The 41,659-nt window shown below is 65.7% G+C and carries 36 protein-coding genes (1 of these 36 cut by a window edge); 20 read left to right on the top strand and 16 right to left on the bottom strand.

Annotated elements, in window-relative coordinates:
- The 3 genes from FURADRAFT_RS10920 to FURADRAFT_RS10930 all read right to left on the bottom strand — a co-directional run.
- On the bottom strand, positions 1 to 248 hold the 5' portion of the coding sequence (locus tag FURADRAFT_RS10920; RefSeq protein WP_008954213.1) for an arsenate reductase ArsC. It extends 232 nt beyond the left edge of the window; only the first 248 of its 480 coding nucleotides appear in the window; it begins with the start codon at positions 246 to 248; the stop codon falls past the left edge of the window.
- Between the two features lie 5 nt (positions 249 to 253).
- Positions 254 to 625, bottom strand: coding sequence for an ArsR/SmtB family transcription factor (locus FURADRAFT_RS10925; protein ID WP_008954214.1), 372 nt, complete (start codon positions 623 to 625; stop codon positions 254 to 256).
- 249 nt (positions 626 to 874) lie between these two features.
- Positions 875 to 2,128: an Hsp70 family protein gene (locus FURADRAFT_RS10930; protein ID WP_008954215.1), complete on the bottom strand. Its 1,254-nt coding sequence runs from the start codon at positions 2,126 to 2,128 to the stop codon at positions 875 to 877.
- A 434-nt stretch (positions 2,129 to 2,562) separates the two neighbouring features.
- Here FURADRAFT_RS10930 and FURADRAFT_RS10935 point away from each other — a divergent pair, with 434 nt between their 5' ends.
- The 10 genes from FURADRAFT_RS10935 (at position 2,563) to FURADRAFT_RS10980 (ending at position 12,512) form a co-directional block, all read left to right on the top strand.
- Complete coding sequence (locus FURADRAFT_RS10935; protein ID WP_008954216.1) at positions 2,563 to 3,333, top strand: ABC transporter substrate-binding protein; 771 nt, start codon at positions 2,563 to 2,565, stop codon at positions 3,331 to 3,333.
- A gap of 178 nt (positions 3,334 to 3,511) precedes the next feature.
- A complete protein-coding gene (locus FURADRAFT_RS10940; protein WP_008954217.1) occupies positions 3,512 to 4,201 on the top strand; it encodes an ABC transporter permease in 690 nt (229 codons plus the stop codon).
- Positions 4,198 to 4,911, top strand: coding sequence for an ABC transporter permease (locus tag FURADRAFT_RS10945; protein ID WP_008954218.1), 714 nt, complete (start codon positions 4,198 to 4,200; stop codon positions 4,909 to 4,911). The genes FURADRAFT_RS10940 and FURADRAFT_RS10945 overlap by 4 nt, the downstream gene beginning before the upstream one ends.
- Positions 4,912 to 4,935: 24 nt before the next feature.
- The gene (locus tag FURADRAFT_RS10950) at positions 4,936 to 5,703 is read left to right on the top strand and encodes an ABC transporter ATP-binding protein (protein ID WP_008954219.1); all 768 of its coding nucleotides are present in this window, start codon (positions 4,936 to 4,938) and stop codon (positions 5,701 to 5,703) included.
- Between the two features lie 31 nt (positions 5,704 to 5,734).
- Entirely contained in the window at positions 5,735 to 6,706 is a 972-nt protein-coding gene (locus tag FURADRAFT_RS10955) for a GlxA family transcriptional regulator (protein WP_008954220.1), read from the top strand.
- Positions 6,707 to 6,829: 123 nt separating this feature from the next.
- Entirely contained in the window at positions 6,830 to 8,071 is a 1,242-nt protein-coding gene (locus FURADRAFT_RS10960) for an aspartate aminotransferase family protein (protein WP_008954221.1), read from the top strand.
- 116 nt (positions 8,072 to 8,187) lie between these two features.
- Positions 8,188 to 9,231: an arginine N-succinyltransferase gene (locus FURADRAFT_RS10965; RefSeq protein ID WP_008954222.1), complete on the top strand. Its 1,044-nt coding sequence runs from the start codon at positions 8,188 to 8,190 to the stop codon at positions 9,229 to 9,231.
- Positions 9,228 to 10,268 (top strand): arginine N-succinyltransferase, encoded by a 1,041-nt coding sequence (gene astA, locus FURADRAFT_RS10970; protein ID WP_008954223.1) that lies wholly within the window; start codon positions 9,228 to 9,230, stop codon positions 10,266 to 10,268. The genes FURADRAFT_RS10965 and astA overlap by 4 nt, the downstream gene beginning before the upstream one ends.
- Positions 10,269 to 10,325: 57 nt before the next feature.
- Positions 10,326 to 11,789: a succinylglutamate-semialdehyde dehydrogenase gene (gene astD, locus FURADRAFT_RS10975; protein WP_008954224.1), complete on the top strand. Its 1,464-nt coding sequence runs from the start codon at positions 10,326 to 10,328 to the stop codon at positions 11,787 to 11,789.
- Between the two features lie 375 nt (positions 11,790 to 12,164).
- Positions 12,165 to 12,512, top strand: a complete 348-nt coding sequence (locus FURADRAFT_RS10980; protein ID WP_008954225.1) for a hypothetical protein — start codon at positions 12,165 to 12,167, stop codon at positions 12,510 to 12,512.
- A gap of 276 nt (positions 12,513 to 12,788) precedes the next feature.
- Here the strand turns inward: FURADRAFT_RS10980 and FURADRAFT_RS10985 are convergent, their stop codons facing one another.
- The 4 genes from FURADRAFT_RS10985 to FURADRAFT_RS11000 form a co-directional block, all read right to left on the bottom strand.
- The gene (locus tag FURADRAFT_RS10985) at positions 12,789 to 13,343 is read right to left on the bottom strand and encodes a PaaI family thioesterase (RefSeq protein WP_008954226.1); all 555 of its coding nucleotides are present in this window, start codon (positions 13,341 to 13,343) and stop codon (positions 12,789 to 12,791) included.
- 17 nt (positions 13,344 to 13,360) lie between these two features.
- Positions 13,361 to 13,675, bottom strand: a complete 315-nt coding sequence (locus FURADRAFT_RS10990) for a hypothetical protein (RefSeq protein WP_008954227.1) — start codon at positions 13,673 to 13,675, stop codon at positions 13,361 to 13,363.
- Positions 13,676 to 13,752: 77 nt separating this feature from the next.
- Positions 13,753 to 14,538: an SDR family NAD(P)-dependent oxidoreductase gene (locus FURADRAFT_RS10995; RefSeq protein ID WP_008954228.1), complete on the bottom strand. Its 786-nt coding sequence runs from the start codon at positions 14,536 to 14,538 to the stop codon at positions 13,753 to 13,755.
- A 5-nt stretch (positions 14,539 to 14,543) separates the two neighbouring features.
- Positions 14,544 to 16,034 carry an efflux transporter outer membrane subunit gene (locus FURADRAFT_RS11000; RefSeq protein ID WP_008954229.1) on the bottom strand — a complete coding sequence of 497 codons (1,491 nt, stop codon included), beginning with the start codon at positions 16,032 to 16,034 and terminating at the stop codon, positions 14,544 to 14,546.
- A gap of 94 nt (positions 16,035 to 16,128) precedes the next feature.
- Here FURADRAFT_RS11000 and FURADRAFT_RS11005 point away from each other — a divergent pair, with 94 nt between their 5' ends.
- Genes FURADRAFT_RS11005 through FURADRAFT_RS11015 form a run of 3 tightly spaced genes read left to right on the top strand, consistent with a single transcriptional unit; the run spans position 16,129 to position 21,049 of the window.
- A complete protein-coding gene (locus FURADRAFT_RS11005) occupies positions 16,129 to 16,746 on the top strand; it encodes a TetR/AcrR family transcriptional regulator (RefSeq protein ID WP_008954230.1) in 618 nt (205 codons plus the stop codon).
- Between the two features lie 53 nt (positions 16,747 to 16,799).
- A complete protein-coding gene (locus FURADRAFT_RS11010; protein WP_081455951.1) occupies positions 16,800 to 17,951 on the top strand; it encodes an efflux RND transporter periplasmic adaptor subunit in 1,152 nt (383 codons plus the stop codon).
- The gene (locus FURADRAFT_RS11015) at positions 17,948 to 21,049 is read left to right on the top strand and encodes an efflux RND transporter permease subunit (protein WP_008954232.1); all 3,102 of its coding nucleotides are present in this window, start codon (positions 17,948 to 17,950) and stop codon (positions 21,047 to 21,049) included. Before FURADRAFT_RS11010 ends, FURADRAFT_RS11015 begins: the two co-directional genes overlap by 4 nt.
- Before the next feature lie 152 nt (positions 21,050 to 21,201).
- On the opposite strand, the gene gcvA is transcribed toward FURADRAFT_RS11015, so the two are convergent.
- A complete protein-coding gene (gcvA, locus tag FURADRAFT_RS11020; RefSeq protein WP_008954233.1) occupies positions 21,202 to 22,158 on the bottom strand; it encodes a transcriptional regulator GcvA in 957 nt (318 codons plus the stop codon).
- Positions 22,159 to 22,309: 151 nt separating this feature from the next.
- Here gcvA and FURADRAFT_RS11025 point away from each other — a divergent pair, with 151 nt between their 5' ends.
- Complete coding sequence (locus FURADRAFT_RS11025; protein ID WP_008954234.1) at positions 22,310 to 23,362, top strand: DUF1338 domain-containing protein; 1,053 nt, start codon at positions 22,310 to 22,312, stop codon at positions 23,360 to 23,362.
- A gap of 395 nt (positions 23,363 to 23,757) precedes the next feature.
- Here FURADRAFT_RS11025 and FURADRAFT_RS11030 read toward each other — a convergent pair whose 3' ends face one another.
- The 3 genes from FURADRAFT_RS11030 to htpX form a co-directional block, all read right to left on the bottom strand.
- The gene (locus tag FURADRAFT_RS11030) at positions 23,758 to 24,072 is read right to left on the bottom strand and encodes a hypothetical protein (protein WP_008954236.1); all 315 of its coding nucleotides are present in this window, start codon (positions 24,070 to 24,072) and stop codon (positions 23,758 to 23,760) included.
- Between the two features lie 136 nt (positions 24,073 to 24,208).
- Positions 24,209 to 25,198, bottom strand: coding sequence for a TerC family protein (locus FURADRAFT_RS11035; protein WP_008954237.1), 990 nt, complete (start codon positions 25,196 to 25,198; stop codon positions 24,209 to 24,211).
- 16 nt (positions 25,199 to 25,214) lie between these two features.
- Complete coding sequence (gene htpX / locus FURADRAFT_RS11040) at positions 25,215 to 26,102, bottom strand: protease HtpX (protein WP_008954238.1); 888 nt, start codon at positions 26,100 to 26,102, stop codon at positions 25,215 to 25,217.
- 105 nt (positions 26,103 to 26,207) lie between these two features.
- Here htpX and nhaR point away from each other — a divergent pair, with 105 nt between their 5' ends.
- On the top strand, positions 26,208 to 27,110 hold the full coding sequence (gene nhaR, locus FURADRAFT_RS11045) for a transcriptional activator NhaR (RefSeq protein WP_008954239.1): 903 nt from the start codon (positions 26,208 to 26,210) through the stop codon (positions 27,108 to 27,110).
- 51 nt (positions 27,111 to 27,161) lie between these two features.
- On the opposite strand, the gene FURADRAFT_RS11050 is transcribed toward nhaR, so the two are convergent.
- The 5 genes from FURADRAFT_RS11050 to FURADRAFT_RS11070 form a co-directional block, all read right to left on the bottom strand.
- Positions 27,162 to 29,786 carry a DUF2339 domain-containing protein gene (locus FURADRAFT_RS11050; RefSeq protein WP_008954240.1) on the bottom strand — a complete coding sequence of 875 codons (2,625 nt, stop codon included), beginning with the start codon at positions 29,784 to 29,786 and terminating at the stop codon, positions 27,162 to 27,164.
- Positions 29,787 to 29,795: 9 nt separating this feature from the next.
- Positions 29,796 to 31,676 (bottom strand): MFS transporter, encoded by a 1,881-nt coding sequence (locus tag FURADRAFT_RS11055; RefSeq protein WP_008954241.1) that lies wholly within the window; start codon positions 31,674 to 31,676, stop codon positions 29,796 to 29,798.
- A complete protein-coding gene (locus FURADRAFT_RS11060) occupies positions 31,676 to 31,942 on the bottom strand; it encodes an ArsR/SmtB family transcription factor (protein WP_232503446.1) in 267 nt (88 codons plus the stop codon). Before FURADRAFT_RS11060 ends, FURADRAFT_RS11055 begins: the two co-directional genes overlap by 1 nt.
- A 181-nt stretch (positions 31,943 to 32,123) precedes the next feature.
- A complete protein-coding gene (locus tag FURADRAFT_RS11065; RefSeq protein ID WP_081455952.1) occupies positions 32,124 to 32,873 on the bottom strand; it encodes a response regulator transcription factor in 750 nt (249 codons plus the stop codon).
- Complete coding sequence (locus FURADRAFT_RS11070; protein ID WP_040652744.1) at positions 32,870 to 34,918, bottom strand: PAS-domain containing protein; 2,049 nt, start codon at positions 34,916 to 34,918, stop codon at positions 32,870 to 32,872. The genes FURADRAFT_RS11065 and FURADRAFT_RS11070 overlap by 4 nt, the downstream gene beginning before the upstream one ends.
- A gap of 230 nt (positions 34,919 to 35,148) precedes the next feature.
- On the opposite strand from FURADRAFT_RS11070, the gene FURADRAFT_RS11075 reads away from it, so the two are divergent.
- The 5 genes from FURADRAFT_RS11075 to FURADRAFT_RS11095 all read left to right on the top strand — a co-directional run.
- Positions 35,149 to 36,789 carry an acyl-CoA synthetase gene (locus tag FURADRAFT_RS11075; protein ID WP_008954245.1) on the top strand — a complete coding sequence of 547 codons (1,641 nt, stop codon included), beginning with the start codon at positions 35,149 to 35,151 and terminating at the stop codon, positions 36,787 to 36,789.
- Between the two features lie 24 nt (positions 36,790 to 36,813).
- On the top strand, positions 36,814 to 37,563 hold the full coding sequence (locus tag FURADRAFT_RS11080) for an electron transfer flavoprotein subunit beta/FixA family protein (RefSeq protein ID WP_008954246.1): 750 nt from the start codon (positions 36,814 to 36,816) through the stop codon (positions 37,561 to 37,563).
- Positions 37,564 to 38,496, top strand: a complete 933-nt coding sequence (locus FURADRAFT_RS11085) for an electron transfer flavoprotein subunit alpha/FixB family protein (RefSeq protein WP_008954247.1) — start codon at positions 37,564 to 37,566, stop codon at positions 38,494 to 38,496. It abuts the gene before it with no gap.
- 99 nt (positions 38,497 to 38,595) lie between these two features.
- Positions 38,596 to 40,380: an acyl-CoA dehydrogenase gene (locus FURADRAFT_RS11090; RefSeq protein ID WP_008954248.1), complete on the top strand. Its 1,785-nt coding sequence runs from the start codon at positions 38,596 to 38,598 to the stop codon at positions 40,378 to 40,380.
- Positions 40,381 to 40,390: 10 nt separating this feature from the next.
- The coding region (locus FURADRAFT_RS11095) for an NAD(P)/FAD-dependent oxidoreductase (protein ID WP_008954249.1) at positions 40,391 to 41,659 on the top strand (1,269 nt) is incomplete at its 3' end.

The raw sequence follows: 41,659 nt of genomic DNA on the forward strand, positions 1-41,659 counted from the left end.
GCGGCGCTGGCGCAGACGGTGATCACGATGTCGGGAGTCGCCGGCAGGTTATCCCACGACTTGCTGTAATAGCCCTCGGTCGAGATGCCTTCGCGCGCCAGCAGAGCGAGCGAACGGGGGTGGACCTGGCCGGTCGGCCGGCTGCCGGCGCTCATCGCGCGCCAGCCTTTCGGCGCCAGGTGGTTGAAGGTGGCCTCGCCCAGGATCGAGCGGCAGGAGTTACCGGTACACAGGAACAGGACATTCATTCGGTTCAACTTTCGGGCGACGAGGTGGGAGTCGGGGAACGCGCCGCCTCCGGGCAGCATGATTCGGCCGGCGGGACGAGGCAGTGCTCCGGGTGGCCGGCGCAGCACTCTTCCGTCAGGTAGGCGATCAATTCGAGCATCTGGGGCAGGTTGGCCCGGTAACGCTGGAAGCGGCCTTCCTGCTCCACCGTGACCAGCCCGGCATGGTTCATGCCCTTCAGGTGGAAAGACACGTTGTTGGGCGGCAGATCGAGCGTGGCCGCGATCTGGCCGGCAACCATGCCGTCCCGACCGCACTTGACCAGCAGGCGGTAGATGTCGAGCCGGATCCCGGAGGAGAGCGATTCGAAGAGCTTGGTGGCGGTGTGCTTTTCCATAAATCAATAATACAAGAACTATTGAAATATAGTCCAGACCGATTTTCTACGCCGTTCCCACGTCGGATTGCCAAGGGAAGAGGGCGGCGCGAAAGTCGGAATCGACACGCCACCTTGAAATTGATGGCGGGATGACAGTTGGGGGGCCAGCCTACCGTGCATCGGCCCACGAAGCTCGCGCCGCGCCGGGAGCGGTGCTCGGGCGGGACGCTGGCAGGCGCGTCACCCGATCAGGGCGACCGCCGTTACTCAGGCAAAGCGTCGTGCCGCGTCCAGGGCCAGGCCGCAGCCGATGCTGCCGTAAAGATCGCCTTCCACCGCGCGTGCCGTCGGCAGCACGGCGGCGATGCGTTGGCGCAGCAGCGGCACGCCGCTGGCGCCACCGGTGAAGAACACGGTATCGACGTCACCGGCCTTGACGTTGGCGTCCACCAGCAGGCGGCGCACGGTGCTCTCGATGGTGTCGATCTGCTGGGCGATGGACTGGTCGAACTGGGCGCGCGTGATGTCGTGCTGCAGGCCGGCTTCGATTTCGCCGAGCGGCAGCGTGACCAGGTCGGCCGAAGACAGCCCGATCTTGGCCGCTTCCACCTGGATCGCCAGCCAGTGCCCGGCGCGCTTGTTGACCAGCGCGAACAGCCGGTCGAGCTTGTCGCTTTCCAGCGCCTCGTTGTACACGTCCTTCAGGCTAGCCAGGGCCTGACGGGTGTAGGCGAAGTTGATGGTGTGCCAGGTGGCGAGGTTGAAGTAGTAGCTGGACGGCATTTCGGCACCGCTTTTGAGCCGGCTCTTGAGGCCCAACAGCGGCATCACCGCATGCAGGCTGAGCTGCTTGTCGAAATCGGTGCCGCCGATGTGCACGCCGCAGTTGGCGAGGATGTCGTCGCGCCGGTCGAGCTTGCCGGCGCGCTCCGGCGAGACGCGGATCAGCGTGAAGTCGGAGGTACCGCCGCCGATGTCGACCACCAGCACCAGTTCCTCGCGCTCGACGCGGCTCTCGTAGTCGAAGGCGGCCGCGATCGGTTCGAACTGAAATTCGATGTCGCTAAAGCCGGCGCGGCGCGCGATCTCGCCCAGCGTGTCTTCGGCCAACTTGTCGGCCTTGGGGTCGTCGTCGACGAAGAACACCGGTCGGCCGAACACCGCCTGGCGGAAGGAGCGCCCAGCCTGGCGCTCGGCGCGCGTCTTGAGGCCGTCGATGAACATCGCCAGCAAATCGAGGAAACGCAGCACGCGCCCCTGCACCTCGGTCTGGCCATTCATCAGGCCCGTGCCGAGGATGCTCTTGAGCGAGCGCATCAGCCGCCCCTCGTACCCTTCGAGGTACTCGCCGAGCGCAGCGCGGCCCACGGCTACCGAGTCTTCGTCGGCGTTGAAGAACACCACCGACGGCAAGGTCGGCTTGCCGTCTTCCAGTGCCAGTAGGCTGGGTTGGCCGGGGCGGTGCCACCCGACGGTCGAATTGGACGTGCCAAAATCCACGCCGCAGGCGTTGGTCGTCATGCTGCTCTTACTCCGCTTTGCTTCTGGAAGGCGCGCGAGTATAGCGGAAACTGGGCCATCCCGCTTGCCCGCATTCTGTTGCCGGACCGATTTCGTAATCGCGACAGTCACGTACAGATGCGGGAAGCGGCGCGTCGGCCTTCGCCCCTGATCATCGTCATATAACCATGGCTCATGTTGTTGTTTCCAAACGATATATTGCCGATTTCACCTGATTTTGTGCGGCGCAGCGGCGAGCGCGACAGCGCCGCGAGGGCGATTGCTGGCGCGCCGATTTACTGAAATGATCGTCGCGCGGTCGAGGTTCGGGGCAGGCGAGAGGCGATGCCACTCCAAACCCCGACCGCGAAACCCACCTTTACCCCACATGCTTGCGGCGTGCCCGCCACCACGGTTGCCGCGAAATAAGAGCCAAGATTGGCCGAGGAGAAAACATGAAGAAACTGGCTGCATGCCTGATGCTGTCGCTGGCGTCCGTCGGCGCTTTTGCCAAAGACTGGAAAGTCATCCGCTTCGGCGTTGATGCCAGCTACGCCCCGTTCGAATCGAAAGCTGCCGACGGCAAGCTGGTCGGTTTCGACGTCGATCTGGGCAATGCCATCTGCGAGAAACTGAAAGCCAAATGCGTGTGGGTCGAGAACGACTTCGACGGCATGATCCCGGCGCTCAAGGCCAAGAAGTTCGACGGCATCCTGTCGTCGCTGTCGGTCACCGAGAAGCGCGCCGAGCAGATCGCCTTCTCCGACAAGCTGTTCAACGCCCCGGTGCGCATGGTCGCCAAGAAGGGCAGCAACCTGCTGCCCACCGCCGAATCGTTGAAGAGCAAGCGCATCGGCGTCGAGCAGGGCACCACCCAGGAAACCTACGCCAAGGCCTACTGGGAGCCCAAGGGTGTGAACGTGGTGCCCTACCAGAACCAGAGCCTGGTGCTGGCTGACCTGGGCTCGGGCCGCCTCGATGCCGCCCTCCAGGACGCGGTGCAGGCCGACATCGGCTTCCTCAAGACCCCGCAGGGCCGTGACTTCGCCTTTGCCGGCCCGGAGCTGAAAGACCCGAAAACGCTGGGCACCGGCACCGCGATCGGCCTGCGCAAGGACGACGCCGACCTGCGCCAGCAGGTCAACCAGGCACTCGCCGCCATTCACAAGGACGGTACCTTCGACCGCCTCGCCAAGAAGTACTTCTCCTTCGACATCTACAACTGATCGGTACTGATTCAGTCCTGCCCACGACGGGCGGGACTGGGACGTGCATGCTCCGGAGACACCCGTGGTTACGGTGTCTCCGGCGTGCGTCTTTGTGATTGTGAAGCCGAGGCGGGGCCGCCGCCGCGGGGTACACCCGCTTGCCGATGCGCCGCCGGTGCTTCCGAAGGAGAATGCCATGTTTCTGCAAGGCTTTGGCCCGCTGATTTTTGAGGGAACGCTGCAGACCATCAAGCTGGCACTGGTGTCGATGCTGCTCTCCGTCCTGATCGGACTGGTGGGCGCCTCGGCCAAGCTGTCCAGCCACCGACCGTTGCGATACCTCGCCACGGCCTACACCACGCTGATCCGCAGCGTGCCCGACCTGGTGATCATGCTGCTGCTGTTCTACAGCCTGCAAATCCTGCTCAACCAGCTCACCGACTGGGCCGGCATCGAGCAGATCGACATCGACCCCTTCCTCGCCGGGGTGGTGACGCTGGGCTTCATCTACGGCGCCTATTTCACCGAGACCTTCCGCGGCGCCTTCCAGGCCGTGCCGCGCGGCCAGCTCGAGGCCGCCACCGCCTACGGCATGAAACCGTGGCTGGTATTCCGCCGCGTGCTGTTCCCGCAGATGATGCGCTTCGCGCTGCCGGGCATCGGCAACAACTGGCAGGTGATGATCAAGGCCACCGCCCTGGTGTCCATCATCGGCCTGGCCGACATCGTCAAGGCAACCCAGGATGCGGGTAAGAGTTCGATGCAGCTGTTTTTCTTCAGCATCGTGGGCGGGCTGATCTACCTCGCCATCACCACGCTGTCGAACGGGGTGTTGTTGTGGTTGGAGCGCCGTTATTCGGTCGGCGTCAGAAAGGCTGAGCTATGAACGAGATCCTGCAGCAATACTGGCAGGCCTATTTGTGGAGCGACGGCTACCACATCACCGGCGTCGCCATGACCCTGTGGCTGCTAACGGCGTCGATCGCCATCGGCTTCGTGCTGGCGGTGCCGCTGGCGGTGGCCCGCGTGTCGCCCAATCCGCTGATCCGCGGCCCGGTGTGGTTCTACACCTACGTGTTCCGCGGCACGCCGCTCTACATCCAGCTGCTGGTGTTCTACACCGGCATCTACAGCATCGAGTCGGTGCGCGCCCAGCCGCTGCTCGACGCCTTCTTCCGCGAGGGCATCAACTGCACGCTGCTGGCGTTCGCGCTCAACACCTGCGCCTACACCGTGGAAATCTTCGCCGGCGCGATCCGCGCCACGCCGTACGGCGAGATCGAGGCGGCACGCGCCTACGGCATGTCGAGCTTCACGCTATACCGCCGCGTCATCCTGCCCTCGGCGCTGCGCCGCGCGCTGCCGTACTACAGCAACGAGGTGATCCTGATGCTGCATTCCACCACGCTGGCGTTCACCGCCACGGTGCCGGACATCCTCAAGGTGGCGCGCGACGTCAACTCCGCCACCTACGCCTCGTTCGAGGCCTTCGGCATCGCCGGCGCGCTGTACGCCGTGATCGTGTTCGCGCTGGTCTGGCTGTTCCGCCGCGGCGAGCAGCGCTGGCTCGCCTTCCTCAAGCCGCAGGCGCATTGATTCGCCGTATTGGGAGAGATTGAAATGTACAAACTGACCGTGGACGACCTGCACAAGAAGTACGGCACCCACGAAGTGCTCAAGGGCGTGTCGCTCAAGGCCAAGGCCGGCGACGTGATCAGCATCATCGGCTCCTCGGGTTCGGGCAAGAGCACCTTCCTGCGCTGCATCAACTTCCTCGAGCAGCCCTGCGCCGGCGCCATCACGCTCAACGGCGAGGCGATCCGCACCGCGCCGGACAAGACCGGGGCGCTGTGCGTGAGCGACGCCAGGCAGCTGCAGCAGATGCGCACCCGGCTCGCCATGGTGTTCCAGCACTTCAACCTGTGGGGCCACATGACGGTGCTGGAGAACATCATCGAGGCACCGATGCACGTGCTCGGGGTGAGCCGCGCCGAGGCCGAGGCGCGCGCGCGCAAGTACCTGGCCAAGGTCGGCCTGCCGGAGAGCGTCGAGGGCAAGTACCCGTCGCACATGTCGGGCGGGCAGCAGCAGCGCGTGGCGATCGCGCGCGCGCTGGCGATGGAGCCGGAGGTGATGCTGTTCGACGAGCCGACCTCGGCGCTCGACCCGGAGCTGGTGGGCGAGGTGCTGAAGGTGATGCAGACGTTGGCCGAAGAAGGCCGCACCATGCTGGTGGTGACGCACGAGATGGGCTTCGCACGCGAGGTGTCGAACCACGTGATGTTCTTGCACCAGGGCCGGGTGGAGGAGGAAGGACACCCGCGCGAGGTGCTCAACCAGCCCAGGAGCGAGCGCCTCCAGCAGTTCCTCGCCGGCAGCCTGAAATGACCGTGGCGTCGCTGTTGCGGCAGGACTGCTGATGGATACGCCACGCCAGTTGGCAGTGCTGCTGCTGCCGCCCTGTTCGATGTTCGGCATCGGCTGCCTGAGCGAGCCGTTTGTCCAGGCCAACCGCCTGTCCGGCAAGAGGCTCTACCAGCTCAGTTTTTACACCTGGGACGGCGAGCCGTTGCCGCTCTCCGGCGGCATGGTGTTCCCGGTGGCGGGCGCGCTGCGCGAGGCGGCGCCGTTCGAGCAGCTGTTCGTGCTGAGCGAAGGCGTCGCGTCGTTCGCCGACTCGGGCCTCTTCACCAGCGAACTGGGGCGCCTGGCGCCGCGCCTGACGCTGTTGGGCGGCGTGCACGCCGGCGCCTGGTGGCTGGCCAGTGCCGGCGTGCTGGACGGTTACCGCGCCACCATCCACTGGCAGGACTACCCACGCTTCGCCGACCGCTTTCCCAAGGTAGTGGCGAGCCAGCGCGTGTTCGAACTCGATCGCGACCGCTTCAGCTGCGGCGGCGCGCTGGCCGTGCTGGATGGCGCACTGGCGCTGATCGGGCGCGATCATGGTGCCGAGCTGGTGGAATCCGTCGCCGCGGTGCTGTGCGCCGAACGCGTGCGCGGCAGCGAGGAGAAGCAGCGCGTGCCGCTGCTGGCGCGTGTCGGCGAGCGCCAGCCCAAACTCACCGAGGCGGTGATGCTGATGGAAGCCAATATCGAGGAGCCGCTCACCACCGACGAGATCGCCCAGTTCACCGGGCAATCGCGCCGCCAGCTCGAGCGGATGTTCAAGCAGCACCTCGACGTGCCGCCGTCGCGCTACTACCTGCAACTGCGCCTGGAGCGGGCGCGCGCCATGCTGCGCAACACCGGCAAGTCGGTGGTGCAGATCGGCCTGTTGTGCGGCTTCTCGTCCGGCCCGCACTTTTCCACCGTGTATCGTTCCCATTTCGGCATCGCCCCGCGCGAAGAGCGTTTCGCCAACGAGACCAAACCGGCCGACGCCGAGTGAGCAGCCCGGACACGGCGTCCCGGGCTGGTAGAAACCGGAATGGACCTGTCGTTTTTCTGGAAGGTAAATAAAAAAAGCGTCATTAGAATGAATCCCATCTCAACGCCTGCCAAGGAGAACAGAATGACCGCTCAAGTCAACCGCCACACCTTCGATGAAGTCATGGTTCCCAACTACGCCCCGGCCGCCTTCATTCCGGTATCCGGCAAGGGCTCGCGCCTGTGGGACCAGGGCGGTAACGAATACATCGACTTTGCCAGCGGCATCGCGGTGACCAGCCTCGGCCACCTGCACCCGGAACTCACCGCCGTGCTGCACGAGCAGGTCGACCGCCTGTGGCACCTCTCCAATACCTTCACCAACGAGCCGGCGCTGCGCCTGGCGCGCCGCCTGACCGAATCCACCTTCGCCGAGAAGGTGTTCTTCAGCAACTCCGGCGCCGAGGCCAACGAAGCCGCGCTGAAACTGGCGCGCCGTTACGCTTTCGACCACTTCGGCGGCGACAAGACCGGCATCGTGTCGTGCAAGCAGGCCTTCCACGGCCGCACCCTGTTCACCGTGTCGGTCGGCGGCCAGCCTAAGTACACCGAAGGCTTCGCGCCGCTGCCGGGCAACCTGAACCACATCGAATTCAACAACCTGGCCGCCGCCGAAGCGGCGATCAACGACGGCACCTGCGCCGTGATCGTCGAGCCGGTGCAGGGCGAGGGCGGCGTGCTGCCGGCTACCCCGGAATACCTGAAGAAGCTGCGCGAGCTGTGCGACAAGCACAACGCGCTGCTGATCTTCGACGAAGTGCAGATCGGCGTCGGCCGCTCCGGCTCGCTGTTCGCCTACATGGAATACGGCGTGACCCCGGACATCCTGACCAGCGCCAAGGCACTGGGTAACGGCATGCCGATCGGCGCCATGTTGACCACCAGCAAGATTGCCGCCTCGTTCGTGGTCGGCACCCACGGCTCCACCTACGGCGGCAACCCGCTGGCCTGCACCGTGGCCGACAAGGTGATCGAGATCATCAATACCCCGGAGGTGCTGGACGGCGTCAAGCGCCGCCATCAGCTGCTGGTGGACGGCCTCAAGCGCATCGGCGCCAAGCATCATGCATTCAAGGATGTACGCGGCATGGGCCTGCTGGTCGGCGCCGAACTGGTCGACGAACTCGCCGGCAAGGCCAAGGACTTCCTCACCGCAGCGGCACGCCACGGCCTGGTACTCTTGGTAGCCGGTCCCAATATCGTGCGCATCGCACCGTCGCTGGTGATCCCGGAGGCGGACCTGGAAGAAGGCCTCAAGCGCCTGGAAGCCGTGACTGCCGAGATCATGGAGAAGGCGAAGGCAGCCAAAGAGGCCCAGCCTGCTTAAGCGCCACAACTCGTAGGGTGGGTGAAGGCAAATATGCCGGAACCCATCAGCATCGACCGATGGGTTTCGCGTTGCCCCTCCCATCCTACGAACAGAAACCATTGGAAGGGACTGACATGCTGTTTGTTCGACCGAGCAAGCTTTCCGATCTGGACCAGATCGAGCGCATGGCGCGATCGGGCGGGCCGGTGCTGCACTCGCTGCCGCCCGACCGCCAGCGCCTGCAACAGCGCGTGAACGACTCGCTCAATTCGCTGCGCAGCGAGGTCGAGTGCCCCGGCGAAGAGAGCTACCTGTTCGTGCTGGAAGACTCCGCCAGCGGCCGGCTCTACGGCACCGCCGGCATCATGGCGATGGCCGGCTTTTCCGAGCCGTTCTACGCCTTCCGTAACGAAGTACTGGTGCACGCCTCGCGCGAGCTCAAGGTGAACCACCGCGTGCACGCGCTGATGATGTCGCACGAGCTGACCGGCCGCACCCGGCTCACCGGCTTCTACTTCGACGAAGCCGCTCTCGGCAACGCGCTGCTGGCGCCGCAGCTGTTGTCACGCTCGCGCATGCTGTTCATCGCCGAGCACCGCGAACGTTTCAGCAACGAGATCTTCTCGGTGCTACCCGGCGTGGCCGACGAAGAGGGCCGCTCGCCGTTCTGGGACGGCGTCGGCTACAAGTTCTTCCGCCGCGACTTCACCCAGATGGAACTGGCCTCCGGCGGCCGCAGCCGCACCTTCATCGCCGAAATGATGCAGGTCGACCCGCTCTATGTACCGCTGCTGTCGGAAGAGGCGCAGCGCGTGATGGGCGAGCCACACGTCGGCGCGCGCCTCAACTACCGCTGCCACCTGGCCGAAGGCCTGGAGCCGGACAAGTTTGTCGACCTGTTCGACGCCGGCCCGGTGCTGACCGCGCCGCTGGAAGTGTGCCAGTCGGTGCGCCACAGCCGGGTGCACAGCGCGCTGCGCGGCGAGGCGAGTGGCCCGACCGTGCCTTACCTGGTGAGCAATACCCAAACCGGCGATTTCCGCTGCACCGTCGCCGAGCTGCCGGCGCGGCTGGAGAGCGAGATCGTCCTGCCGCAAGAAGTGGCCGACGTGCTGGAGATCGCCGACGGCGACGAAGTGCGTTGCGCGCCGCTGCACGTTGAAGGAGCCCGCCCATGATCGTGATGAGACTGTGCCGACCGGACGATGTCGACGCCCTGGTGGAACTTGCGCACAAGGCCGGCCCCGGCATGACCACGCTGAAGCCCGACCACGCCGTGCAGGCGTCGCGCCTCGACCGCGTGCAGCGCACCGTCGACGGCACCGCGCCGCTGGCGGAGCAGGGTTATCTGTTCGTGCTGGAAGACAGCGATAGCGGCCAGGTGGTGGGCGTGTGCGGCCTCGAGGTCGCGGTCGGCCTCGACCAGCCGTTCTACACCTACCGCATGGACAGTTTCGTGCACGCCAGCCGCGAACTGGGGCTGTGGACCAAGATGGACAAGCTGCACATGTCACACGGCCTGACGGGCTACTCCGAGCTGTGCACGCTGTTCCTCGACCCGGATTTCCGCGTCAACGGCAACGGCGCGTTGCTGTCCAAGGCGCGCTTCATGTTCCTGGCGCAGTTCCCGGAACGCTTCGCCGAGCACATCTGCGCCGAAATGCGCGGCCACTTCGACGAGAACGGCGAATCGCCGTTCTGGAAGGCGCTCGGCACGCACTTCTACCGCATCGACTTCCACGAAGCTGACCATCTGGTGGCGCTCGGCAAGAAGTCCTTCCTCGCCGAACTGATGCCGCGCTACCCGGTATACATCGACTTCCTGCCGCCCGAGGCACAGGAGTGCATCGGCAAGGTGCACAAGGACACCGAGCCGGCGCGCCGCCTGCTGGAGGCCGAAGGCCTGCGCCTGGAGCACCACGTCGACATCTTCGAGGGTGGCCCGGTGCTGGAAGCCCGCGTCGACAGCCTGCGCGTGATGCGCGACAGCCAGCTGTACCGCGTCGAGATCGTGGCCGAACGCGCCGCCGCCGGCGAGCAGCGCTACCTGGTGGCCAACGGCGAACTGGCCGATTTCCGCGTGATCCTGGCTTCGGCCAACCCTGCGGACAGTGTGATCGCCCTGAGTGCCGAGCACGCCCAGGCCCTGCACGTGAAGAGCGGCGACACCGTACGCGCCATGACGCTCTATCCCGCTGCCAAGGCAGCTAGCTGATAACCGATTGCCGCCGGCAGCGCGCCGCTGCCGGCCCACCACATGGAAAGACATGACATGAGCCAACTGTTCATCGACGGTAGCTGGACCGCCGGCCACGGCCCGGTCTTCGTTTCGCTCAACCCGGCTACCGGTCTGCCGGTCTGGGAAGGCCGCGCCGCCGCGGCCGAGGACATCGACGCCGCCTTCATCGCCGCGCGCCGCGCCTTCGCCGGCTGGCGCCGCACCGCGCTGGCCGAACGCCTGGCCTTGGTACGCCGCTTCGCCGAGGTGCTGGGCGAGCACAAGGAAGAGCTGGCCCGCACCATTGGCCTGGAAACCGGCAAGCCGCTGTGGGAATCGCGCCAGGAAGTGGCGGCGATGATCGGCAAAATCGAGATCTCGATCCGTTCCTACAACGAGCGTACCGGCGAACACCGCGCCGACCTCGCCGGCGACAGCTCCGTGTTGCGCCATCGCCCGCATGGTGTGGTGGCGGTGTACGGTCCGTATAACTTCCCCGGCCACCTGCCGAACGGCCACATCGTGCCGGCGCTGATCGCCGGCAACACCGTGCTGTTCAAGCCGTCCGAGCTGACCCCGCTGGTGGCCGAGCTGACCGTCAAACTGTGGGAAAAAGCCGGCGTGCCGGCCGGCGTGATCAACCTGCTGCAAGGCGAGCGCGACACCGGCATTGCGCTGGCCCAGCACGCCGACCTCGACGGCCTGTTGTTCACCGGCAGCTCGGCCACCGGCATCGCTCTGCACCGCCAGTTCGCCGGCCGTCCCGGCTTCATGCTGGCGCTGGAGATGGGCGGCAACAACCCGCTGCTGGTGGCCGAGTGCGCCGACCTCGATGCCGCCGTGCACCACGCCATCCAGTCCGCCTTCCTGTCCGCCGGCCAGCGCTGCACCTGCGCGCGCCGCATGCTGGTGCCGGTGGGCGAATTCGGCGACCGCTTCGTGGCGCGCCTGGCCGAGGTAGCCGGCAAGCTCACCATCGGCGCCTTCGACGCCGAGCCGCAGCCGTTCATGGGGGCGATGGTGTCGCTCAAGGCGGCGCAGGGCATGCTCGCCGCGCAGCAACGCCTGATCGCGCTGGGTGCCAAGCCGATCCTGGAAATGCGCCAGCTGGAAGAGGGCAAAGCCTTCGTCACGCCGGCCATCCTCGACGTCACCACCGTGACCGAGCTGCCGGACGAGGAGTACTTCGGCCCGCTCACGCAGATCATCCGCTACCGCGACTTCGATCTGGCGCTGGAGATCGCCAACGACACCGAATATGGCCTGTCGGCGGCGCTGCTGGCCGACGATGCCGCTCTGTGGGAACGCTTCAGCCAGGACATCCGCGCCGGCGTGGTGAACTGGAACAAGCCGACCAACGGCGCCTCGTCCGCCGCGCCGTTCGGCGGGGTCGGAAACTCCGGCAACCATCGCCCGGGGGCCTACTACGCCGCCGACTACTGCGCCTACCCGATGGCCTCGGTGGAAGCGCCGGCGCTGGCGCTGCCGAGCCAGCTCGCGCCGGGGATGTCGTTGTAAGCCTCTCGATCAGGCGGCTGCGCCTTGGCATCATGAGTACTCGCAGGCTGGGCGAAGGCACACCCGCCGGAACCCATCAATAGCGGATGAGGGGTTCCGCATTGCTCCACCCATCCTGCGCCTGCGAGGCGGCTCGGCCTGCCATGGCCCGCTCGCTTTCCGGAGGAGCTCCCGATTTTGTCTGTGGAAGTCGTCAGTGTTGGCAGTCCGGTGCAAACCGGGCTGCTTTTTTTTGGGGGCCGTGCCATCCTGCGTACGGGTCGCCCCATGGCGCGTGCTGGCAGTGTCTATAGTGGATGAGGGCGGCCGCAGGGACATGCAGGCCGGGGTTCAAGGCGGCGTGCCGCTGTTTTTCGACAAGGGGGAGGGACTGTCATGCCCAACACGACGGAACCCGGATTACTCCACCTGCTGTATCTCTACTTCATTCCCTACTGGCTGTTCCGTGACGTCTCGCAGGGCGACCACATGCTGCGCGAGCAGAACTATCGCTTCAACCGCCAGCAACGCAAATACCTGCCGGGCTATCTGATCAAGTGGGCGATCCTGTGCGCGCTGCTGTTGGCCAGCCATCACATGGCCAAGGGGCTGGCGGAGGTGGTGCCGGACTGGTACGAGGTCTTCCGCGCCTGGGCGCTGTTTTCCGGCATCAGCTTTTCGGTCGGCTTTGCCCTGATGGCCAACATCGTGGTGCTGTGGGGTTATCTGACCTTCATGCACTGATGGTCTCATGCCGTAGTCGGCGGGGGCGGTGCTGCGGAATGGCACGCACTGGCGCGCCAGGCTGCAGCAACACCGATCGATTCGGTGCATCCAATGGCACACTTGTTTGCCACCGATGCAGATCGACCCTCAAGAGACATTCATGCTTCCGGCTGACGGCCGGCTCCTTCCTGCTGTAGAGGAGACATCCGCATTGCCCGATGCGCCAAGCCGGGAACCCTGATGCACCGCGATGAGCGAGGCACGAGCCGGACCGAAGCCTTTTGTGCCGATCTTCTATGAAGCCTGGTCAAAGACCAGGCAAGTAGTGCTCGCGTGGGCGTAGAGCTTGCCGTCCGGTCCGACCAGCCGGCCTTCCGCGGTCGCCACCTGGCGGCCGCCGTGGACCAACCGGCCTTCCGCGCGTACCAGCGGCACCGCGTCGGTGAGTGAGCGGACGAGGTTGAGCTTCAGTTCCAGGGTGGTGTAGGCCTTGCCCGCCGGCAGCGTGGAATGCACGGCGCATCCCATGGCGGTGTCGAGCATGGTTGCGAACCAGCCGCCGTGCACGGTGCCCATCGGGTTGTAGTAGCTGAAGCCTGGCTCTCCCTGGAATACCGCCAATCCGGGCTCGATGCGCAGCAGGGTGAAATCGAGCGTCGCAGCCATCGGCGGGGGCGGAATCTCCCCGGCGAGGAGCGCCTGGAATATCTGCAATCCGCTGCGCCCGGCGAGCTGGGCAGGGGAGGCCACGCCGGGAGTCGTCTGGAGGCGGGCGCGCACGGCCGCCTCCTCGGCCCGCCAGCGGGCAAGCGTTTCTTCGGGGTTCATCGCGTCGGTTGGCGCTGTCATGGGGTCGACTCCTCTCCCTAGCTACCTAGAATCGAGCGGCGCGCGCGCTCGTGCGGGTCGATTTTCGGCGGCGATCCCACCTCGAGTGCGGGTCGAGACGCGACGCGGGTCACGGGCGACGGGACGATTCGCTGACGCGCGAGTTCATGCGGATCCGTCGGCGCTGGCGCCTCGGTTACCGTCGTGTTGGGGATGGCTGCCGAATGCTGTGTCACGTTCAGTATCGACTGCCGCGCCTGCTCGTGAGGATCCAGCGGGCGGCCGGGATCGGCCAGCGCGGTGTGGGCGGAAATGACGAGGGCGATGCCGGACAATGCCAAAAGCGATTTCATGATGAGTCTCCTGTTCGGGTGAAGCAGTAGACGAGCGGTACCGTTGGCACCTGGCACCGCTCGGCCGGAAATGCGTGTCATCCGTTCATGGCACGCGACAAAAAAGCCTGGTGCAGCCAGCGTGGCGTCGCCCACGTGAGGATCACGAGGGCCTTGTTCGCCCAGCCCGCCACGACGCTGATGCGTCCGGCCTGCAAGGCGCGGATACCGGCGCGCACCACGGGGGGCGGCTGCATCATCAACCCCTTTAGCGCGGGCGTGAGCTTCATCTGCGCCGCGGTAGCGAAGCCGGTGTTCGATACGCCCGGGCAAAGCGTCGTAACGGTGACGCCATCGTGCTTGAGCTCGTGATGAAGCGCTTCGCCCAGACGCAACACGTAGGCCTTGGCGGCGGCATAGACGGCGAAGTTCTGCACGCCCTGGTAGGCCAACAGGCTCGCCACCAGCAGGATCTTCCCGCGTCCTCGAGCCCGCATGTCTTGCGCAAAGACATGGGTGACCGCGGTCAGGCTTGCCACATCCAGCTGCACCATTGCCAGCGCCGCGTCGAGCTGGCTATCCACAAACGGTCCCTGCAGCCCATGGCCGGCGTTGTTGATCAGGATGTCGATCACAATGCCTCGCTCGAGCAGACGCCGATGCAATTGGACGACTGCTGCAATGTCCGTGAGGTCGACCTGCTCCACCACGACCTCGATGTGGTACTGCCGGCGCAATGTCTCGGCGTGCGCCTGAAGACGGTCCAGCCGGCGTGCCACCAGAACCAGGGAGCGGCCTTGCTCGGCATATTGGCGGGCGAACTCCTCGCCAAAGCCGCTCGATGCGCCCGTGACGAGCACCCATGAATTATCTGTTGTGGTCATTTTGCTTACCTGCGGTCGTTGGTGGAAAGGTTGCTGGAGAGGCGGTTGCTGCTTGCATGCTGCGCATCCCATCCGCCCCCCAAAGCCCGGAAGGAGGCAATGGCGGCGCGCGCCGCCTCCGTTTCTGCCTGTGCCTTCGCGTCGCGCGCCTCCAGCAGCTTGCCATCGGCATCGAGCACCTCGATCAGGCTGACGACGCCGCCCTTGTAGGCGGCAAGCGAGTTTTCGCGCGCACGGGCGAGCGAGGATTCGCCCCGCGTCAGGATGCCGACCTGTGCCTCGCGTTTGACGAGGGCTTCGATGGCGTTCTCGACATCCTCGGTCGCCCGCAACACGGCCAGCCGGTAGGCCGCCAGGGCTTCGGCCTCCTGGCCACGTGCGGCGGCGATCTGCGCGTCGACGCGGCCGAAGTCGAACAGGCGCCAGCGCAGCCCGAGAACGCCTTGGGCCTGGCTGGCGGCCCCGGTGAAGAGGTTGCCGCTCGCTATCGCGGTGGCGCTGCCCAGCAGGGCGGCAAGCGAGAGCTTGGGGTAGTACTCCGAGACCACAACGCCGATGCGCGCATTGGCTGCCGCCAGGCGCCGCTCGGCGGCGATGAGGTCCGGCCTGCGCCGAATCAACTCGGCCGGGGTGCCGGTCTCGGCCAGACCCGGAACGACCGGGACCGGCGCCACCGAAGCTAGCTCCGTGCGGTAGGTTCCCGGCTGCACCCCGAGCAGTACGTCCAGTGCGTTCATTGCCGAATCGAGGCCGGCTTCCAGGACGGGAATCTGCGCCTCGGCCTGGGTGAGCGAACCCTCGGCCTGGTTCATCTGGAGCTCGGCGGCGACCCCCTTCCCGTACTGGAGCCGGACCATGGCGAACAACTGACGGCGGGTTTCCACTTGCTGCCGGGCGATCGCGATGCGCGCCTGCAAGCCCCGGATTGTGACGTACACATCCGCTGTCTGCGCGGCCACGGCCAGCCGTGTCGCCACCGCGCCGGCTTCGGATGCCTCGTACGCCGCGCGCGCCGCCTCCCGTCCTCGCCGCAGACCGCCGAACATGTCGATCTCCCAACTCGCATTGAGGTTGGCCTCGTAGGAGCTGCCGCTGCGATCGAAGCCGGGCGTGGCGTTGAGCACCTGCCCCAGCGGGGTCTCGACCGACTGGTAGCCTCGCGCTGCGGTTATACTCACGTTGGCCGCAGGAAGCAGCGCCGCATCGGCGTAGCGCAATGACGCACGCGACTGGGCGACACGTGCCGCCGCTTGCGCGATGTCCAGGTTCTGGTCGAGGGCCAGCGCGACGAAGTGCGTCAGCAGCGGATCGTCGAAGGCGGCCCACCAGATCGTGAGGTCTGCCTTGTGCTTAACCTGCCGGTGATCGACGCCTTCCTGTCCGATAAAGGTGGGCGACAGGGCGATCTCGGGGCGTCTGTAGTCGGGGCCGACGGTGCAGCCCGTCAAGACGCCGACGCTCAGAAGAAGGGCGAGAGAACGGGGATGGGCGAGCATGAGAGTCCTTCGGGGGAGTTGAACCGTTTGCGTGACTATAGTCTAAATTGGTCACTAGTTGTCAAGCTTTAGCATACGAGGTATTGTTTTCCCCATGAATGAAATCGAGTCTTCCGCCCCGCAGACGCGTGGCCCTGCCGACCATAGCGTTCGAGAACAGATCGTGGAGGCGGCCGGAGAACACTTCAGCCACTACGGCTACGAGAAGACCACGGTCTCCGACCTGGCCAAGGCGATCGGCTTTTCCAAGGCCTATATCTACAAGTTCTTCGACTCCAAGCAGGCCATCGGCGAGGCCATCTGCTCCAAGACCTTGAGTGCCATCGTCGTGGCGGTCGAAGAGGCCGTGGCAGGCGCATCCACCCCGACGGAAAAATTCCGCAGAATGTTCAAGGTCTTGGTGGCGACCGGCGTGAGCCTGTTCTTCAACGACCGCAAGCTGTACGACATCGCGGCGTATTCCGCCGGCGAGGGGTGGCCGTCTGCCCGCGCCTACTGCGAGCGCATCCAGCAGATCCTGACGGAGATCGTCCGCGAAGGGCGGGAGAGCGGCGAGTTCGAACGCAAGACACCGCTGGACGAGACGGTGCATGCTATCTATCTCGTCATGCTGCCCTTCGCGAATCCGCTCCTGCTCCAGCACAACCTCGACCTCGTCGAGGACGCGCCTACACGACTTTCGAACCTGGTGCTGCGTAGCCTGGCGCCTTAGGGTACTCCATGAGCACAAAGTGACCATTGACAAATATGGTCACAAGTTAGAGCATGAAGACCTTCGTGTTTCCGGAGGTCGTCATGCTTCAGCGCCGTACTATTCCCTTCCTCGCCGTCGTCGGTCTGTTGCCCTTAGCCCTGGCAGCGTGCAGCGACGCCACTTCTTCAATTGATCCGCGGACCCGAATTCCCGTCGTACGGGTGGGGGCGGTAGAGGCCGCCGTCCAGGCCGAGCGCTCATTCACCGGCATTGTTGCGGCGCGGGTGCAGAGCGACCTGGGTTTCCGCGTTCCCGGCAAGGTCCTGGAGCGCCTGGTCGATACCGGGCAGGCCGTCAAGCGTGGCCAGCCGCTGATGCGCATCGACCCCACCGACTTGAAGCTCGCCACGCGCGCCCACGACGAGGCGGTTGCCGCCGCCACGGCGCGCGCGCGCCAGACCGCGGAGGACGAGGCGAGGTACCGCGACCTCGTCTCGGCGGGTGCGGTGTCGGCCTCGGCCTACGACAAGATCAAGACCGCCGCCCAGTCGGCAAGGGCGGAGCTCAATGCGGCCCAGGCCCAGGCCGACGTGGCGCGCAACGAAACCAGCTACACGGTCCTGCTTGCCGACGCGGACGGCGTGGTGGTGGAGACCCTGGCGGAGCCGGGCCAGGTCGTCAGTGCCGGGCAGGTTGTCGTTCGTGTGGCGCATGCCGGGCGCCGCGAAGCAGTCATCGAGCTCCCCGAAGCCCTGCGTCCGGCGGTCGGATCCGTGGCGCGCGCGGCCTTGTATGGCAGCGGGCTCACGGGCGCGGCGAAACTGCGCCAGTTGTCGGATGCCGCCAACCGTGAGACGCGCACCTTCGAGGCGCGCTACGTGCTGGAGGACCGTCTGGCGGACGCGCCGCTGGGCTCGACCGTCTCCATTCGCATCCCGCACGACCGCTCCGCTCCGGCACTGCGGGTACCCATCGGCGCGATCGTCGATCCCGGCAAAGGCCCCGGCGTATGGCTGGTCGAAGGGAAGGCGCCTCGGGTCACCTGGCGCGCCGTGCAGGTAACCGGCCTCAGTGACGAAGCCACCGCGGTCGTCGGTGGCCTCGCGGCGGGCGATCGCGTCGTCGTGCTCGGAGCCCATCTGCTGCACGAAGGTGAGCAGGTACGACTGGCTGACGGCAAAGCCGCGCAAAGCGTGGCGGCGGCCAGCGGGGAGGGGAAATGAGCGCCTTCAACCTCTCTGCCCTCGCGGTACGCGAGCGCTCGGTCACCCTGTTCTTGATGCTGGCCATCTTCATCGCCGGGATCGTGGCCTTTCTGACGCTGGGCCGGGCGGAGGATCCCGCCTTTACCGTCAAGCAGATGACCGTGGTCACCGCCTGGCCCGGCGCTACGGCAAAGGAGATGGAAGAACTGGTCGCCGAGCCCCTGGAAAAGCGCATGCAGGAACTGCGCTGGTATGACCGGACCGAGACCTTTACGCGACCGGGCCTGGCCTTCACCACGGTGTTCCTGCTCGACAGCACGCCCCCCGCGGAGGTCCCCGAGCAGTTCTATCAGGGGCGCAAGAAACTCGGCGACGAGGCCGGCAAGCTGCCGCGTGGCGTCATCGGCCCGATGGTGAACGACGAATACGCCGACGTGACCTTTGCACTCTATGCCTTGAAAGCGAAGGGTGAGGCCCATCGGCACCTGGTGCGCGACGCGGAGACCCTGCGCCAGCGCCTGCTTCACGTGGCGGGCGTCAAGAAGGTGAACATCATCGGCGAGCAGGCCGAACGGATCTTCGTCGAGTTCTCCCATGACCGCCTCGCGACCCTGGGCGTCTCCCCACGCGACCTCTTCGCAGCGCTGAACGGGCGCAACGTCATGACGCCCGCCGGCTCGATCGACGCCAAGGGCCCACAGGTCTTCATCCGGCTGGACGGCGCCATCGACGATCTGGAGGCGATCCGGAATACGCCCGTCGCGGCGCGGGGCCGTACGCTGAAGCTCGGCGACATCGCCGAGGTGAAGCGGGGCTACGAGGATCCGGCCACCTTCCTCATCCGCAACAACGGCGAACCGGCCTTGCTGCTCGGCGTGGTCATGCGCGAGGGTTGGAACGGCCTCGATCTCGGCCGCGCGCTGGAGACGGAAGCGGCGGCGATCAACGCCGAGATGCCGCTCGGCATGAGCCTCACCAAGGTCACGGACCAATCGGTCAATATCCACTCGGCCGTCGACGAGTTCATGCTCAAGTTCTTCGTTGCCCTCGGCGTGGTGATGCTGGTGGGTTTCCTCAGCATGGGATGGCGCGCCGGCATCGTGGTCTCGGCAGCGGTTCCCCTGACCCTGGCCGCGGTCTTCGTCATCATGGCGGCCACCGGCAAGAACTTCGACCGGATCACGCTGGGCTCCCTGATCCTCGCCCTGGGGCTACTGGTCGACGACGCGATCATCGCCATCGAGATGATGGTGGTGAAGATGGAGGAGGGCTACGACCGCATCCGCGCGGCGGCCTATGCGTGGAGCCATACCGCCGCGCCCATGCTTTCCGGAACCCTGGTGACGGCGATCGGCTTCATGCCGAACGGCTTCGCCAAGTCGACCGCCGGCGAGTACGCCGGCAACATGTTCTGGATCGTCGGCATTGCGCTGATCACGTCGTGGATCGTCGCTGTCGTGTTCACGCCCTACCTGGGGGTGAAGCTGCTCCCGAACTTCAAGCAACACGAGGGCGGGAACGCGGCGATCTACGCGACCCCGCACTACGAGCGCTTCCGCCGCCTTCTTGGATCGGTGATCCGGCGAAAATGGCTGGTTGCGGCGGGCGTGGTCGGTGCCTTGTTCGTCGCGGTCCTGGGCATGGACGTGGTCAACAAGCAATTCTTTCCGACTTCCGATCGGCCCGAGGTGCTGGTCGAAGTCCAGATGCCGTATGGCACCTCGATCCAGCAGACGAGTGCGGTGACCGCCAAGGTCGAGGCCTGGCTGGCCAGGCAGCCGGAAGCGAAGATCGTGACGGCCTACGTCGGACAGGGGGCGCCGCGCTTCTACCTCGCCATGGCGCCGGAGTTGCCCGATCCTTCGTTCGCGAAGATCGTCGTCCTGACGGACAACCAGGCGGCGCGTGAGGCGCTCAAGCTCAGGCTGCGGCAGGCGGTGGCCGACGGTCTGGCACCGGAGGCGCGCGTGCGGGTGGCCCAGTTGGTGTTTGGCCCGTACTCGCCGTTCCCCGTGGCCTTCCGCGTGATGGGGCCCGATCCCGACAAGCTGCGCGACATCGCGGCACAGGTGCGTGCCGTGATGCAGGCCTCTTCCCAGATGCGTACGGTCAATACCGACTGGGGCGAGCGCGTGCCCACGCTGCGTTTCTCGCTCGATCAGGACCGGCTCCAGAGCCTTGGTTTGAGCTCCAGCGACGTGGCCCAACAGCTTCAGTTCCTGTTGAACGGCATCCCGATTACCGAGGTGCGCGAGGACATCCGCTCGGTACAGGTCGAAGCCCGTTCAGCCGGCAACACGCGGCTCGATCCGGGCAAGATCGCCGATTTCACCCTGGTCGGAGCGGCCGGCCAGCGGATTCCGCTGTCGCAGATCGGAACGGTGAACGTCCACATGGAAGACCCCATCCTGCGCCGCCGCGATCGCACGCCGACGATCACCGTGCGCGGAGACATTGCCGAGGGCTTGCAGCCGCCGGACGTATCCACCGCCGTATGGAAGGATCTTCAGCCCGTCATCGCCAAGCTCCCGGCCGGCTACCGGATCGAGCAGGGCGGTTCCATCGAGGAATCCGGCAAGGCGAACCGCGCCATGGCGCCGATCTTCCCCATCATGATCGCCCTGACGCTGATCACGATCATCTTCCAGGTCCGGTCGATCTCTGCGATGACGATGGTGTTCGCCACCGCGCCGCTGGGCCTGATCGGGGTCGTGCCCACCCTGCTGTTGTTCCGGCAGCCGTTCGGCATCAACGCGCTGGTCGGTCTGATTGCGCTGTCCGGAATCCTGATGCGCAACACGCTGATATTGATAGGACAGATTCGTGAAAACGAACAGGCCGGACTCGATCCATTCCGTGCGGTTATCGAAGCCACCGTGCAGCGCGCCCGCCCGGTCATCCTGACCGCACTCGCCGCCATCCTGGCGTTCATCCCGCTGACCCATTCGGTGTTCTGGGGGACGCTGGCCTACACCTTGATCGGCGGCACCTTCGCCGGGACGGTTCTGACCCTGGTGTTCTTGCCGGCCTTGTACTCGATCTGGTTCAAAATCAGGCCGACGGCGGCGGAGGGGCACGCCGCTCCTACGATACGAACGGAACCTGCTGCAGACTAGCTGAAGGAATCGGCGCGCCGGCCCCGCAGCGGTTGCCGGTGTGCCACCACTACATTTCACTTCATGAGCGCAGACGGAAGCCAGCTACGCGAGATCAATCACCTCATCGGCTTCTGGGGTTATCCGGCCGGTTGTCGGCCGGGCATTTCCACTCAAGCCGACGCCGCCACCGCGCCCGATTGGCTAGCCGCTGGCTCCATACCCTCCCGCCCAGCCTGCTCCAGCAGCCACTCGCGGAACACGCGTACCTTGTAGAGGTCGGCCTTGGTGGCCGGGTGCACCAGGTAGTAGGCGTGCTGGCTGCGCACCGGCTTGTCGAGCGCCAGCACCAGCCGTCCGCTCTGCAGCTCTTCCTCCACCAGGAAGTGCGGCAGCACCGCGATGCCGAGCCCCGCCACGGCGGCCTGGATCACCATGAAGAAGTGCTCGAAGCGCGGGCCACTCAACAACCCCGCCTCATTTCCCGTCAAGCCCTCGATGCCGGCCGCGTGCAGCCAGTCGTTCCACGCCTGCGGCCGCGTGGTGTGTTGCAGCAGCGTGTAGGCGAGGATCTCGCGCACGTCGTCGAGGTGCGGTCGCCCGCCGAGCAGGGCCGGCGCGCACACCGGCACGATGTCTTCGCCCATCAACCGGTGGCAGATCGCGCCCGGCCACAGCGCCGGGCCGAAGTGGATCGCCACGTCGGCCTCCACCTTGTCGAAATCGAACGGCCGCACCTGGGTGACCAGGTTGAGCTGGATGTCCGGGTAGCGCGCCGCGAAGTCGCCCAGCCGCGGCACCAGCCAGCGCGAGCCGAAGGTGGGCAACATGGCGATGGTAAGCATGCCGCCTTCGCCGCTATAGGCCATCAGTTGCAGCGTGGCGGCCTCGGCGCGGTCCAGCACGTCCTGCACCGCGGCGGCGTAGGCTTCGCCGGCCACGGTCAGCACCAGGCGCTGCTTGACGCGCTCGAACAGCGGCCGGCCGATGAAATCTTCCAGCGCGCGGATCTGGCGGCTCACGGCGCTTTGCGTCAGGTTCAGCTCTTCGGCGGCGCGGGTAAAGCTCAGGTGACGGACGGCGGCCTCGAAACATTGCAGGGCCATCAGCGAGGGCAGGGTTCGACGCATGGTAGTTGATGAGTTTTCAGAATGAAGTCAGCAGAATACATCGCTTGAGCCAAGCCGTAAAAAAATCGAGACTTTGCTTATCGTGCGGCAGCGACAGCGGGGTGGGCCCGCTGCCTCGAACTGCCCGAAACAGAATAAGAGGCATTCCGTAATGGCACACGTCAACGCGAACGTAGAAACCAGCCAACTGTGGCAGCTGCTCGAAGCCGTCGCCGGCCAGGCCAGCACGCGCGGCCTGTTCAATATGATCGAGGTCGACGACACCCTGCTCACGGCCGCGGTGCGCCCCGCCACCGTGCCGCGCGTGGTGCTGGCCCAGGCCATGAACATGCTGCTGTTCGCCAAGAACCTGGAAGCCGTGCCGGAAGGCAAGACCTACGTCACCGCCAAGTTGGCCGAAGGCGGCAAGGTGGTGTTCGACCACGGCGCACTGCGCACCGTCACCGCCGCCGACACCGGCGCTCTGCCGATGGGCGAGCAGGCGTTCAAGCGCTTTCTCGAGCCGCTGGGCTTCGCCGTGGCCGGCGTCTACCCGCTGCCGCGCCTGAAGATGACCGGTCGCGCCTACTGCCACCAGGACGCGCCAGAAGTGGTAGCCCAGTTCTTCGTCTCCGAACTGCACGCCGACCAGTTCTCCCCGGCCTTCCAGGCGGCGGCGAACGAAGTACTGGGCAGTTCGCGCGACCCGCTCTCCGAGCGCGCCAAGGAACTACTGACGAAGCTCGCCGACGCCCGCGCGCAGCCGTTTGCCGAGGCGGTCGAACTGCTGCCGGAGCTGGTGGGCTGTTTCGACGTGCAGCACGCCACCCCGCGCCTCGCCGCCTACCAGACCCTGCTGGAAGAATCGGCCGAGATGGCGTGGATCGCCACCGAGGGCAACGCCTTCAACCACGCCACCGACCATGTCGAGGACGTGTTCGCCGTGGCCGACGCACTGCGCGCCCAGGGCCTGCCGATCAAGGACAAGGTCGAGGTCTCCGCCGCCGGTTCGGTGCGCCAGACCGCGTTCAAGGCCACCCGCGTCGAGCGCGAATTCATCGCCGCCGACGGCACGCGCGTGACGCGCGTGGTGCCGGGCTCGTTCTACGAATTTATCACCCGCGACCGCATCGTCGACCCGGCCAGCGGCGAGAGCAAGCTCGACCTGCGCTTCGACAGCTCCAACGCGCAGGGCATTTTCAAGATGACGGCCGCCGCCTGCTGAGAACCTGTTCCCTCAAGCGGCAGCGCCTTGGCATCTTGGGCACGTGCAGGCTGGCGCCAGCCGTCCTGCACGCGCAAGGTGCCGCAAAGAACTTCCCTGGACCGGAAGCCCGTACGGCCCGCGCTTCGGTGCGGGCCCTTTTTTTCGGGCTAGTGAAAGAAATCGTCGCGAGAGGTCCTCAGCGGGGTAAAGAGCAACCCACACCCAGAGCTACGCCATGCACCCGCCTGACCGCCAGCACGTCCAGCACATCGCTGGCCACATCGGCGAATTCCGCGCGATGCCGAACACCCTGGACTCGGCCCCCTGATCTCGTGACACGCTTCCAAAGCAAAACGGAGGGCGCCTGATGGCAACCCTCCGTTATCGATTCAGAAAAACTGCGGAGACAGGCGTCAGCGCTGGGTGGCCGACTCCGTTTCGGTTTCGGTTTCCGTCTCGGTCTTGAGGTTGGTCTTCTCATTCTCCTGGCCATTCACGCTCATGCGTTGCTGAGCACGAACCAGGCCACGGGTGGACGTCGACATGAACTGGGCGTTGGAATTGCTCACGGCACTGTCACTCATGTGATCAGCGGAGACGCCGCCCGCATTATTGCCCGAGTGATCCCCGGAATGGCCGCCGGAGTGGCCATTTGCCGCCAAGGCTGCTTGGGCAGTCGAGAGCGTCAACGCTACGCACAGCGACATCAGAGTAGTCTTGGTATTCATACAAACCTCCTTATTCGGAATGGCTGGCATTGTGTTGCCAGGGTCTTTTGTGACCCGGGCATGTCTTCAAGGTTCCCCTGCGCTGCCACCGCCTTGACGGCTGACGGCCCCTTGCGAAGCCGTCAGCGGCACCGGCTTAGACGCTCGGGGTCGCGTCGTTGCGGGTCTTGTAGAGCGAGAACAGCACCCCGGAGAGCAACAGCCCGAACGTCACCAGCAGCGACAAGCCGGTCGGAATCTTCACGCTGGTCAGCCCGATATCGTGCAGATAGACCAGCCCCACCTTGCTGCCGATGAAGACCAGCACCAGCGACAGCGCGTACTTCAGGTAGTGGAAGCGATGCACCATCGCCGCCAGCGCGAAGTACAGGGCACGCAGACCCAATACCGCGAAGATGTTCGAGGTATAGACGATGAACGGATCCTGGGTGATGGCGAAGATCGCCGGGATGCTGTCCACCGCAAACACCACGTCGGCCGACTCCACCATGATCAGCGCCAGCAGCAACGGCGTTGCCCACCAACCGCGCGCCAGGCCGTGACGTTCGCCACGCACCCAGAAATGCTGTTCGTGCAACGTCGGGGTCAGGCGCATGTGGCCCTTCAGCCAGCGATACATGCGGTTCTTTTCCAAGGACGGATGCTCGTCGTCGGCGAACAGCATCTTGACACCGGTGACCACCAGGAACAGACCGAAGATCACCAGCATCCACTGGAACTCGGCCACCAGCGCCGCGCCCAGGCCAATCATCACCGCGCGCAGCACGATCACGCCCAGGATGCCCCAGAACAGCACGCGGTGCTGGTAGATGCGCGGCACGGCGAGGCTGGTGAAGATCAGCGACATCACGAAGATGTTGTCCATCGACAGCGATTTCTCGATCACGTAGCCGGTGAAGTACTGCATGCCGGCATCCGCGCCCTTGTACCACCAGAGCCAGCCGCCGAAGGCCAGCCCCATGGCGATGTAGAAGGCCGACAGCTTCAGGCTCTCCTTCACGCCGATCTCGTGCTGGTCCTTGTGCAAGACACCCAGGTCGAAGACCAGCAGCGCCACTACCAGCGTCATGAACATCAGCCAGACCCACAGCGGGTAGCCGATGACAGAGATGAAAATCCAATCCATGAACATTCCTTGGTTGTTACGAGCGGGCCTGCAGCGCGCTCACGCGTTCTTCGATGCTGGGGTGGCTTGCGAACAGCGCCATCAGCCCTCCCTTGCCGCCGGCGATACCCGACGCGGCCATGCCTTGCGGCAGGCCACCGGCATCCATGCCACCCAGGCGATACAAGGCCGCGATCATCGGCTGGCGCGAGCCCATCAGCTGGGACGCACCGGCGTCGGCGCGGAATTCGCGCTGGCGCGAGAAGTACATGACGATGGCCGAGGCCAGGATGCCAAATACGATCTCGCAGGCGATCACGGTCACCATATAGCCGATGCCGGGGCCGGACGACGCTTCCTCCTCGTCGTTGCGGCGCAGGAAGCTGTCGACCAGGTAGCCCACCACACGCGCCAGGAAGAACACGAAAGTGTTCACCACGCCCTGGATTAGCGTCAGGGTGACCATGTCACCGTTCTTGATGTGGGCGATTTCGTGCGCCAGCACCGCCTCGACTTCCTCCTCCCTCATCGAGGCAAGCAGCCCGGTCGACACCGCCACCAGCGAGTTCGACTTGCTGGCGCCGGTGGCGAAGGCATTGGGCTCGCCCTCGTACACGGCCACTTCCGGCATCGGCAGGCCGGCACGTGTGGCCAGCTTCTGCACGGTATCCACCAGCCAGCGCTCGGTGGGGTGGGACGGATTGTCGATGACGCGGGCGCCGGTGCTCCACTTGGCGATGGTCTTCGACATCAGGAGCGAAATAAAGGAGCCGCCAAAGCCCATCAGCGCGGAGAACGCCAGCAGCATGCCGAGGTTCAGCCCGTTGGCGGTAAGAAAGCGGTTAACGCCCAGAAGCTGTGCCGCGACGCTGAGCACCAGCATCACGGCAAGGTTGGTCACAATGAGCAGCAGAACTCGTTTCATGATGGTTATCCGGGGGTTGTTGAATTGTGCTGACAGCATAGCCCCTGACATTCAAAGATAAAATCGAATAAAATAACATAAACACTACGGTTTATTCGAACAATTATGAAAGAAATCCTCAACTACAAGCACCTGCATTACTTCTGGGCCGTGGCGCGCGAGGGCGGAGTGAACCGGGCGGCGGAACGGCTCGGCATGAGCGCACAAACCGTCAGCGGCCAGGTTTCGAAGCTGGAACACGCCCTCGGCAAGGCTCTGTTCACCCAGCAGGGGCGCAACCTGGTGCTGACCGAGGCGGGGCGCGTGGCTCTGCAATTCGCCGATCAGATCTTCATGCTGGGAGAGTCGCTGCAAGAAACGCTGGAGGACGACACCTTGGGGTCGACGGTACGGCTCGCGGCCGGCATCACCGACGTGCTGCCCAAAACCGTGTCCTACCGCCTGCTGGAACCGGTGCTGGGCGGCGAGCAGCGGGTACGGCTGGTCTGTACCGAAGGGGCGTTCGACGAATTGCTCGCCGAACTGGCACTGCATCGGCTGGACGTGGTGCTGGCCGATCGACCGGTGCCCGCCGGTGGCCAGCAGCCCTTCGTGTCCACCCTGATGGCGCGCTGCCCGGTGATGATCTTCGGCACCGCCAAGCTGTGTAGCCAGTACCGCGAGGACTTCCCGCACAGCCTGTCACGCGCGCCGATGCTGCTGCCGACGCGCGACAACGTGCTGCGCAGCCAGCTCGAACAATGGTTCGAAGAGCAAAACATCAAGGTCGACATCGTCGGCGAATTCGAGGACGGCGCCTTGCTCAAGACCTTCGGCCGGCAGGGCGTCGGGCTGTTTCCTGCGCCGTCGTTCCAGGTCGACGACATCACGCGCCAGTTCGAGGTTGAGGTGGTGGGGGAAGTGACGGGTGTGTACGAGCATTACTACGCCATCGCCAATCGCCGCAAGCTGCAGCACAGCGCCGTCGAGACCCTGATGCGCTCGGCGACGGAACCACACGAACGCTAATCGCCGCCAACCGGTACACCGGCCAGTCCCCATGTGCGCGGTAGACGCTGCTCATCCTTCTTCCGGCGGGGGAACCGGGGCGAAGTAGCTGGCCGCCAAGACCAGCAGGGCCACGCCGATCAACGAACCGGTCCACAGCAAGGTGCCGGCGCCCGCCAGATCGACGAACAGGAGCTTGGCCCCCACGACCGCCAGCAACGCAAATCCCGCCTGCCAGAGGCGCCGCACGCCGATACCGGTCGCGCGGATCATGGCGGCGATGGCGGTCAGCGTCCACAGCAGGGTCAGCATCGCCTGCAACAAGGTGGAATGCCACAGGGTATCGGCCCGGAAGGGGATGCCACCCCAATGATGGGCGATGCGCGCAGCCAGGCAACTGATCCAGACAAACGCCAGAATGCCGACCCGGTTGGCCTGTGGCAACGGCGTATCTGGCCAGGGGTCTTCTTCGAAGCCGCGCAGCCAGCGATAAAGCGTCGCCAGCACGGCCAGTTGCACCAGGTCGAAGGGATTGAGGAGCGGCACGTAGGGCAGGCCGGAACCGCCGCCGTCATGCGCCCACCCAGCCCACAGCAGCCACGCCACCAGCCAGGCCGCTGGCAGCAGGGAGCCGAGGCCGCGATAGGTGAGCGGTGCGGCCGAGACCGGCGGCAAAGCACGGCGGGAACCCTCCACCGCCAGCCACAGCCCGCTCAGCGGCCCGAGCGCCATGGCCAGGACCGGCCAGAGAGTGGCACCGGGCGCCAGACGGAAGCCCAGCCAGGCCAGCTCGCCGGATATCAGCAGCATACCCAGCCAGAAGCCGCCCACGTGGCGCACGGACGGCCACAGCACCAAGCCATCCACCTGCTGCCTGGCCAGCAGCCAGTAATGCCCGGCCAGCGACAACGGCAAGGCCAGCACCATCAGGCCCGCCAGCATGTGCTGGCCGTGCAGCCAGGCCGACCCCGCCGCCAGCCACAGCACCGGCAGCAACAGCAACGAGAGATGGCGGAGCGCGTTCCAGGCCGAGCGCCGCCCCAGGACTTCCAGCGCGATCAGTGACAGGGCGATATAGGTCAGGGTCACTGGGGTACTTTGCACCATTGGCAAGTGGCGCTCGCTCTCGCTCCAGCCGGCGAGAACCCACCAGGCAAAGGCCCAGAGCAGCGCCGGTATCGCCACGCGCTCGTCGACGCCTCGCAGCAGACGGGCACTGGCAAAACCGGCCCCGGCCAGCAGGACCATGCCGAGGAAGATGTCGTTGATCACCGGCAGGCCCGTCTGCATCTGCGGCAATCCATACAGGAAATACGCCGCGGCGGCCACTTGCAGCCCGGCGCCGCAGATCATCGCCAGTTTCCGCCGCTGCACGACGCCGAACCACAATACCGCCACACCTTCCACCGCCCAGAACGCGGCGGTCACCTGGGCGCCAAACGCCAGCGGCGCCACCAGAGTGCCGAAGGCGATGCCCAGACCCAGCTGGCAGCGCTCCAGCACGCGCAGGGCTTCGTCGCGGCGGCGAAAGAGTAGCACCCACAGCGCCAGGTAATAGAGCGCGGCCGCCAGCGCGGCCCAGGCCAGCTCGTAGCGGTCGGCAGCCAGTTGCGACTGCAACGCGAAGCCGACCAGCGGCGTGCCGAAGACCAGCGTGCTGTCGCTCCATCCGGCCCAGCCCGGGGCGCGAAACAGCGCCATCAATACGGGCATGACCGAGTAGAGCCCCCAGAAGAACAGCAGGAACGCCTGGCTCACGCCATGATAGTCGGCGCGGTAATGCTCGACGGCCCAGGCCATGCCGACGCCGATCGTCATCAAAAAGCCGGTGACATTGAGCAGCCGCCAGTTCTTGAACCACGAGACGCCGACGATGAAGGTGTTGAGCAAAACGAAATAGGCAAACAGCGGGGTCGGATCGCTGCTGCCGGTGGCGGCCAGAACCGGCGCGGCAAAGGCGCCGGCCAGCCCGAACGCCGCCAGCACCACGCCATCCTGGGCCACCGCCAGCAGCACGCAGGCGACGCCCAGCAAGGCGAACAGCAGGAAGGCGGGCGTGGCCCCGAACAGGGCGTAGCGCACGTGCATGAAATAGACGATCAGGTAGAGGATGGCAAAACCGCCGCCCTGCAAGGCGATGCCGAAGTGGGTGCGCACGCCCTGGTGCACGCGGTTCCAGCCAAAGGCGACCATTGCGCCACCGGCGACGGTGCCCAGCAAGAGGCGCAACGGCACCGGTAGCAGCCCGTAATCGGCGGCCAGGCGCAAGGCCGAGGCGACGCCAAAAAACAGCAGCACGACACCGATCTTGGCAAGCAGGTTGCCGGCCAGCAGGCGCTGCCAGAACGGCATGGCCGTCGTTTCCGCCGTCGCCTCGGTTTCGGTGGGCACGGTGGCTGGCGTGCCAGCGGCGGGTTCGATCACCGGCAGCGGAGGCGTCGCCGCTTCTTCATCCGTGAGCGGTGGCGCGGTTTCTTCTACCGCCTCCAGCAGCGGGGTGGATGCCGGGGGAGGCCCGGCGTCGACGTCCTGGCCTTTCAGTGCCGCCAGCTCCTGCCGCATCTGCTCGGCCTCGCGCTGCAGCCAGAGCACTTGCGTTTCGAGCGCTCGCAGGCGTTGCTCGACACCGCTGCGGCTACCGAGCCGGGACAGGAAGACGAGTGCGGCAAGAAACAGCAGAAGCCCGAGCCATCCCATGGTTGCCTCCTAGCGGCGCTCGCCGCGCAATTGGCTAACCAGCGCTTGCAGGCGCTCCGGCGCGGCGTCTTGCGGCGCGACCGGCGGCGCCCCAACCAGAGCGATCTTCGAGAAGAAGCCCCGGCGGAACGGTGTTTTCATTGCCTGGCCGTCGATGCGGGAGAAGAAGCTTCCCCACAAGCCCTGCAGGGCCAGCGGAACCACCGGCACCGGGTTGGCCTCCAGAATACGGGTGATACCCGGACGGAAGGGGTAGAGATCGCCGGTATCGGTAATGCGGCCTTCCGGGAAGATGCCCACCAGGCCCCCGTCCGCCAGTGCTTGGGCGACCTCGGCAAAGGCCCGCTCCATCATGGCCGGATCTTCCTTGGCCGGTGCGATGGGGATGGCGCGCGAATGCCGGAAGATGTAGTTGAGCAGCGGCGTCTTGAAGATGCGGTGGTCCATGACGAAGCGGACCGGTCGCGGCGAGGCCCCCATGATGATCACCGGATCGATAAAACTGACATGGTTGCAGACCAGCAGCGCGGGGCCCTCGGCGGGGATGTGCTCCAGCCCCTTTTTCTCGAGCCGGTAGGCGGCGTGGATGAGCAGCCACGCCAGGAAGCGCAGCATGAACTCCGGCACCAGCCCGTAGATATAGATCGCCACCGCCGCATTACAGAGTGCCGCGATGCCGAACAGGGCAGGGATGGGCAGCCCGGCGCCCAGCAGGCCGGCGGCGGCCAGGGCGCCCGCCACCATAAACAGGGCATTGAGGATGTTGTTGGCGGCGATGATGCGTGCCCGGTGCTCTGGCGAGCTGCGCATTTGCACCAGGGCGTAGAGCGGCACGATGAAAAAGCCGCCGAACACTCCCAGCATCACGAGATCGAACAGCACCCGCCACGCCCACGGCTGGCTCAGCAGCGCCCCGATGCCGAGCGGTGCCGCGCCGGCGAACGCCGCAGGCGAAGCGAAGGCGAGATCGACCCCGAACAGGGTCAGGCCGACCGAGCCGAAAGGCACCAGACCAATCTCGATGCGTTTGCCGGACAGGCGTTCGCACAGCAGGGAACCCGCGCCGATGCCAATGGTGAAGGTGGCCAAGAGCAACGTGACCACCGACTCGTTGCCACCGAGCACATTCTTGGCGTAGGCCGGAAACTGCGCGAGGTAGAGCGCGCCGTACAGCCAGAACCACGAAATACCCAGGATGGACAGAAACACGGTGCGGCTCTGCCGGGCAAAGCCGATATTGCGCCAGGTTTCGGTCAAGGGGTTGGGGTTGACCTTCAGCTCGGGGCAGGGCGCCGGTGCCGTCGGGATACGCCAACTGGTGAGAAATCCCAGCAGCGCTACCAGCCATCCGCCGACGGCAATCCAGGCCGGATGCGCGACGGACCCGACCAGCAAGCCGCCGGCCAGGGTGCCGATCAGGATGGCGACAAAGGTGCCGGCCTCGACCAGCGCGTTGCCGCCGACCAGTTCGGTCTCGCCGAGATGTTGCGGCAGGATGGCGTATTTCACCGGGCCGAACAGCGTCGAGTGCAGGCCAAGGAGAAACAGCGCCGACAGCAACACCGCCAGGCTGTGCAGCCAGAACCCGGTGGCGGCCACCGCCATGATGACCATCTCCAGCACCTTGACCCACCGCGCCAGCCGCGCCTTGTCGTACTTGTCGGCCAGCTGTCCTGCAGTTGCCGAAAACAGGAAGAAGGGCAGAATGAAAATGCCAGCCGCCAGATTGGCCAGCACCTCGGCTTTGAGCGTGGACCACTGGCTGGTCTGGAAGGTCAGCAGCACGACCAGGGCGTTCTTGAACAGGTTGTCGTTGAAGGCCCCGAGAAACTGCGTGGCGAAGAAGGGCGCAAAACGACGCGCTTTGAGCAGACCGAACTGTGACGACATCAAGTGGCCTCGCGCAGGTAGGTGAGGACGGCAGACAGGCTCTCCTCGAGGAAAGCCTTGTTGATCCAGCAATACACTTCCTTGCCCTGCTTTTCGGACTGGAGCACGCCCGCTTCGCGCAGGATCTTGAGGTGGTGGGACACGGTCGGCCGCGACAAGGTGGACGCGTCGGCGATCTGACCGACGGTCAAACGGTCACCCGGTTCGAACAACAGCAGGATGCGTTGCCGGTGTTCGTCACCCAAGGCGACAAATACCTTGGACATGGCATGCCACTGGGGAGGGATTGCCTGGCTATAGTTTGACTTCATGTCGATAGATTTAGACATATCAACAGAAAGAGTCAAGAACGCAAACGCAGGCCAGCGCGGACCGGCCGTTTGCGGCGACGCATCCCGAGCCGGCGCCAGGCGCCGCTTGCTGGCCGTCAACTCAGCCGGCGCCGGGTTACTCCCAGGCGACGTTGGCCGAAAACAGGTAGCCCGCGCCGTAGATGGTCTTGATCAGGGCTGGGCTCGCCGGGGTTTGCTCCAGTTTCTGGCGCAGCCGTGACACCCTTACGTCGATGCTGCGGTCGAGCGGGTCGAGATCGGAGCGGCCGGCGAGCTGTTCTCGCGTCAGGATGCGGTTGGGTCGTTGCAGCAGCGCCGTCAGCAGCCGGGCCTCGGAAACGCTCAGCTCGACCGATTGGCCGGCCGGCGAGGTGAGCTGGTTGCAATCCAGATCGAAGCACCAGCCGACAAACCGCGCCCGGCGCTGCGCCGCGACCGGCTCCGCCTCGGCCTGCCGGGCGTAGCGGCGCAGGATGACGCGGATGCGCGCGATCAGCTCGCGCGGCTCGAACGGTTTCACGATGTAGTCGTCGGCGCCGGTCTCCAGCCCCACCACGCGGTCGGCCACGTGGCTGCGCCCGGTCAGGATCAGCACCGGGCAGTCGTGGGTCTTCCAGAGACGGCTGACCAGCTCCATGCCGTCGATGTCCGGCAGGCCCAGGTCGACCAGGCACAGGCTCGGCCGGATGGACCTGAGGGCGCCGAGCAGGTCCTGCCCGGTGGCAAAGTGGCGGGCGTCGAAGCCGTAGTCCTGCAGGGTGCGGCAGATCAGCCGGGAAATCTCCGGCTCGTCCTCGACGACGAAAATGAGTTCGTGGCGGGCCTCCGCCATCGCTTCGTTCGGCGTATTGACTGGGTTCATCATGGGCCTGGATGGATCGCCAAAGCGAGTTGTTCTTTGGAAAACGGCTTGTACAAGGGGTCGATACCGAGCTCGGCGGCCAGCCCGGCCGCGCTGTCCTGGGCATTGCCGCTGATTAGCACCACGTGCAGTCCGGGGCGCAGGCGGCGCGCCCGTTCGGCGAGCTGCCAGCCGCTGACGCCGCCCGGCATCACCACGTCGGAGATCACGCAGGCAATCTCCTCTACCTGTTCGATCATGGCGAGCGCTTCGACACCATTGTCGGCTTCCAGTACGGCATAGCCCAGATCGACCAGCTGCATGCGGATGATCTTGCGCACCTCCGCCTCATCCTCCACCAGCAGCACCAGTTCGCCGCTGGCGCTGCAGATCGCGGGGCAGGCCGGCGAGCGCTCGCTTGCCGGTGTCGGGCTGCCCGCCGGCAGGCAGAGGATCACAGCGGTGCCGGCGCCGAGGGCACTCTCGATGTGTACCATGCCGTGCGACTGCTCGACGAAACCATACACCATGCTGAGCCCCAGGCCACTGCCGCCGTCGAAGCGCTTGGTGGTGAAGAAGGGCTCGAAGGCGCGCGCCAAGGTGGCGCCGTCCATGCCGCAGCCGTTGTCGTGCACCGTGATCCGCACGTAGTCGCCCGGTGCAGCCTGGCGCTCGCCGCCGGTGGTTTCCCGGATTGTTTGCGGGGCGATCTCGATGCGCAGCTGCCCCCCCTCCGGCATGGCGTCGCGCGCGTTGAAGGCGAGGTTGAGCAGGGCGTTTTCCAGCTGGTGCGGATCGGCAAACGCATACAGCGCCTCTTCCGGCAGCTGGGTGGTGATAGTGATGGTGGACGGCAGCGAGCTGCGCAGCAGGCGGGTGAGATTGAGCACCAGCCGGCCCACTTCGATGCTCTGCGGCTCCAGCGGCTGCTGGCGCGAGAAGGTCAGGAGCTGGCGGATAACCTCGACCCCGCGCCGTGCCGCCTGGATCGCCGGGTCGACGTACTCCATCAGCGCGGTAGCGTGCGCGTGCTTTTCCTGCAGCGCCGCCAGGTTGCCCAGCACCACGGTGAGCAGGTTATTGAAATCGTGCGCCAGGCCGCCCGCCAGCTCGCCCACCGCCTCCATCTTCTGGGCGCGCAGCAGGGCGTTCTGCGCCAGCACCTGCTCGGTGACGTCGAGCGACAGCGAGAAGAAGCCCATCACCTGACCGTCGGCGCCGATCTCGGGCACCAGGGTGCTGCGGGCGTAGACGGTGCGGCCGTCGGCGCGCACCCGAGAATATTCGTAGCCGACCTGCTGCCCGGCTTGCGCCTTGCGCAGGTGGGGCAGCAGGGTCTGGAACAGTTCGTCGCCCATGACGGTTTCCACGGTCTGGCCGATCACCGTGTCCTTGGTGCGCCCGGTCCAGTCGGCGTAGCCCTTGTTGGCGAAGCGGTACACCAGGTGGCGGTCGATATAGGCGATGAAGGCCGGTACGGTGTCGGTGATCAGCCGCAGCCGCGCCTCGCTCAGGCGTAGGTCGGCGGCGACCAGGTCGAGGTTGGCCTTGGCCTTGCGCAGACCGGCGTTGGCGCCTTCCAGCTCGGCGGTGCGTTCGCGCACCCGCCGGTCGAGTTCGGCGTTCTCGTTCTCGATTAGCCGCTCGTAATTGCGTTGGGTGGTGATATCGGTGTAGATCGTGATGAAGCCCTTGCCAGGCAGCGGCACACCGTGGACCTTCAGGACTTGGCCGTCGGGCCGAACCCGCTCCAGGGTATGGGGAAGGAACTGGCGTGCCACCTCGACTCGCTCGGCAATCTGCTGCTCGATGTCGCCCGGGCCGTATTCGCCGCGTTCAGCGTTGTGGCGGATGAAGGCTTCGAACGGGGTGCCGATACGGGCGAGATCATCCGGAAAATCGAGCAGATCGAGAAAGGCCTGGTTCCACGCCACCAGACGCAGGTTTGCGTCGAACACGGTCAGGCCCTGATCGATCAGATCGAGCCCGGCGTACAGCAGCTCGTGGCGCTCCAGTGCGGCGCTGAATCCTTCTTCGTCGGCAACTGGCGTTGACTTCCCCGAATCCATGGCGATTTCATCCCATTCCAACAATGGCAGTAGGCTCATTGTGCCATGACCCGGGGCATGACAGCCCGGTAACCGACCCTCGTTACAATTCAGTACATTTCGCGAAAAGTTCATTAAACCTTCTCTTGCACCATAGGGTTAACGCCCGCCGAACACAGGCACGAGGCCGGCCCGGTCAGTCCGGACCCGCCAGGCGCCTTACAACATGTGCATTAGAGGAGGAGGTTGCAGTGAACTCTACCCATCCGTATGGCATTGGCCTCGACAAGGGATCGGCCAACTATGTCCCGCTGTCCCCGCTGACATTCCTGGAGCGCAGCGCCACGGTGTACCCGGAGCGCATCGCCTCGATCCACGGCGACTGGCGCATGACCTGGCGCGAGGTCTACCAGCGCTGCCGCCGCCTGGCCTCGGCGCTGCAGCGTCGCGGCATCGGCGCCGGCGATACCGTGGCGGTGATGCTGCCCAACATCCCGGCGATGTTCGAATGCCATTTCGGGGTGCCGATGTGCGGCGCGGTGCTCAACACGCTCAACACCCGCCTCGACGCCGAATCGATCGCCTTCATGCTGCGCCACGGCGAAGCCAAGGTATTGATCACCGACCGCGAATTCTGCGAGCCGGTCGCCAAGGCGCTGGCATTGCTGGACACCAAGCCGCTGGTGATCGACGTGGACGATCACCTGTTCACCGGCGGCGACTTGCTGGGCGAGACCGACTACGAAGCCTTGCTCCAGGAGGGCGACCCGGAATTCGCCTGGTCGCTGCCCAACGACGAGTGGGACGCCATCAGCCTCAACTACACCTCAGGCACCACCGGCAACCCCAAGGGCGTGGTCTATCACCACCGCGGCGCCTACCTCAACGCCGTGTGCAACCTGTTCGAATGGGGCGTGCCGCGCCACGCGGTGTACCTGTGGACCTTGCCGATGTTCCATTGCAACGGCTGGTGCTTCCCCTGGGCGATGGCGGCCAACGCCGGCACCAACGTGTTCCTGCGTCGCGTCGACCCGCGCCAGATCTTCGCCCAGATCAAGCAGCACCGCGTGACCCATTACTGCGCGGCGCCGATCGTGCACAACATGATGATCAACGTGGCCGACGAGTGCGGCCAGGGCATCGAGCATGAGGTGAGCTGCCTCGTTGCCGGTGCAGCGCCGCCGGCCGCGGTGATCGAAGGCATGCAGCGCCTGGGCTTCAACATCACTCACGTCTACGGCCTCACCGAAACCTATGGCCCGGCGGGGGTCTGCGCCAAGCAGCCGGAGTGGGAAGCGCTGAGCCTGGCGGAGCGTACCGAGCGCAACGGCCGCCAGGGGGTGCGCTATGCGATGCAGGAAGGCATGACGGTGATGAACCCGGAAACCATGCAGCAGGTGCCGGCCGACGGCGAAACCATGGGCGAGATCATGTTCCGCGGCAACTTGGTGATGAAGGGTTACCTGAAGAACCAGGACGCCAGCGCCGAAGCCTTTGCCGGCGGCTGGTTCCACACCGGCGACCTCGCTGTGCTGCAGCCGGACGGCTACGTCAAGATCAAGGACCGCTCCAAAGACATCATCATTTCGGGTGGCGAGAACATTTCCTCGCTCGAGGTGGAAGACGTGCTGTATCGCCACCCAGCTGTGATGAGCGCCGCCGTGGTGGCCAAGCCGGACACCAAGTGGGGCGAGGTGACCTGCGCCTTCGTCGAGCTGAAGGACGGCGCCGTCGCCACCGAGCGCGAGATCATCGACTACTGCCGCGCCCATTTGGCGCACTTCAAGGCCCCCAAGCAGGTGGTATTCGGGCCGATCCCGAAAACGTCCACCGGCAAGATCCAGAAATTCCTGCTGCGTCAGGAAATGAAATCGTCCTCGGCCATCGAATGACGGCCCACCCTGCGGAGTGAGGAAATGAAGATAGTGGTACCCGTGAAGCGGGTCATCGACGCCAACGTCAAGGTCCGCCTCAAGAGCGACGGCAGCGCCGTCGACAGCGACAACGTGAAGATGTCGATGAACCCCTTCGACGAAATTGCGGTGGAGGAGGCGATCCGTCTGAAAGAGGCTGGCGTGGCCGGCGAGATCGTCGCGGTCTCGATCGGTTCCGATGCCTGCCAGGACGTGCTGCGCTCGGCGCTGGCGATGGGCGCCGACCGCGCCCTGCTGATCCGCACCGAGGCGGTGCTGGAGCCGCTGGCGGTGGCCAAGCTGCTGCGCGAGGTGGTGGCACGCGAACAGCCGCAGCTGGTGATTTGCGGCAAGCAGTCAACCGACGGCGACGCCAACCAGGCCGGACAGATGCTGGCGGGCCTCTTGGGCTGGCCGCAGGCGACCTTCGCCTCCAAGCTCGACATTGGTGCCGACGGCGCCACGGTGACGCGGGAAATCGACGGCGGGCTGGAAATCATCGCCGTCACGCTGCCGGCGGTGGTCACCACCGACCTGCGCCTCAACAGCCCGCGCTACACCACGCTGCCCAACATCATGAAAGCCAAGAAAAAGCCGCTCGACGTCATCGCGCTGGACGAATTCGGCGTCGACACCCGGCCGCGCCTGACCACGCTGGGCCTGGCCGAGCCAGCCGCACGCAGCGCCGGAGTGAGGGTGGCCGACGTGGCCGAGCTGTTGGCGAAATTGAAGAACGAGGCAAAGGTGATCTGAATGACGGCCCTGATTATCGCTGAACACGACAACGACTCGCTCAAGAGCGCGACCGCCAATACCATTGCCGCGGCCCGCCGGCTCGGTGTCGAGATCCACGTGCTGGTGGCCGGCAGCGCCTGTTCCGCCGCCGCCGAACAGGCTGCCCGGCTGCGCGGCGTCGGTAAGGTGCTGATGGCGGATGCGCGGCACTACGAGGGCGGATTGGCTGAAAACCTGGCGGCGCTGATTGTCTCCCGCGCCCAGGCGTACAGCCACGTGCTGGCCCCGGCGACCACCTTCGGCAAGAACGTGCTGCCGCGCGTGGCGGCACAGCTCGACGTCGGACAGGTGTCGGACATCGTCGAAGTACTGGCGCCGGATACCTTCGTGCGGCCGATTCATGCCGGCAACGTGCTCGCGAAGGTGCGCTCCGACGACCCGATCAAGGTGATCACGGTCCGCGCCACGGCATTCGAGGCTACCGGCCAAGAGGGAACCGCACCGATCGAAACCATCGCTCCCGGCCCCGACCTGGGGATGTCGCGCCTCTTGGCGCGGGAGCTGACCCATTCTTCCCGCCCGGAACTCACCGAAGCCAAGATCGTGGTATCCGGCGGTCGCGGCCTGCAAAGCGGTGAGAACTTCAAGCTCTTGGAAGCGCTGGCCGACCGCTTGGGTGCCGCGATCGGCGCTTCTCGCGCCGCGGTCGATTCGGGCTTCGTGCCCAACGACTACCAAGTGGGGCAGACCGGCAAGATCGTCGCCCCGCAGCTCTACATCGCGGTCGGCATTTCCGGCGCCATCCAGCATCTGGCCGGCATGAAGGGCTCCAGGGTGATCGTGGCGATCAACAAGGACCCGGAGGCGCCGATTTTCCAGGTCGCCGATTACGGCCTGACCGCCGACCTTTTCCAGGCCGTGCCGGAGTTGATTTCCGCACTCGGCCAGTGACCGTTCACAGCCTGACCACGCACGCAGACCCGCCGGAGCACGGCATTGCCCGATGCCTTTGGCCAACGTGCGGGCACAGGTTCGCAGGAGGATAGAGAAATGAGTCAGTACGTTGCCCCGGTACGGGACATGTTGTTCGTAATGCAGGAACTGGCTGGCTTGGCCGAAGTGAGTGCGTTGCCGGGCTGGGAAGACGCCGGCGCCGAACTGGCCGAGGCCGTTCTGGAAGAGGCCGGCCGCTTCGCTGGCGAAGTGATCGCGCCGCTCAACGTAGTCGGCGACCGCGAAGGCAGCCGTCTCGTCGACGGCAAGGTGGCGGTGCCGACCGGCTTTGCCGAGGCCTACCACCAGTTCGTCGAGGCAGGCTGGGGCGGCATCTCGTCGCCCGAGGCCTTCGGCGGGCAGAGCTTGCCGCAGCTCTTAGCCAAGCCGGTGACCGAGATGTGGAAATCGGCCTGCCTGGCATTTTCGCTGTGCCCGATGCTGACGCAGGGGGCGCTCGAGGCCCTGCTGCACCATGGCACCCCGGAACAGCAGAACGCCTACCTCGCCAAACTGGTATCGGGCGAATGGACCGGCACCATGAACCTGACCGAGCCGCAAGCTGGCTCAGACCTCTCGGCGGTGCGTAGCCGAGCCATGCCGGAAGACGATCATTACCGTATCTTCGGCAGCAAGATCTTCATTACCTGGGGCGAGCACGATGTCACCGAGAATATCGTGCATCTGGTGCTGGCGCGTCTGCCGGACGCACCGGCCGGGGTGAAGGGCATCTCGCTGTTCGTGGTGCCCAAGTACCTGCTCAATGCGGACGGCACGCCGGGTACGCGCAACGACGTGCAGTGCGTATCGCTGGAGCACAAGCTCGGCATCCATGGCAGCCCGACCGCCGTGCTTGCCTTCGGCGAGAGCGCCGGCGCCATCGGCTACCTGGTCGGTGAGCCCAACCGCGGCCTGGAATACATGTTCACCATGATGAATCACGCGCGGCTGGCGGTGGGCCTGGAGGGTGTGGCGATTTCCGAACGCGCCTACCAGCAGGCGCGCGACTACGCCCGCGAGCGGGTGCAGGGCAGGGCGCTGGGCCACGAGTCGGCCGGCCCGATCATCCGCCACCCCGACGTGCGGCGCATGCTGATGACCATGAAATCACAGGCCGAGGCGATGCGGGCGCTGGCCTACGTCACCGCGGCCTACATGGACCTGGCCGCGCGCCATACCGACCCGGCGGAGCGCGCACGCTACCAGTCGCGCGTCGAACTGCTCACCCCGGTGGTGAAGGGCTGGTGCACCGAGACCGCACAGGAAGTCGCCTCGCTCGGCGTGCAGGTGCACGGCGGCATGGGCTTCATCGAGGAAACCGGTGCGGCCCAGCACCTGCGCGACGCCCGCATCACCACCATTTACGAAGGCACTACCGGCATCCAGGCCAACGACCTGCTCGGCCGCAAGACCCTGCGCGAGCAGGGCCGCACGCTGCTGGCGCTGATCGAGGAGATGCGCGCCGATACCGCGCGCGTCGGCGCCCTCGACGGCGAGGCATTCCGCCAGCTGGCTGCGGCGCAAAACGTGGCGATCAAGGAACTGGAAGGGGCCACCCGCCACCTGATTGACGCCGCCTCCGTCGACCCGCAACTGGCCTTCGCCGGCGCCGTGCCCTACCTGATGCTGCTAGGCACCGTGTGCGGCGGCTGGCAGATGGTGCGCGCCGCGGCGGCCGCCCAGGCGCATCTCGCCGCAGGCGAATCGGCGGCGTTCTATCGCGCCAAGATCGACACCGCGCTGTTCTACGCCGACCACATCCTGCCGCGCGCCATGACGCACGCCCATGTGGTGCGGCACGGTGCCCGCGCCACGCTGGCGCTCGACGAGTCCGCGTTCTGAGGAGGGGAGGATGACCGCGCGCGAAAGCATGGAATACGACGTGGTGATCGTCGGCGGCGGCCCTTCGGGGCTCTCCGCGGCGATTCGCCTCAAGCAGCTGGCGGCCGAGAAGGGCCAGGACATCAGCGTCTGTCTGCTGGAGAAGGGCTCCGAGATCGGCGCCCACATCCTCTCCGGCGCGGTGCTTGAACCACGCACGCTGAACGAACTGATCCCCGACTGGAAAGACAAGGGCGCGCCGCTCAACACCCCCGCCCAGAAGGACCAGTTCCTGCTGCTGACCGAGACCGAGTCGATCCAGTTGCCGACCCCGCCGCAGATGCACAACGAGGGCAACTACATCATCAGTCTGGGCAACTTCTGCCGCTGGCTCGGCCAGCAGGCCGAGGAGCTGGGGGTCGAGATCTATCCCGGCTTCGCCGCCGCCGAAGTGCTCTACCACGCCGACGGCTCGGTCAAGGGCGTGGCCACCGGCAACGTCGGCACCGGCAAGAACGGTGACGAAGAGGGCGAGCCGGGCATCGAGCTGTGGGCCAGGCAGACCGTGTTCGCCGAAGGCTGCCGCGGCTCGCTCACCAAGACGCTGTTCGAGCGCTTTGGTTTGCGCACGGAATCCGACCCGCAGACCTACGGCATCGGCATCAAGGAACTGTGGGAGGTGAAACCGGAGCTGCACGAACCGGGCAAGATCACCCACACCGCCGGCTGGCCGATGGATACCGCCACCTACGGCGGCTCCTTCCTCTACCACCTGGAAAATAACCAGGTGGTGGTCGGCTTCGTGGTGGGGCTGGACTACCAGAACCCCTACCTGTCGCCCTACGAGGAATTCCAGCGCTTCAAGACCCACCCGGCGATCCGTGGGGTGTTCGAAGGCGGGCGGCGCCTGTCCTACGGCGCGCGCGCCATCTCCGAAGGCGGGCTGCAGAGCATTCCCAAGCTCACTTTCCCGGGCGGCGTGCTGATCGGCGACACCGCCGGCTTCCTAAACGTGCCCAAGATCAAGGGCACCCACACCGCGATGAAGTCCGCCATGCTCGCGGCCGAGGCGATCGTCGAGGCGCTGGCCACGGCCCAGGAAGGCCAAGCGGTCGAGGCCAGCGCGTACACCGCCAGGTTCAAGCAGAGCTGGCTCTACGACGAACTCTACCGCGTGCGCAACATCCGCCCGGCGTTCCGCTGGGGGCTGTGGCCGGCGATGCTCTACTCGGCGCTGGACACCTACCTGTTCCGCGGCAAGGCACCGTGGACGCTGCACCACAAGCACGCCGACCACGAG

It is taken from the genome of Pseudogulbenkiania ferrooxidans 2002 (assembly GCF_000174355.1).
Classification (GTDB): domain Bacteria; phylum Pseudomonadota; class Gammaproteobacteria; order Burkholderiales; family Chromobacteriaceae; genus Pseudogulbenkiania; species Pseudogulbenkiania ferrooxidans.

Bases quoted from the DNA above. Each gene is read 5' to 3' on its own strand.
- FURADRAFT_RS11085 (WP_008954247.1), top strand. From the start codon at position 37,564: ATGACGGCCCTGATTATCGCTGAACACGACAACGACTCGCTCAAGAGC.
- FURADRAFT_RS11065 (WP_081455952.1), bottom strand. From the start codon at position 32,873: ATGATGAACCCAGTCAATACGCCGAACGAAGCGATGGCGGAGGCCCGC.
- FURADRAFT_RS10985 (WP_008954226.1), bottom strand. From the start codon at position 13,343: ATGACAGCGCCAACCGACGCGATGAACCCCGAAGAAACGCTTGCCCGC.
- gcvA (WP_008954233.1), bottom strand. From the start codon at position 22,158: ATGCGTCGAACCCTGCCCTCGCTGATGGCCCTGCAATGTTTCGAGGCC.
- FURADRAFT_RS10930 (WP_008954215.1), bottom strand. From the start codon at position 2,128: ATGACGACCAACGCCTGCGGCGTGGATTTTGGCACGTCCAATTCGACC.
- FURADRAFT_RS10965 (WP_008954222.1), top strand. From the start codon at position 8,188: ATGCTGTTTGTTCGACCGAGCAAGCTTTCCGATCTGGACCAGATCGAG.
- FURADRAFT_RS11015 (WP_008954232.1), top strand. From the start codon at position 17,948: ATGAGCGCCTTCAACCTCTCTGCCCTCGCGGTACGCGAGCGCTCGGTC.
- FURADRAFT_RS11080 (WP_008954246.1), top strand. From the start codon at position 36,814: ATGAAGATAGTGGTACCCGTGAAGCGGGTCATCGACGCCAACGTCAAG.
- FURADRAFT_RS11030 (WP_008954236.1), bottom strand. From the start codon at position 24,072: ATGAATACCAAGACTACTCTGATGTCGCTGTGCGTAGCGTTGACGCTC.
- FURADRAFT_RS10950 (WP_008954219.1), top strand. From the start codon at position 4,936: ATGTACAAACTGACCGTGGACGACCTGCACAAGAAGTACGGCACCCAC.
- FURADRAFT_RS11000 (WP_008954229.1), bottom strand. From the start codon at position 16,034: ATGCTCGCCCATCCCCGTTCTCTCGCCCTTCTTCTGAGCGTCGGCGTC.
- FURADRAFT_RS10935 (WP_008954216.1), top strand. From the start codon at position 2,563: ATGAAGAAACTGGCTGCATGCCTGATGCTGTCGCTGGCGTCCGTCGGC.
- FURADRAFT_RS11050 (WP_008954240.1), bottom strand. From the start codon at position 29,786: ATGGGATGGCTCGGGCTTCTGCTGTTTCTTGCCGCACTCGTCTTCCTG.
- FURADRAFT_RS11055 (WP_008954241.1), bottom strand. From the start codon at position 31,676: ATGTCGTCACAGTTCGGTCTGCTCAAAGCGCGTCGTTTTGCGCCCTTC.
- FURADRAFT_RS10925 (WP_008954214.1), bottom strand. From the start codon at position 625: ATGGAAAAGCACACCGCCACCAAGCTCTTCGAATCGCTCTCCTCCGGG.
- FURADRAFT_RS10955 (WP_008954220.1), top strand. From the start codon at position 5,735: ATGGATACGCCACGCCAGTTGGCAGTGCTGCTGCTGCCGCCCTGTTCG.
- FURADRAFT_RS10990 (WP_008954227.1), bottom strand. From the start codon at position 13,675: ATGAAATCGCTTTTGGCATTGTCCGGCATCGCCCTCGTCATTTCCGCC.
- FURADRAFT_RS11035 (WP_008954237.1), bottom strand. From the start codon at position 25,198: ATGGATTGGATTTTCATCTCTGTCATCGGCTACCCGCTGTGGGTCTGG.
- FURADRAFT_RS11025 (WP_008954234.1), top strand. From the start codon at position 22,310: ATGGCACACGTCAACGCGAACGTAGAAACCAGCCAACTGTGGCAGCTG.
- FURADRAFT_RS10945 (WP_008954218.1), top strand. From the start codon at position 4,198: ATGAACGAGATCCTGCAGCAATACTGGCAGGCCTATTTGTGGAGCGAC.
- FURADRAFT_RS10960 (WP_008954221.1), top strand. From the start codon at position 6,830: ATGACCGCTCAAGTCAACCGCCACACCTTCGATGAAGTCATGGTTCCC.
- FURADRAFT_RS11090 (WP_008954248.1), top strand. From the start codon at position 38,596: ATGAGTCAGTACGTTGCCCCGGTACGGGACATGTTGTTCGTAATGCAG.
- astD (WP_008954224.1), top strand. From the start codon at position 10,326: ATGAGCCAACTGTTCATCGACGGTAGCTGGACCGCCGGCCACGGCCCG.
- FURADRAFT_RS10995 (WP_008954228.1), bottom strand. From the start codon at position 14,538: ATGACCACAACAGATAATTCATGGGTGCTCGTCACGGGCGCATCGAGC.
- htpX (WP_008954238.1), bottom strand. From the start codon at position 26,102: ATGAAACGAGTTCTGCTGCTCATTGTGACCAACCTTGCCGTGATGCTG.
- FURADRAFT_RS11005 (WP_008954230.1), top strand. From the start codon at position 16,129: ATGAATGAAATCGAGTCTTCCGCCCCGCAGACGCGTGGCCCTGCCGAC.
- FURADRAFT_RS10980 (WP_008954225.1), top strand. From the start codon at position 12,165: ATGCCCAACACGACGGAACCCGGATTACTCCACCTGCTGTATCTCTAC.
- astA (WP_008954223.1), top strand. From the start codon at position 9,228: ATGATCGTGATGAGACTGTGCCGACCGGACGATGTCGACGCCCTGGTG.
- FURADRAFT_RS11010 (WP_081455951.1), top strand. From the start codon at position 16,800: ATGAAGACCTTCGTGTTTCCGGAGGTCGTCATGCTTCAGCGCCGTACT.
- FURADRAFT_RS11060 (WP_232503446.1), bottom strand. From the start codon at position 31,942: ATGTCCAAGGTATTTGTCGCCTTGGGTGACGAACACCGGCAACGCATC.
- FURADRAFT_RS10940 (WP_008954217.1), top strand. From the start codon at position 3,512: ATGTTTCTGCAAGGCTTTGGCCCGCTGATTTTTGAGGGAACGCTGCAG.
- nhaR (WP_008954239.1), top strand. From the start codon at position 26,208: ATGAAAGAAATCCTCAACTACAAGCACCTGCATTACTTCTGGGCCGTG.
- FURADRAFT_RS11070 (WP_040652744.1), bottom strand. From the start codon at position 34,918: ATGGATTCGGGGAAGTCAACGCCAGTTGCCGACGAAGAAGGATTCAGC.